This window comes from Streptomyces sp. NPDC096311 (genome assembly GCF_044763085.1).
In the GTDB taxonomy this organism is placed as follows: domain Bacteria; phylum Actinomycetota; class Actinomycetes; order Streptomycetales; family Streptomycetaceae; genus Streptomyces.
Genome location: NZ_JBIWFN010000019.1, coordinates 166,205 through 221,051, shown reverse-complemented (window position 1 = coordinate 221,051; position 54,847 = coordinate 166,205). Strand labels below are relative to the sequence as shown.

55 protein-coding genes and 3 pseudogenes (2 of these 58 cut by a window edge) are annotated in these 54,847 nt (G+C 69.3%); 22 read left to right on the top strand and 36 right to left on the bottom strand.

Features of this window, described 5'->3' with window-relative positions; all coding sequences use genetic code 11:
- On the top strand, positions 1 to 698 hold the 3' portion of the coding sequence (locus ACIRA5_RS39275; RefSeq protein WP_403699257.1) for a GntR family transcriptional regulator. It extends 4 nt beyond the left edge of the window; only the last 698 of its 702 coding nucleotides appear in the window; its start codon lies off the left edge, out of view; it ends in the stop codon at positions 696 to 698.
- Between the two features lie 81 nt (positions 699 to 779).
- Here ACIRA5_RS39275 and ACIRA5_RS39270 read toward each other — a convergent pair whose 3' ends face one another.
- Positions 780 to 1,301, bottom strand: a complete 522-nt coding sequence (locus ACIRA5_RS39270; protein WP_403699255.1) for a MarR family winged helix-turn-helix transcriptional regulator — start codon at positions 1,299 to 1,301, stop codon at positions 780 to 782.
- 253 nt (positions 1,302 to 1,554) lie between these two features.
- Between ACIRA5_RS39270 and ACIRA5_RS39265 the strand changes: the two genes are divergently transcribed.
- Together ACIRA5_RS39265 and ACIRA5_RS39260 are read left to right on the top strand one after the other, a co-directional pair.
- A complete protein-coding gene (locus ACIRA5_RS39265; RefSeq protein WP_403699253.1) occupies positions 1,555 to 2,628 on the top strand; it encodes an alkene reductase in 1,074 nt (357 codons plus the stop codon).
- Between the two features lie 92 nt (positions 2,629 to 2,720).
- Positions 2,721 to 3,089 (top strand): PPOX class F420-dependent oxidoreductase, encoded by a 369-nt coding sequence (locus ACIRA5_RS39260; protein WP_403699251.1) that lies wholly within the window; start codon positions 2,721 to 2,723, stop codon positions 3,087 to 3,089.
- A gap of 22 nt (positions 3,090 to 3,111) precedes the next feature.
- Here the strand turns inward: ACIRA5_RS39260 and ACIRA5_RS39255 are convergent, their stop codons facing one another.
- From ACIRA5_RS39255 to ACIRA5_RS39200, 12 genes are all read right to left on the bottom strand, one after another.
- Positions 3,112 to 3,513 (bottom strand): nuclear transport factor 2 family protein, encoded by a 402-nt coding sequence (locus tag ACIRA5_RS39255; RefSeq protein ID WP_403699249.1) that lies wholly within the window; start codon positions 3,511 to 3,513, stop codon positions 3,112 to 3,114.
- Between the two features lie 91 nt (positions 3,514 to 3,604).
- Positions 3,605 to 4,372 carry an SDR family NAD(P)-dependent oxidoreductase gene (locus tag ACIRA5_RS39250; protein WP_403699247.1) on the bottom strand — a complete coding sequence of 256 codons (768 nt, stop codon included), beginning with the start codon at positions 4,370 to 4,372 and terminating at the stop codon, positions 3,605 to 3,607.
- 129 nt (positions 4,373 to 4,501) lie between these two features.
- Positions 4,502 to 5,083: an SRPBCC domain-containing protein gene (locus ACIRA5_RS39245; RefSeq protein WP_403699245.1), complete on the bottom strand. Its 582-nt coding sequence runs from the start codon at positions 5,081 to 5,083 to the stop codon at positions 4,502 to 4,504.
- Positions 5,084 to 5,178: 95 nt separating this feature from the next.
- Positions 5,179 to 5,622 carry a nuclear transport factor 2 family protein gene (locus ACIRA5_RS39240; protein WP_403699243.1) on the bottom strand — a complete coding sequence of 148 codons (444 nt, stop codon included), beginning with the start codon at positions 5,620 to 5,622 and terminating at the stop codon, positions 5,179 to 5,181.
- A gap of 56 nt (positions 5,623 to 5,678) precedes the next feature.
- Positions 5,679 to 6,434 (bottom strand): SDR family NAD(P)-dependent oxidoreductase, encoded by a 756-nt coding sequence (locus tag ACIRA5_RS39235; protein ID WP_403699241.1) that lies wholly within the window; start codon positions 6,432 to 6,434, stop codon positions 5,679 to 5,681.
- A 120-nt stretch (positions 6,435 to 6,554) separates the two neighbouring features.
- The gene (locus ACIRA5_RS39230) at positions 6,555 to 7,460 is read right to left on the bottom strand and encodes a VOC family protein (protein WP_403699239.1); all 906 of its coding nucleotides are present in this window, start codon (positions 7,458 to 7,460) and stop codon (positions 6,555 to 6,557) included.
- Positions 7,461 to 7,546: 86 nt separating this feature from the next.
- A complete protein-coding gene (locus tag ACIRA5_RS39225; RefSeq protein WP_403699237.1) occupies positions 7,547 to 8,272 on the bottom strand; it encodes a class II aldolase/adducin family protein in 726 nt (241 codons plus the stop codon).
- A 34-nt stretch (positions 8,273 to 8,306) separates the two neighbouring features.
- Complete coding sequence (locus ACIRA5_RS39220; protein ID WP_403699235.1) at positions 8,307 to 8,717, bottom strand: nuclear transport factor 2 family protein; 411 nt, start codon at positions 8,715 to 8,717, stop codon at positions 8,307 to 8,309.
- A 99-nt stretch (positions 8,718 to 8,816) separates the two neighbouring features.
- Positions 8,817 to 9,278 carry an SRPBCC family protein gene (locus tag ACIRA5_RS39215; protein ID WP_403699233.1) on the bottom strand — a complete coding sequence of 154 codons (462 nt, stop codon included), beginning with the start codon at positions 9,276 to 9,278 and terminating at the stop codon, positions 8,817 to 8,819.
- A gap of 63 nt (positions 9,279 to 9,341) precedes the next feature.
- The gene (locus ACIRA5_RS39210) at positions 9,342 to 10,241 is read right to left on the bottom strand and encodes a VOC family protein (protein ID WP_403699231.1); all 900 of its coding nucleotides are present in this window, start codon (positions 10,239 to 10,241) and stop codon (positions 9,342 to 9,344) included.
- Positions 10,238 to 11,434, bottom strand: a complete 1,197-nt coding sequence (locus ACIRA5_RS39205) for an NADH:flavin oxidoreductase (RefSeq protein WP_403699229.1) — start codon at positions 11,432 to 11,434, stop codon at positions 10,238 to 10,240. Before ACIRA5_RS39205 ends, ACIRA5_RS39210 begins: the two co-directional genes overlap by 4 nt.
- Entirely contained in the window at positions 11,431 to 12,369 is a 939-nt protein-coding gene (locus tag ACIRA5_RS39200) for a fumarylacetoacetate hydrolase family protein (RefSeq protein WP_403699227.1), read from the bottom strand. The genes ACIRA5_RS39205 and ACIRA5_RS39200 overlap by 4 nt, the downstream gene beginning before the upstream one ends.
- 271 nt (positions 12,370 to 12,640) lie before the next feature.
- On the opposite strand from ACIRA5_RS39200, the gene ACIRA5_RS39195 reads away from it, so the two are divergent.
- Genes ACIRA5_RS39195 through ACIRA5_RS39170 form a run of 6 tightly spaced genes read left to right on the top strand, consistent with a single transcriptional unit; the run spans position 12,641 to position 17,830 of the window.
- Positions 12,641 to 13,435, top strand: a complete 795-nt coding sequence (locus ACIRA5_RS39195) for a 2-keto-4-pentenoate hydratase (RefSeq protein ID WP_403699225.1) — start codon at positions 12,641 to 12,643, stop codon at positions 13,433 to 13,435.
- A complete protein-coding gene (locus ACIRA5_RS39190) occupies positions 13,432 to 14,337 on the top strand; it encodes an acetaldehyde dehydrogenase (acetylating) (protein WP_403699223.1) in 906 nt (301 codons plus the stop codon). The genes ACIRA5_RS39195 and ACIRA5_RS39190 overlap by 4 nt, the downstream gene beginning before the upstream one ends.
- Positions 14,334 to 15,383 carry a 4-hydroxy-2-oxovalerate aldolase gene (gene dmpG, locus ACIRA5_RS39185; protein WP_403699221.1) on the top strand — a complete coding sequence of 350 codons (1,050 nt, stop codon included), beginning with the start codon at positions 14,334 to 14,336 and terminating at the stop codon, positions 15,381 to 15,383. Before ACIRA5_RS39190 ends, dmpG begins: the two co-directional genes overlap by 4 nt.
- Entirely contained in the window at positions 15,380 to 16,159 is a 780-nt protein-coding gene (locus tag ACIRA5_RS39180) for a 2-keto-4-pentenoate hydratase (protein ID WP_403699220.1), read from the top strand. Before dmpG ends, ACIRA5_RS39180 begins: the two co-directional genes overlap by 4 nt.
- A gap of 1 nt (position 16,160) precedes the next feature.
- Complete coding sequence (locus ACIRA5_RS39175; protein WP_403699218.1) at positions 16,161 to 16,382, top strand: 4-oxalocrotonate tautomerase family protein; 222 nt, start codon at positions 16,161 to 16,163, stop codon at positions 16,380 to 16,382.
- Positions 16,382 to 17,830, top strand: a complete 1,449-nt coding sequence (locus ACIRA5_RS39170; protein ID WP_403699216.1) for an aldehyde dehydrogenase — start codon at positions 16,382 to 16,384, stop codon at positions 17,828 to 17,830. The genes ACIRA5_RS39175 and ACIRA5_RS39170 overlap by 1 nt, the downstream gene beginning before the upstream one ends.
- A 52-nt stretch (positions 17,831 to 17,882) precedes the next feature.
- Here ACIRA5_RS39170 and ACIRA5_RS39165 read toward each other — a convergent pair whose 3' ends face one another.
- On the bottom strand, positions 17,883 to 18,347 hold the full coding sequence (locus tag ACIRA5_RS39165) for a nitroreductase/quinone reductase family protein (protein ID WP_403699214.1): 465 nt from the start codon (positions 18,345 to 18,347) through the stop codon (positions 17,883 to 17,885).
- A gap of 354 nt (positions 18,348 to 18,701) precedes the next feature.
- Here ACIRA5_RS39165 and ACIRA5_RS39160 point away from each other — a divergent pair, with 354 nt between their 5' ends.
- The 3 genes from ACIRA5_RS39160 to ACIRA5_RS39150 all read left to right on the top strand — a co-directional run bounded on the left by ACIRA5_RS39160 (position 18,702) and on the right by ACIRA5_RS39150 (position 20,467).
- Positions 18,702 to 18,929, top strand: a complete 228-nt coding sequence (locus ACIRA5_RS39160) for a hypothetical protein (protein ID WP_403699212.1) — start codon at positions 18,702 to 18,704, stop codon at positions 18,927 to 18,929.
- A 282-nt stretch (positions 18,930 to 19,211) separates the two neighbouring features.
- Positions 19,212 to 19,496, top strand: coding sequence for a hypothetical protein (locus tag ACIRA5_RS39155; RefSeq protein ID WP_403699210.1), 285 nt, complete (start codon positions 19,212 to 19,214; stop codon positions 19,494 to 19,496).
- 20 nt (positions 19,497 to 19,516) lie between these two features.
- The gene (locus tag ACIRA5_RS39150) at positions 19,517 to 20,467 is read left to right on the top strand and encodes an SDR family NAD(P)-dependent oxidoreductase (protein WP_403699209.1); all 951 of its coding nucleotides are present in this window, start codon (positions 19,517 to 19,519) and stop codon (positions 20,465 to 20,467) included.
- A gap of 341 nt (positions 20,468 to 20,808) precedes the next feature.
- On the opposite strand, the gene ACIRA5_RS39145 is transcribed toward ACIRA5_RS39150, so the two are convergent.
- From ACIRA5_RS39145 to ACIRA5_RS39130, 4 genes are all read right to left on the bottom strand, one after another.
- Positions 20,809 to 22,872 (bottom strand): tetratricopeptide repeat protein, encoded by a 2,064-nt coding sequence (locus ACIRA5_RS39145; protein ID WP_403699208.1) that lies wholly within the window; start codon positions 22,870 to 22,872, stop codon positions 20,809 to 20,811.
- A gap of 152 nt (positions 22,873 to 23,024) precedes the next feature.
- Positions 23,025 to 23,474, bottom strand: coding sequence for a hypothetical protein (locus ACIRA5_RS39140; RefSeq protein ID WP_403699207.1), 450 nt, complete (start codon positions 23,472 to 23,474; stop codon positions 23,025 to 23,027).
- Positions 23,475 to 23,550: 76 nt separating this feature from the next.
- Positions 23,551 to 24,405, bottom strand: coding sequence for a hypothetical protein (locus tag ACIRA5_RS39135; RefSeq protein WP_403699205.1), 855 nt, complete (start codon positions 24,403 to 24,405; stop codon positions 23,551 to 23,553).
- A gap of 293 nt (positions 24,406 to 24,698) precedes the next feature.
- The gene (locus ACIRA5_RS39130; protein ID WP_403699203.1) at positions 24,699 to 25,739 is read right to left on the bottom strand and encodes a site-specific integrase; all 1,041 of its coding nucleotides are present in this window, start codon (positions 25,737 to 25,739) and stop codon (positions 24,699 to 24,701) included.
- 95 nt (positions 25,740 to 25,834) lie between these two features.
- On the opposite strand from ACIRA5_RS39130, the pseudogene ACIRA5_RS39125 reads away from it, so the two are divergent.
- Positions 25,835 to 25,999, top strand: a pseudogene (locus ACIRA5_RS39125) (pirin family protein); the annotation flags it as partial.
- Positions 26,000 to 26,420: 421 nt separating this feature from the next.
- Here ACIRA5_RS39125 and ACIRA5_RS39120 read toward each other — a convergent pair.
- From ACIRA5_RS39120 to ACIRA5_RS39100, 5 genes are all read right to left on the bottom strand, one after another.
- On the bottom strand, positions 26,421 to 27,581 hold the full coding sequence (locus ACIRA5_RS39120) for an RICIN domain-containing protein (protein ID WP_403699201.1): 1,161 nt from the start codon (positions 27,579 to 27,581) through the stop codon (positions 26,421 to 26,423).
- 4 nt (positions 27,582 to 27,585) lie between these two features.
- A complete protein-coding gene (locus ACIRA5_RS39115; RefSeq protein WP_403699199.1) occupies positions 27,586 to 29,079 on the bottom strand; it encodes a family 43 glycosylhydrolase in 1,494 nt (497 codons plus the stop codon).
- Positions 29,076 to 32,327: a discoidin domain-containing protein gene (locus ACIRA5_RS39110; protein ID WP_403699197.1), complete on the bottom strand. Its 3,252-nt coding sequence runs from the start codon at positions 32,325 to 32,327 to the stop codon at positions 29,076 to 29,078. Before ACIRA5_RS39110 ends, ACIRA5_RS39115 begins: the two co-directional genes overlap by 4 nt.
- Complete coding sequence (locus ACIRA5_RS39105) at positions 32,324 to 32,485, bottom strand: hypothetical protein (protein WP_403699195.1); 162 nt, start codon at positions 32,483 to 32,485, stop codon at positions 32,324 to 32,326. The genes ACIRA5_RS39110 and ACIRA5_RS39105 overlap by 4 nt, the downstream gene beginning before the upstream one ends.
- A gap of 283 nt (positions 32,486 to 32,768) precedes the next feature.
- Positions 32,769 to 33,797, bottom strand: a complete 1,029-nt coding sequence (locus ACIRA5_RS39100) for a LacI family DNA-binding transcriptional regulator (protein ID WP_403699193.1) — start codon at positions 33,795 to 33,797, stop codon at positions 32,769 to 32,771.
- A gap of 283 nt (positions 33,798 to 34,080) precedes the next feature.
- On the opposite strand from ACIRA5_RS39100, the gene ACIRA5_RS39095 reads away from it, so the two are divergent.
- From ACIRA5_RS39095 to ACIRA5_RS39080, 4 genes are all read left to right on the top strand, one after another.
- Positions 34,081 to 35,397, top strand: coding sequence for an ABC transporter substrate-binding protein (locus ACIRA5_RS39095; RefSeq protein ID WP_403699191.1), 1,317 nt, complete (start codon positions 34,081 to 34,083; stop codon positions 35,395 to 35,397).
- A 52-nt stretch (positions 35,398 to 35,449) separates the two neighbouring features.
- Positions 35,450 to 36,412 carry a carbohydrate ABC transporter permease gene (locus ACIRA5_RS39090; protein ID WP_403699189.1) on the top strand — a complete coding sequence of 321 codons (963 nt, stop codon included), beginning with the start codon at positions 35,450 to 35,452 and terminating at the stop codon, positions 36,410 to 36,412.
- Positions 36,413 to 36,440: 28 nt separating this feature from the next.
- Positions 36,441 to 37,262 (top strand): carbohydrate ABC transporter permease, encoded by an 822-nt coding sequence (locus tag ACIRA5_RS39085; protein WP_403699287.1) that lies wholly within the window; start codon positions 36,441 to 36,443, stop codon positions 37,260 to 37,262.
- 82 nt (positions 37,263 to 37,344) lie between these two features.
- Positions 37,345 to 39,336, top strand: a complete 1,992-nt coding sequence (locus ACIRA5_RS39080) for a glycoside hydrolase family 127 protein (RefSeq protein ID WP_403699187.1) — start codon at positions 37,345 to 37,347, stop codon at positions 39,334 to 39,336.
- A gap of 91 nt (positions 39,337 to 39,427) precedes the next feature.
- Here ACIRA5_RS39080 and ACIRA5_RS39075 read toward each other — a convergent pair whose 3' ends face one another.
- The 3 genes from ACIRA5_RS39075 to ACIRA5_RS39065 all read right to left on the bottom strand — a co-directional run bounded on the left by ACIRA5_RS39075 (position 39,428) and on the right by ACIRA5_RS39065 (position 41,879).
- Complete coding sequence (locus ACIRA5_RS39075) at positions 39,428 to 39,682, bottom strand: hypothetical protein (protein WP_403699185.1); 255 nt, start codon at positions 39,680 to 39,682, stop codon at positions 39,428 to 39,430.
- A gap of 109 nt (positions 39,683 to 39,791) precedes the next feature.
- The gene (locus ACIRA5_RS39070) at positions 39,792 to 41,021 is read right to left on the bottom strand and encodes an FAD-dependent monooxygenase (RefSeq protein ID WP_403699183.1); all 1,230 of its coding nucleotides are present in this window, start codon (positions 41,019 to 41,021) and stop codon (positions 39,792 to 39,794) included.
- Complete coding sequence (locus tag ACIRA5_RS39065) at positions 41,022 to 41,879, bottom strand: alpha/beta fold hydrolase (RefSeq protein ID WP_403699181.1); 858 nt, start codon at positions 41,877 to 41,879, stop codon at positions 41,022 to 41,024.
- A 77-nt stretch (positions 41,880 to 41,956) separates the two neighbouring features.
- Between ACIRA5_RS39065 and ACIRA5_RS39060 the strand changes: the two genes are divergently transcribed.
- Positions 41,957 to 42,808: a helix-turn-helix domain-containing protein gene (locus ACIRA5_RS39060; RefSeq protein ID WP_403699179.1), complete on the top strand. Its 852-nt coding sequence runs from the start codon at positions 41,957 to 41,959 to the stop codon at positions 42,806 to 42,808.
- 150 nt (positions 42,809 to 42,958) lie between these two features.
- On the opposite strand, the gene ACIRA5_RS39055 is transcribed toward ACIRA5_RS39060, so the two are convergent.
- From ACIRA5_RS39055 to ACIRA5_RS39045, 3 genes and pseudogenes are all read right to left on the bottom strand, one after another.
- Positions 42,959 to 43,981, bottom strand: coding sequence for a Gfo/Idh/MocA family protein (locus tag ACIRA5_RS39055; protein ID WP_403699177.1), 1,023 nt, complete (start codon positions 43,979 to 43,981; stop codon positions 42,959 to 42,961).
- Positions 43,978 to 44,266, bottom strand: a pseudogene (locus ACIRA5_RS39050) (dehydrogenase); the annotation flags it as partial. The pseudogene ACIRA5_RS39050 and the gene ACIRA5_RS39055, both read right to left, overlap by 4 nt.
- Positions 44,267 to 44,535: 269 nt before the next feature.
- The gene (locus ACIRA5_RS39045) at positions 44,536 to 45,714 is read right to left on the bottom strand and encodes a phytanoyl-CoA dioxygenase family protein (RefSeq protein ID WP_403699175.1); all 1,179 of its coding nucleotides are present in this window, start codon (positions 45,712 to 45,714) and stop codon (positions 44,536 to 44,538) included.
- 108 nt (positions 45,715 to 45,822) lie between these two features.
- On the opposite strand from ACIRA5_RS39045, the gene ACIRA5_RS39040 reads away from it, so the two are divergent.
- From ACIRA5_RS39040 to ACIRA5_RS39030, 3 genes are all read left to right on the top strand, one after another.
- Entirely contained in the window at positions 45,823 to 46,869 is a 1,047-nt protein-coding gene (locus ACIRA5_RS39040) for a LacI family DNA-binding transcriptional regulator (protein WP_403699173.1), read from the top strand.
- A 152-nt stretch (positions 46,870 to 47,021) separates the two neighbouring features.
- A complete protein-coding gene (locus ACIRA5_RS39035) occupies positions 47,022 to 47,780 on the top strand; it encodes a PIG-L family deacetylase (protein WP_403699171.1) in 759 nt (252 codons plus the stop codon).
- 324 nt (positions 47,781 to 48,104) lie between these two features.
- Complete coding sequence (locus ACIRA5_RS39030) at positions 48,105 to 49,373, top strand: multicopper oxidase family protein (RefSeq protein WP_403699169.1); 1,269 nt, start codon at positions 48,105 to 48,107, stop codon at positions 49,371 to 49,373.
- A gap of 39 nt (positions 49,374 to 49,412) precedes the next feature.
- On the opposite strand, the gene ACIRA5_RS39025 is transcribed toward ACIRA5_RS39030, so the two are convergent.
- The 3 genes from ACIRA5_RS39025 to ACIRA5_RS39015 are packed head-to-tail and all read right to left on the bottom strand — an operon-like array spanning position 49,413 to position 51,353.
- Complete coding sequence (locus ACIRA5_RS39025) at positions 49,413 to 50,219, bottom strand: thioesterase family protein (protein WP_403699167.1); 807 nt, start codon at positions 50,217 to 50,219, stop codon at positions 49,413 to 49,415.
- 47 nt (positions 50,220 to 50,266) lie between these two features.
- Positions 50,267 to 50,593, bottom strand: coding sequence for a branched-chain amino acid transporter permease (locus tag ACIRA5_RS39020; RefSeq protein ID WP_403699165.1), 327 nt, complete (start codon positions 50,591 to 50,593; stop codon positions 50,267 to 50,269).
- A complete protein-coding gene (locus ACIRA5_RS39015; protein WP_403699163.1) occupies positions 50,586 to 51,353 on the bottom strand; it encodes an AzlC family ABC transporter permease in 768 nt (255 codons plus the stop codon). Before ACIRA5_RS39015 ends, ACIRA5_RS39020 begins: the two co-directional genes overlap by 8 nt.
- Before the next feature lie 79 nt (positions 51,354 to 51,432).
- Here ACIRA5_RS39015 and ACIRA5_RS39010 point away from each other — a divergent pair, with 79 nt between their 5' ends.
- A complete protein-coding gene (locus ACIRA5_RS39010) occupies positions 51,433 to 51,870 on the top strand; it encodes an Lrp/AsnC family transcriptional regulator (RefSeq protein ID WP_403699161.1) in 438 nt (145 codons plus the stop codon).
- On the opposite strand, the pseudogene ACIRA5_RS39005 reads toward ACIRA5_RS39010, so the two are convergent.
- The 4 genes and pseudogenes from ACIRA5_RS39005 to ACIRA5_RS38990 all read right to left on the bottom strand — a co-directional run.
- Positions 51,842 to 52,727: pseudogene (locus tag ACIRA5_RS39005) on the bottom strand (alcohol dehydrogenase catalytic domain-containing protein); the annotation flags it as partial. The gene ACIRA5_RS39010 and the pseudogene ACIRA5_RS39005 overlap by 29 nt on opposite strands.
- A 143-nt stretch (positions 52,728 to 52,870) precedes the next feature.
- Positions 52,871 to 53,683 carry an energy-coupling factor ABC transporter ATP-binding protein gene (locus ACIRA5_RS39000; RefSeq protein WP_403699159.1) on the bottom strand — a complete coding sequence of 271 codons (813 nt, stop codon included), beginning with the start codon at positions 53,681 to 53,683 and terminating at the stop codon, positions 52,871 to 52,873.
- Entirely contained in the window at positions 53,683 to 54,552 is an 870-nt protein-coding gene (locus tag ACIRA5_RS38995; protein ID WP_403699157.1) for an energy-coupling factor ABC transporter ATP-binding protein, read from the bottom strand. The genes ACIRA5_RS39000 and ACIRA5_RS38995 overlap by 1 nt, the downstream gene beginning before the upstream one ends.
- Positions 54,549 to 54,847 carry the 3' end of an energy-coupling factor transporter transmembrane component T family protein gene (locus tag ACIRA5_RS38990; RefSeq protein WP_403699155.1) on the bottom strand. The gene runs 478 nt beyond the window's last position, so only the last 299 of its 777 coding nucleotides appear in the window; the start codon falls outside the window, past its right edge — the gene reads right to left on this strand; the stop codon is at positions 54,549 to 54,551. The genes ACIRA5_RS38995 and ACIRA5_RS38990 overlap by 4 nt, the downstream gene beginning before the upstream one ends.

Below are 54,847 nucleotides of genomic sequence, written 5' to 3'. Positions count from 1 at the left end.
CGAGGACAGGTGGGTCCACCCGAACGGACGGCGTCTACCAGGTGCTGCGCGCCGACATCCTCGGCGGGCGGCTGGTGCCCGGAGAGCGGCTCAAGTTCCCCGAACTGTGCACGCGGTACGACACCAGCGTCGGCGTCGCGCGGGAAGCGCTGACCAAGCTGGCGGCCGAGGGCTTCGTGGTCACCAAGCCCCACCAGGGCTACGTCGTCCGGCCGCTGTCCCACGAAGACCTCGCCGAGCTCACCCAGGCCCGTGTCGAGATCGAGTCGATGGTGCTGCGTCTGGCCGTGCAGGACGGCGACATGCAGTGGGAGGCCGGCGCGGTCGCCGCCCACCACGTCCTGGAACGGACGGCGTTCCGCAGGCCCGACGACCCTGACCGTCCCAGTGACGAGTGGTCAGCCGCTCACGCCGCGTTTCACAGCGCGCTGCTGTCCGGGTGCCGCAATCAGCGGCTGCTGGCCACGGCCCGCGCCCTGCGCCACGAAGCCGAGCTGTACCTGCAGTGGTCGGTGTCGTTCGGCAACGAGCCCGACCGTGACCTGGTCGGCGAGCATCGCACCATCCTGGACGCCGTCGTCGAGCGGGACGCCGACCGCGCCGTCGCGCTGATCCGCGAACACATCGCCCATACGGCACAGCTGTTGATCAGCTGCGCATCCGACGAGCCCAACCGGATCGTCGGCCCGCTCGCCTAGAAGGCCGTTCGAGGAGATGTCCACCGCGGCGAAGTTCGTGGTCGACGCACCGATCACTCCCGGCAGGAGCCTCGGCCAGGCTCAGGTGTCGTGTGACGTGGCGCGGGCGAGGCCTTCCTCGATCCGGGCCAGGACTTCGATGGCCTCGGCCTGCTGGGTCGGGGTCATGCCGTCGGTGACGCTGGTTTCGAGGTCCATCCAGACCTGTTCCACCTCCTTGCGCAGGGCGTTGCTGGCCGCGGTGGGTTCGACGATGGTGACCCGCTTGTCGGTGGGGGAGGGGTGGCGGCGGACGAAGCCCGCGTTCTCCAGGCGCCTGATGGTGCGGGTCATGGTGGCGGCGTCGGAGCCGAGCAGGCGGACGAGGTCGGTCTGCCGCTGGGGGCCGCGATCCCACAGCTGCATCATGACCAGTTCCTGGCTGGGGTGAAGCCCGACGCGGCGGAGTAGCTGGCCGGCCAGCATCCGGTGCAGGCGGGCCACCCGGAGGATCGCGTGATTGAAGGCGCCGGCCGCGACGGAATCCGGCATGCACACGTCCGTCGGCCCCGTGGTGTCGGCTGCGGTCGACGGATGGGTGTCTGCGGGCTCCGGCTGGCTCATGGGCTCCTCGTGTGACCTGTGCAGTTGCTTGAACAGGTAAAGGGTACAGCGCCGCGGGGTGTTGGGTGTGGCTGGCCGCCTCGCCCCGGGCCGGGGGTTCCTGGTCTTGGGGGGCGGGTCACGTGTCGGGCGGAATGGATTCATGAGGTTTACTTGTTCGGACAGTGAACAGCTCAGGTGCGGCAGCACCGGGATCTGCCAGTAAGGGGCTGCCCCGTTACGCGGCCGCCTTTCGTAAGCAAGGATGATGATCATGTCGAAGGCCTTCGAAGCGACCGAGCTGAGTGGCAAGAGCCTGGCGAACCGCATCGTGATGGCACCGATGACCCGCAGCCGCGCCTACGGCCCCGGCCAGTCCCCGACCGAGCTGATGGCCGAGTACTACGCCCAGCGCGCAGGCGCCGGCCTGATCATCACGGAGGGCACCCAGCCGTCGCCGATCGGCCAGGGTTACCCCGACACCCCCGGCATCCACTCCGACGAGCAGATCCCCGCGTGGCGCACGGTCACCGACGCCGTCCACGCCAAGGGCGGCGTGATCTACCTCCAGCTGATGCACACCGGCCGCGTCGGCCACCCCTCCCTGACGGGCCTCACCCCGGTCGGCCCCTCCGCCGTAGTGGCCAAGGGGCAGGTCTACACGCACGAAGGCCCGCAGGACTTCGTCACGCCCAAGGAGCTCACTGAGGACGAGATCCGGCAGACGATCGCTGACTACGCCACCGCCGCCCGCAACGCGGTCGAGGCCGGCTTCGACGGCGTGGAACTGCACGGCGCCAACGGCTACCTCATCCACCAGTTCCTCGCCCCGAACTCCAACACCCGTACCGACGCCTGGGGCGGCAGCCCGGAGAAGCGCATCCGGTTCGCCGTCGAGACTGCCAAAGCCGTCGCCGACGCCATCGGTGCCGACAAGACCGGCTTCCGCATCTCGCCCGCCAACCCGTACAACGACATCGACGAGAGCGACCGCACCGACGTCGACGCCACCTATACCGCCCTCGTCGACGCCCTCGCACCCCTCAACCTGGCCTATCTGCACCAGATGGAGGCGCCCGAGGTCCGCGACCTGACCCTGCGCCTGCGCAAGGCCTGGCCGACCACCTTCATCCTCAACCCCTTCACCGGCATGGAGCCCACCGGTCACAAGGAGCTGGACCTGATCGAGGACGGCACCGCCGACCTCCTCGCCTACGGCGGCCTCTTCCTCGCCAACCCCGACCTGCCCAAGCGCCTCGCCGCCGGCGGCCCCTTCAACACCCCCGACCGCGCCACCTCCTTCGGCGGCGACCACACCGGCTACACCGACTACCCCACCCTCGACTGACACCCGGTCGCAGGACCCCCGCGCCTCCGGCCGGTCGCCCGGCCGGAGGCGCCCACCAGGCATCCGCAGCCACCCGATGGGAAGGTGCACTCATGGCTGAATTCACCGACGCTCAGCGCGCATACCTGTCCAGTCAGCGACTCGGCCGGCTGGCCACCGTAGACCCGAAGGGGCAGCCGCAGAACAACCCGGTCATGTACGTCTTCCAGCCGGACGGTACCCTCCTCATCGGTGGCCACAACATGGGCGGTTCGAAGAAGTGGCGCAACCTCAAGGCCAACCCCAAGCTCGCCTTCGTCGTCGATGACGTCGTCAGCTTCAGCCCGTGGCGCGCCCGGTACCTGGAGATCCGTGGTACCGCCGAACTCCTCGAAGGCGCAAGCGCCTTGAGTGCGGGCTTCAGCGCGGAGACGATCCGCATCCACCCGGAGAAGATCTTCAGCTTCGGCATGGACGCCTGACCGGATTCACTGCCGCGCGGGTTCACACCGCAAAGAGCGGCGCGAGGTCGAGGACGACCTGCATGTCGTCGATCAGGCCGTCCGCTCGGCGATGCAGCATCGTGACGGCCGGCAGGCACAGCCGGCTGCCGTTGTGGCGGATGTAGTCGACATCGGCAACGAGCACGGCCGAGTCCCCGCACTGCCACACCTCACGGAACCGGTGGGACATCCCGCGTACCGACTGCAGGAATGCCGTCGCCCCGGCGAGGAACTCTTCATGGCCGACCGTCGGTTCACCGTTTCCGAAGCGGACACGGCAGTCGTCGCTGAAGTGGGCGAGGACCGCCTCGACGTCCAGGCTGTCGAAGGACGAGTAGATCTTGGCCACCCAGGCGGGCGTCTCGCCGACGATCTGTGCGGTGTGCAGTTGGGTCTGGGTCATGGTCTCTCCCTTGAGGCCGGTCGTCCCTTGGTGGTGCGCTGTGGATCCCCGTGGTTGTGCCACGTGTGATGCTGGTCGGATTTGGAGGGGCTCAGGCCCGGGCGAAGCCGCCGTCCACGACCAGCGTCTGGCCGGTGATGAAGGAGGCATCGTCGGAGGTCAGGAACGAGACCGCGCCCGCCAGATCCTCCGGCACACCGGTGCGCTTGATCGCCTGGTGGGCGGAAAGCGCGTCGAACAGACCCAGCTCCTGTTGCGGCCCGGAGAGGGTGCCGGGCGTACGGACCAGGCCCGGCGCGATTGCGTTGACGGTGACCCCGTGTTCGCCGACCTCTGCGGCCAGCGTGCGGACAAAGCCGATCACTCCGCCTTTGCTCGCCGTGTAGGCGACCATGCCGGGCGGCCCGGAGTGGAAGGTCGCCGAGGCCATGACCACGATGCGTCCCCAGCCGTGCTGCTTCATGCCGGGCAGGAACGCCTTGGTGAGGTGGAAGAGGGAGTCGAGGTTGACGTCCATGATGCGGCGCCAGGTCGCCCAGTCCGTGTCCTCGAAGGGGACGATGGGGTAGATGCCCGCGTTGTGGACGAGGATGTCGACGGCTCCGAAGCGCTCGGTGACGGCTGCCGCGAACCCCGCCACACTGTCGGCGTCGGACACGTCGCAGCGGGCGGAGAACACCTCGCCGCCCGCCTCACGGATCAGCTTCTCGGTTTCGTCGGCCGGGCCGAGGTCGGCGATGGCAACGGTGTGGCCGTTGCGTGCGAGCCGGAGGGCGTAGCCCTGGCCGATGCCCGCGGCGCCGCCCGTGACGACGGCGACCCTCTTGGTTGTCTGTGCTTCGTTCGTGCCGGAAGCCATGCCGGCTCTCCTTCGTACGGTGGTCTGTCGGGTGTCGGTAAGAAGGGCACTCTTGGTCTGCCTCGTCGTGTGGGGGGTGGGGGAGGGGGCGCGTCCCGTGTCGGAGGCGCCCCCTCTCGTGCGGGGAGGTCAGGCCGCGGACGCCTTGATGCCGAGCAGGTGCTCGTAGTACGCCCGCTTCTCGGCCTGGTCCTTGTCGAGGTAGGCCAGGACGAGGGCGTAGATCTCGGGCTGCTGGATGGTGTAGTGCTCGTCGTGGCCCGCGAGCAGCTGGCCCAGCTGGTCCATGTGCAGGTGCCAGGCGGCGCTCAACAGGTGCTCGCGGAAGGCGGAGTGGGGCAGGGAGTGGGTCAGCGTGAGCTTCGACCCGTCCCCGTCCGCCTCGACCGCCCACCGCATCTTCGTACCCATGAGGTCGGGGGTGTGGCCCCAGGCGGGAACCTCCCAGGTCAACGCCAGGACCTGCTGCGGCACGTACTCGAGGACCTTGCCGTAGACCGTCGCGCCCATCTTCGGTGCGATCTGGATGACGACCTCGCCGCCCTTGACCGGTTCGAGCTTGTCGACCGGGCCGCCCAGCCACTTAGCGAGCAGCTCCGGCTCGGAGACGAAGCGCCACAGCTGCTCCAGCGGTGCGTCGAAGTGCCGCGCGAACTCCACCTCGTTGAATTCGAGGGTGTGCCGGATGGTCCCGTCCACGTTCTCAGGCATGGTTGTCCCGTCTTTCATTTTGTGAGGTGAAGTGCCGTCGGGCGGGCGAAGTCACCCGGCCCGGCGGGTACTTGATGGCGTGGGGACCGGCGCGGTCAGGCGTCGGCCGGTGAGGCGGACTGCCGTTGCCACCACGGATAGCGGTCCGCGTCCTCGTGGCCGAGGTCGGGATCGAAGTAGACGTGCATCCTGCAGATACGCCCGTCACGGAAGTCGAAGACGGCGCAGAAATGCCCGGGGACGGTCTTGCGCCCGTCCCACGTCCGGCCCGTGACGGTCTCACCCTCGGTGGTGCCCTCGACGATGACTCGGTCGCCCTGCTCGACGATGTCGAACTCGTCGAGGTGGTGCTCCATGCGCCGGAACATCGCGCGGCCCTTGCCGGCGGCGACCATCGCGTCGAGTCCGGCGGCGACACCGAACTTGGGCGTGTAGATCTTGACGTCCTCGGTGAACAATTCGGTGGGATTGCCCGTGATTCTCCCATCGGCTATGTCGTAGAAACGTTTGATCGTCGTGACGTTCGCAGAGTCCGCCATGCGATGTGCCTCCGTGGAAGAGTGGTTGTCGTGGTCCGCCGTCGACAGGGGGCCGGTCAGTGCGCCAGATAGCCGCCGTCGACGTTGAGAATCGCTCCGGTGATCAGCGAAGCCTCGTCGCTGCACAGCCAGGCCGCCGCTTCCGCGACCTCTTCCGGCCGCCCCGCTCGGCCGATGGGCTGGCGGGACAGGATGGCGGCCACGGCGTCGGGCGGGTTGGCCGCCGTCATCGGCGTCTCGATGTAGCCGGGGGACACCGCATTGACCCGGAGGCCCTGCGAGGCGTACTCGACGGCCGCCGTCTTGGTCAGCCCCGCGACGCCGTGCTTGCTGGCCACGTAGGCCGACTGGGTCGGCATGCCGGTGTGGGCCCAGATCGAGGCGGTGTTGACGATCGCGCCGCCGCCGGCTTCGAGGATCCTGGGGATCTGGTGGTGCATGCACAGGAAGGTGCCGAGCAGGTTGACTTTCACCACACGGGTGAAGTCCTCCTCCGACAGTTCACCGGTGACCGCCATCGAGAACGTGCCTGCGTTGTTGTGGGCGTAGTGCAGTCCGCCGTACGTCGCCACGATGGTGTCGACGGCCTCCCGGACCGCGTCGCCGGACGCCACGTCGGTGTGCAGGAAGAGGGCCTTGCCGCCGGCGCCCTCGATGAGGGAGACGGTTTCCTTGCCGCCCTCGTCGTTGATGTCGCACACGCCGACCGCCGCCCCGCGGGCCGCGAACGCCAGGGCTGAAGCCCTCCCGATGCCCGATCCGGCGCCGGTCACCATCGCGACGCGCCCGGCGAACTGCTCGGATGTTGCCATCTCGTCCTCTTTTCGGCAGGTGGATGCAGGCCGGGACGAGTCCGTCGCTGTCCCGGCCGTCGTACGCCGTCGGCCCGCGTCAGGTCGCGCAGGCGGTCGGCCGTGGCCCGAGCGGGCGTGTCATTCAGGCTTCGACTCGAAGTTCTGCAGGAACTCGTCCGGCATCAGCGGGCACCACACCGCGGGCGGGACGTCCCAGTCCTGGCCCTTCCAGTCCTCGCTGATCTGGTCGATGTCGGAGAAGTACTCGATCCAGCTGCCCCACGGGTCCCGCATGTAGTGGAACAGGTTCGAGCCCAGCGTGTGCCGGCCCAGACCCCAGCCGACGGTGTGTCCCTTGTCGGCCATGATCTGCGCGCCCATCGCCAGTTGGTCGACGTTGTCGACCTCCCAGCTGGAGTGGTGCAGGCCCGGGTGGCTGCTCTGGATGAACCCGAACACATGGTGGTCGCCGGGTCCGGAGTTCATGAACACGGCCTTGCCGGTGATCCGGTCGGACAGCCTGAGGCCGAGGGTGCGCTCGTAGAAATCCTGCGAGCGGTTCACGTCCGCGGAGAAGATCAGCATGTGGCCCAGTCGGTTCGGGCGCGGCGCGGTGTTCGCGGTCGGCCAGCGGGCCTCGTCGATCCGCTGGTAGTCACCGGCCAGGTTCTGCTTGAAGGGTGTTGCGGCGCGCGGCGGGGCCAGTTCCTGCTCGCGCACATTGATCGCGTTGCCGTCCGGGTCGCGGAACCACAGGCCGCCCTCGGAGCCGCCCGCCGGTGCGTCCTGAAGGGCGATGCCGAGGGATTCGAGGTGGCGCTGCAGCTCGGGCAGTGAGCCGTCCGGCGTCGCGAACGCGACGTGATGCAGGCGCTTTTCGCGTCCCTCGACGAGCAGCGTCTGGTCCTGGTCCCGGCCGTCGCAGCGGACGACCAGCCGGTCGTCGCGTTCGTCGACGGTCAGGCCGAAGTCGGTGTAGAAGTCCTTGCCCTGGGCCAGGTCGGGCAGTTGAAGGCCGTAGTGCAGAAGGCCGCTGACGCGCATGGTGCTTTCCTTCGTCGGTCGGTCCTCCCCGGGATGCGGGGCGGACGGTTACGTCACTCGTCGGTCACGGTGGCGGCGGGCACGGCTCAGGCACCGTCGGGTCTTCGCAGGTGCGCCCAGAGCCGGTCGAGCAGGGGCGGTGCCGCTGCCCGCCAGCCGGCGATCTCCTCGGAGGTGAGGGTTCGGACCGCTCCGGCCTGTCGTGCCGCCAGGTGGAGTCGGCAGGTGGTGTCGAGGAGCCACATACGGGCGACGGCATGGCCGGGTGAGCTGCCGGTGGTCACCGCACCGTTGCCCCGCAGTACGAGCGCGTCGGCGTGGCCGAGCGTGCGGGCGGCCGGTTCGGCGATGTCGGCCGAGCGCATCAGGCGTGCGTCGTCGTGGACGGGCACCGTCTCGCCGAGCATGGCGCCCTGCCCGTGCAGGGGCCGGATGCTGCGGGAGGCGACCGCGCCGGCCGCGAAGGCGGACTCCGGGATGGCGCGGGCGACGGCGTGGACGTCCGGCCGTGCCTGGTAGACCGCCAGGTGGATCCATGCCTCGCCCGGTGTGCCCGCCGGGAGCGCCGTCGCGTCCAGAGGGACCTCCCGGAGCGTTTCCTCGGTGGCCTGACCGAGGTCGATCGCGGGTGTGATCAGCATTCGGTCGCCGCGTCGCGCCGACACATGCCCGAACGCCGCCACCAGGCCGAGCGCCGCCAACGTACGGGCCGCGGCGACCACTTCCTCGGCGAGGGCCGTACGGTCCGCCACCACCTCCCCGGCTATGGACGTGCGGTCCGCCACCGTCTCGGTCGTGGCGTGCCCGCTCATGGCCGGGGCGCCGTTCGGACGGCACGCCGACAGCTCATCCCGCCACCTCGTGCGAGGCCACGGACTCGGCGTCGAGGACCGCGAACAGCGGAGCGGCGTCGATGTGCACGCGCAGCGAGGTGACCAGGCCCGAGGGGGCGCGGTCGATGATCGTGACGCAGGGCAGGATCACCTCGGCGCCGCCGCGCGTGGTGTAGTGGACGCGGGCCTCAAGGACCAGCGTTCCCTGGTCGACCGTCCAGCGGTTGCACCACTCGTGCTGCAGGCCGGCGAGCGCGTGGCGCAGGTTGTCCAGCACTTCGCGCATCGCGTCGTGGCCGATGGCGGGTGGGTTGTTGCCGAAGACCAGCTCCCCGTCGGGGGCAAAGCGCTCGAGGACGCGCTCCGTCAGCTGTGCGTCGATGTCGGCGTAGAAGGAGTCGATCCAGGCGGACACGTCAGACATCTTTGTCCCTTTCGTCCGTACTCGGTAAGAGCTGCGATCTGAGTAGGGGTCGCGACCTCAGTAGTAGGGGGCGCGACCGGTCAGGTCACGAGGTGACTTTCAGGCCGCGTCGTTGACGGCTATGCGGCGCATGGCGTTGAGGGTGGCGGTGAGCGCCTGGATGTAGTCGCCGGTCATGGTCTTGGCGTACTGCTCCTCAGCCTCCGAGTTCCCCGGGGTGCCGGTGAGAACCAGGGCGAAGCTGAAGCGCAGTCGTATGTCGTCGCCCTCGCCCTCGATCTCGTTGGCGATCGTGCCGAGGATCGGGCCGGAGAGGCGGGTGAACACCACCCGATGGGGTTCTTCGAGGGTGATCCGCTCACGGAAGGCGTCGCCCCGGATGCGGATGTCACGGTCGAAGCGGGCCTCGCCGTAGCGCTCGACGACCTTGCAGTCGCTCATCGCGGGCACGAACGGCAGGGCGTTGTCGGCCTTGAGGACCAGACCCTCCCAGACGGCGGCGCGGTCGAGCCGGGGCTGCCCCGGTTCGTTGACGGGGATCACGTGGGTCACGAAGATCATTCGATCCTCCTTCGGTCGGCGACACTGCCGACCTCGTTTGGGCGGTATGCGGTACCGGGCCGGCTACGACGCCGGGGCGGGCGCCGGCTGGGGGAGCTGGCGCTGCCGGGTCGTGGGCGCCACCGGGCCGCGCCACATGTCGATGGACGAGGGCTGCCCGAGGTCGAACACCCGCGGGGTCCACGCGGTGTCGTCCTCGATGAGGTCGCCGCCGACGGCGTACTCGTAGGTGAGGTTCTCGGGGCCCTTGAAGTAGAGGAACACCGAGCCGGAGGTGGGGTGCCGCCCCGGCCCCATGACGATCTCCACGCCCTCTTCGACCAGGAAGTGCCAGTTGCGCATCAGGTCGTCCAGGGACTCGACCTGGAAGTTGATGTGACAGAGCGCGGCCTCCTCGCCGCGGAACACGGCGAGTTTGTGGTGGACCTGGTCGATACGCATCAGACAGGCGCCGTCGCCGACCCAGTCCGACACCTTGGCGTTGAAGTGCGTGGACCAGAAGCGGTACGCCTCGTGCACGTCGGGGGCGTCCAGGCACAGATGCCCGAACTCGGTGATCCCGGACCCCCGGCCCAGCCGTACCGGATCGGCGCAGCGGAACTGCGCCGCGGCCAGCTCGACATGGTTGCCGAACGGGTCGTCGAAGGCGATGTACTCCGACACCCCGCGGGACCGCGCCCCGGCCCGGTCGCCGCGTTCGACGCGCAGACCCTGCTTCTCCAGCTCGGTCTCCGCCTCGGCCAGAGCTCCGGGGCCGGCGACCGTGAAGCCGGAGGAGATCACCCCGGAGGGCCCCTCGACGAGGGTGAGGCAGTGGCCCCGCTGGTCGGCGCGCAGATGCGCCACACCGGGCTCGTCGGAGTCGACCACTTCGAGGCCGACGATGTCACGGGCGAACCGGACGGCGCCGTCGAGGTCCTCGACGCCCGAGCGTACATAGGCGATGTCCGTCAGGGTGATCACGGGGTGGCTCCTTCGTCGTAACCGAGGTAGCCGCGCGAGCGGGCACTCTCGGGCCAGCTCTCGCAGAGCGAACCGGTCAGCTGGGTCCGCAGGCAGAGGCCGGTGTCGCAGGCACAGGTGTGGACGGTTTCGGCGGCGCCGGACTCCACCTTGCGCGGCCAGTCGGGATCGACGAAGAGCGGCCGGGCCAGGCCCACTGCCTGCGCCTGGTGCGATGCGAGGACCCGCACCGCCTCCTGGGGATCGCCCAGGCCGCCGTTGGCCACCACGGGGATGGTCACTACGCGCTGGAGCGCCGCCGTGTCGTCGAGCGAGTACCCCGGCTTGTTGAGCATGCCCGCGTTCCGCGGCAGTCGCATGGTCTCGAACGTGGCCGGGACGGCGAACAGGAAGGCGGCTCCCTCCTCCTCCAGCAGCGGGGCGAGCCGGACGGCGTCGTCGAGGCTCCAGCCGTCCTCCACGCGCTCGTCGCTGAGCAGGTGCACGCCGACCACGAAGTCCGGACCGGTGGCCGCGACGACGCGCCGCACCACCTCCAGGGGAAGCCGCGTGCGTCCCTCGAAGTCGCCGCCCCATTCGTCGGTGCGCCGGTTGGAGCGCGGCGAGAGGAAACCGGAGAGGAGGAAGCCCTGCGCGATGTGCACGCCGACGCCGTCGAACCCGGCGCGCTCGCACAGCTGGGCGGCGCGCACGAACTCCTCGACGACCTCCTCGATCTCCGCCGGGGTGATCTCCTGCGGGGTGACCACCCGGCCCGGGGTGAGCTCGAACGGGATGGCGGAAGGGGCCAGCCGGGGCCGCTTCTCGTACTCCTCCCAAGGACCCGCGTACCGCCCGGCGTGCACGATCTGGACGATCGCCAGGGCGCCGTGCCGGCGGATTTCGGCGGCCAGCCGGCGCAGCCCCGGCAGCTGCTCCTCGTCGCTCACCAGCGTCTGAAGTGGCATCTGCCGTCCCGCGACGCTGATCGCGAAGTTCTCCGTGACCACGACGCCGACGCCGCCCTGGGCGCGCCGGGCGTAGTGCTCGATCTCCCGGTCGGTCACGGTGCCGTCCGGGTTGGCGTAGCCGACCGACATGGGGGCCTGCATGATCCGGTTGCGGGCGCTGCGTGTGCCGAGGTTCAACGGGGTGAACAGCGGCGCGAGATCGGCCGAGTTGGTGGCGGGGCTCGCGTTCGTGGTGGAGGTCATCGCTGCTCCAAGGTGTTCCGGTCAGCGAGGGCGGTGGGCTGATCGGCTCGCCGCACGTCGTTGGCCAGTGCGCCCAGCGGTTCGATCTCGATGCGCAGCTGATCGCCGGCCTCGAGCGCGATCCCCTTGGCGACACCTACGCCGGCCGGGGTGCCGGTGGCGAGGACGTCGCCCGGCTCCAGCGTCATCAACGCGCTGGCCGCGGAGATGAGTTGGGCCACGCCGAAGATCATGTCCTTGGTGTTTCCGTCCTGTTCCAGCACCCCGTTGCGCCACAGCCGCACCGGCAGCGCCTGCGGGTCGGGCACGAACCAGGACGGCGTCACGCCGGGACCGATCGGGCTGAACGTGTCGCGGCCCTTCGACGCGAGCCAGTCGTACGCGAACGGCGGGGCCAGCGGGTTGGACCGGGCGTGCAGACCGCGGGCGGAGATGTCGTTGACGATCGTGTAGCCCGCGACCGCGTTCAGCGCTTCTTCCACCGGTACGTCGTGGACGCGTCGCCCGATCACCACGCCGAGTTCGGCCTCCCAGTCGACCCGGGCACCGGGGTCGCCCGGGATGGCGATGGTGTCGTCCGGGCCGACGATCGTGGTCGGCGGCAGCAGGAAGAAGTACGGCTCCATGCCGTCCGGTACGTCCCCGACGCCCATCTCCCGCAGGTGATCGTGGTAGTTGGCGCCGGCGAAGACCAGCTTGCCGGGCGAGGGGACGGGCGCCAGCAGCCGTACGCCTTCCAGGGGCTCACCCTCGGTGGGCTGCCAGTCGCGCAGGACCGGCTCCAGGTCCGCCCAGTCCCGCAGCGCCGCACTCACGTCGGCATAGCGCGCCAGGACCGGGTGGCGTCGTACACGCCCCTCGCTGTCGGCGACGGCGACGAACGAGGCGGCTCCCTCGTCCTCGGGTCGGCAGGTCACCAGACTCCATACGGACATTCGAACTCCCGAGCTCGATTATTGGCCGTCCTACTATTCGGCAGAGTTGGCGGCAATGCCTTGGCGGGCGGCTCTGGAGTAACAGTGCATACAGTTTCAGCCGCAGTCAATAGGTCGACCAAGGGTTGACTTCGATCTGCGAAAGTGCACACAGTTTGGGGGTGGAGCGCCTGCCCGGACGAGGCACGGCGCGCACTCGACCGACCCGATCGGAGATCGCCATGACGGACTTGATCGCACGCCCGGTGGAGCAGGACGAGGGGGTGCCGTCATGACCGCCGTGACCCTGGCCGAGGCGGCGGACGCCCTCCTCGGCGCCTACGAAACCCGGGTTCCGATCGAACCGCTGGTGGACAAGTACCAGGACCTGACGCTCGCCGACGCCTACGAGATCCAGCTCCTGCAGATCCGCCGCAAGGTGGCTGCCGGGGCCCGGATCAAGGGCCACAAGGTCGGACTGTCCTCGCCCGCCATGCAGCGCCAGATGGGCGTGAACCAGCCCGACTACGGCCACCTGCTCGACGACATGTTCTGGCTGGAGAACGCGCCCATCCCGGCGTCGCGGTTCCTGCAGCCGCGGGTCGAGCCGGAGATCGCGTTCGTCCTCAAGCGACCGCTGTCCGGCCCGGGAGTCACGGTCGCCGAGGCCGCCGCGGCCGTGGACTTCGTGCTGCCGGCCCTGGAACTGATCGACTCGCGCATTCGCGAGTGGCGCATCGGCATCGTCGACACGATCGCCGACAACGCCTCCTCCGGCGGGGTTGTCCTGGGCAGCACCCCGGCTCGCCTCGACGACGTCGACCTCCGCCTCGCCGGCTGCACGCTGCACCGCAACGGCGAACTCGTCGGCACCGGCGCGAGCGGCGCCGTACTCGGCTCGCCGCTGACCTCTCTGGTGTGGCTGGCCAACACCGTCGGCTCGCGGGGCGTGGTCCTGGAGGCCGGGCACGTCGTCCTGCCCGGCTCCATCACCGCTTCCGTGCCGGTTGCCGCCGGAGACACCGTCACCGCGGCCTATGCCGGACTCGGCAGCGTCACGGCACGTTTCACCGAGGAGAGTTCATGAGCAAGGTGACCGCGGCCATCGTCGGCCCCGGCAACATCGGAACCGACCTGCTCGCCAAACTGCGACACAGCCAGACCGTCGACGTGCGCTACATGGTCGGCGTCGACCCGGCCTCGGACGGACTCGCCCGGGCGGCCAAGCTCGGCCTGGAGACGTCCGCGGCCGGAGTGGACTGGCTGCTGTCCCGGGACGAGCTGCCCGACTTGGTGTTCGAGGCGACCTCCGCGAAGGCGCACATCGCCAACGCGAAGCGGTACGCCGAAGCGGGCATCCAGGCGATCGACCTGACGCCCGCGGCGATCGGCCCGCTCGTCTGCCCGCCGGTGAACCTGAGGGAGCACCTGGACGCCCCCAACATCAACATGATCACCTGCGGAGGACAGGCCACCATCCCCATCGTGCACGCGGTCTCCCGCGTGGTGCCGGTTGAGTACGCGGAGATCGTCGCGTCGATCGCCTCCCGCTCGGCGGGACCCGGAACCCGCGCGAACATCGACGAGTTCACCGAGACGACCTCGCAGGCCATCGAGCAGGTCGGCGGCGCCCGCAAGGGCAAGGCCGTGATCATCATGAACCCGGTCGAGCCGCCGATGATCATGCGCGACACGGTCTTCTGCGCGATCCCTGAAGGTGCCGACCGCGACGCGATCACCGAGTCGGTCGTCCGCATGGTCGCGGAGGTGGCCGAGTACGTGCCCGGCTACACACTGCGCGCCGACCCGCAGTTCGACGACCCGCGCCCCGAGTGGAAGGACCAGGCCCGGGTGGCCGTCTTCCTCGAGGTGCGCGGCCGGGGCGACTACCTGCCGCCCTGGGCAGGAAACCTGGACATCATGACGGCCGCGGCCGCTCGCGTCGGCGAGCTGCTGGCGGGCGCGAAGAACACGGCGGTGACCCGATGACTCCCCAAAGCCCTGAGCCGCGCAAGTTGCGCATCACCGACTCCACCCTGCGGGACGGCTCGCACGCCATGCGGCACCAGTTCACCGAGGAGCAGGTGCGCGGCGTCGTACACGCCCTCGACAAGGCGGGCGTCGAAGTCATCGAGGTCGCCCACGGCGACGGCCTCGGCGGCTCCAGCTTCAACTACGGCTTCTCCAAGGTGGACGAGATCCAGCTGATCGGGGCCGCCGTCGACGAGGCCACCCGAGCGAAGATCGCCGTACTGATGCTGCCCGGCGTCGGCACGGTCACCGAGCTGAAGCGCGCCCATGCGGTCGGCGCGAGTGTGGCCCGTATCGCCACCCACTGCACCGAGGCGGACACCTCCGTCCAACACTTCGCCGCCGCGCGGGAGTTGGGCATGGAGACGGTCGGCTTCCTGATGCTCTCGCACCGCATCGGCCCGGACGAACTGGCCAAGCAGGCGCGGCTCATGGTCGACGCCGGCGCCCAGTGTGTGTACGTCGTCGACTCGGCCGGCGCCCTGGTGCTCACCGACGCCCAGGCCCGGGTCCAGGCCCTGGTGAACGAGATCGGGCAGGAGGCCCAGGTCGGCTTCCACGGTCACCAGAACCTCTCCCTCGGCGTCGCCAATTCCGTCCTCGCTTACCAAGGCGGGGCCCAGCAGATCGACGGCGCCCTGTGCGCGCTCGGCGCAGGCGCCGGAAACTCGCCGACCGAGGTGCTCGCGGCGACCTTCGAGCGCATGGGCATCCCCACCGGAGTCGACGTCGACCTGGCCCTGGCCGCCGCGCAGGACGTGGTCAAGCCGTTCATCCCGCGACTGCCGTACATGGACCGATCCTCGATCGTCCAGGGCTACGCGGGCGTGTACTCCAGCTTCCTGCTGCACGCCGAACGGGCCTCGGAACGCTACGGCGTCCCCGCCCACGAAATCCTCCAGCAGGTCGGCGAGGCCGGGTACGTCGGCGGCCAGGAGGACATGATCATCGACATCGCGCTGCGGCTCGCCGAGGAGCGCGAGAAGGCGGAGGCCGCGCGATGACCTGGGATCTCGACACGGCCGCCACGGCTCTCTTGGCAGCGGAGGACAACCGCACCGGCCGCGGCCCGATCACCGATGACTGGCCCGACCTCGACCTGGACACCGCCTACGCTGTCCAGGACGAGACGCTGCAGCGCAGGCTCAACCGGGGCGAGAACATCGTCGGCATCAAGCTCGGCCTGACCTCGCGGGCCAAGCAGCAGCGCATGGGCATCGACGTACCGCTGACGGCCTGGCTCACCGACGCGATGGTGCTGCCCGCCGGCGATTCGGTCCCGCAGGACAAGCTGATCCATCCGCGTGCCGAACCGGAGATCGTCTTCGTGATGAAGGACCGGCTGGCCGGTCCCGGCGTCACCGCCGCCACCGCGCTGGCCGCCGTCGGCTCGGTGCACGGCGGCATCGAGGTGATCGACAGCCGCTACCTCGACTTCCGCTTCAAGCTGCCCGACACGGTCGCGGACAACGCCTCCTCGGGACGCTTCCTCACCGGCCCGGTCGGCGTGCCGCCCGAGAGCCTCGACCTGGCGATGGAGGCCTGCCTCGTCGAGGTCGACGGCCAGGTTGTCGACAGCGCCACCGGCGCCGCCGTACAGGGCCATCCGGCCGAGGCACTGGCCTTCGCCGCCAACGAACTCGGCCGCCGGGGCCTGGCGATCGAGCCCGGCTGGATCGTGCTCACCGGCGGCATGACCGACGCCGTACACGTACCGCCCGGCGCCACCGTCGCGGTGCATTTCACCCACCTCGGTTCGCTCCACCTCACGGGAGGCTGACATGCCGCTCATCGAAGTCACGCTGGTCAACGGCCGTACACCGGAAGAGCTCCGCTCACTGATCCACGAGGTGACGGGCGCGGTCGTCAAGGCGCTGGGCGTGCCGCAGCAGAGCGTGCGCGTCGCCGTCCGGGAACTACCGAAGACCCACTGGGCGGCCGGTGACGTCACCATCGCCGAACGGGAGGCGGCGGCAGCCGAAGCCGGGGGAGGGGCGAACTGATGGAGTTCTACGGCCATGTGATCGACGGCGAGGAGGTGGCCTCCCTCTCCGGCGCCACCTTCACCTCGACCGACCCCTACACCCGCCGCCCCTGGGCCGAGATCGCCCTCGGCGACGGTGCCGACGCCGACCGCGCGGTGACCGCGGCTCGCCGCGCCTTCGACACCGGCCCCTGGCCCCGGATGGGCGCGGCCGAGCGGGGCCGTATCCTGCACCGCTTCGCGGACCTGATCGAGGCCCATGCCGACGAGCTCGGCATGGCGGACACCCAGGACATGGGTAAGCCGATCACCCAGTCCCGCGGCAACGACGTGCCCCGTACGGCGGCGAACTTCCGCTTCTTTGCCGACCATGCAAGGCTGTCCACGTCCGAGGCGTACCCCATGGATACGGGGCACCACGCCTACACCCGCTTCGACCCCGCCGGGGTCGTCGCGGCCATCGCACCGTGGAACTTCCCGATGATGCTGGAGTCCTGGAAGGTCGCACCGGCCCTCGCCTGGGGCAATACGGTGGTGCTGAAGCCCGCCGAGGACACCCCGGTCTCGGCCACCCTGCTTGCCAGACTGGCCCTGGAGGCGGGCATGCCCCCGGGCGTGTTCAACGTCGTCCACGGATACGGCCCCGACTCGGCGGGCCAGGCCCTGACCGAGAACCCCGCCGTGGACCGCATCACCTTCACCGGCGAATCGGGCACCGGCCGCATCATCGCCGCGGCCGGGGCGCGCAACCTGATCCCGGTCAGCCTCGAACTGGGTGGCAAGGGGGCCAACTTGGTCTTCGCCGACGCCGATCTGGACAACGCCGTCGACTGGTCGATCCGCGCGGTCTTCACCAACTCGGGCCAGGTATGCCTGGCCGGCTCCCGGCTCTACGTCCAGCAGGAGGTGTACGACGAGTTCCTGACCCGCTTCGCCGCGGCGGCGGACGCGATGGTCATCGGGGATCCGAAGGAGGAGTCCACCCAGATCGGGCCTCTCGCGTCCGAGGAGCACCACACCAAGGTCGCCGGATACGTGGACACCATTTCGGAACAGGGCGGCACACTGCGGACCGGTGGCCGCGGCGACGGCTGGACGATCCGCCCCACGGTGATCACCGGCATGGACCAGATGGCCCGGCACGCCCGCGAGGAGATCTTCGGCCCCGTCGTCGTAGTGATCCCCTTCACCACCGAGGCCGAGGCGATCGAACTGGCCAACGACTCGACGTACGGCCTCAACGCGATGCTGTTCACGGAGAACCTGCACCGTGCGCACCGGGTCGCGGCGGCACTCCGGGCGGGGACCGTCTGGGTGAACTGCTTCTTCGTACGGGACCTGCGGGCACCCTTCGGCGGCTCCGGCGACTCCGGAATCGGCCGCGAAGGGGGCAACTTCAGCCGTGAGTTCTTCACCGAACCCAAGGCAGTGGTGATGCAGATCGACGCGGACGCGAACAGCCACTGAGGGTGCCTGCCCCGCTCGATGCGAGGCAGGCACCACAAACCTGGCGCCCTGCTCAGTCGGCGGAGCGGGGCGTCAGCAGGATGACCGGCAGCTCGCGGTCGGTCTTCACCTGGTACTGCGCGAAGCGGGGCATGGCGGTCGTGATCTGGCGCCATGCCCTCTCGCGTTTCTCCCCCTGGAGCTGCTCGGCGACGACATCCGTCGTGACACTGCCGATCTCGACCCGCACCTTGTCGGGATGAGCGGCGAGGTTGTAGTACCACGCCGGGTTCTTCGCCGCCCCGGCCGCCGAGGCCACGATCAGCCAGCCAGCGTCCTCGCTCGGAAACCACGCCACTGGTGTCGAACGGGGCTCCCCGCTCTTGCGGCCGATGGTCGTCAGCACCAGAGCGTCCATTCCCATCAGCTTGGCGCCGCCCTTGCGACGGATGCGCCGCATGGACCAGCTGTTGAACCACTTGAGCGCACGTCCGGGCTGCCGGGTGCCACGAGTGCCGGAAGGCGTGTTGAAGCTCATCGGACCTCCTCGGCGAGCAACGCGATGTGCCCACCAGTAGTTGGTCAGCCAATCTTATGCTTGCAGTCGGGTCTGCCGGGTCGATTCGGCAGATGCGCTGGGGATCCGGTCTTCGCGCGCAGGTTTCTGAACCCCCTGCGGGCCCGGGCTCGTGTCGGACGCGGCGCCCGTCCACCGCGCCGTGGCCGAGTCCCTCGGGGGGATAGTGGTCCCCGACCCGGGGGGCGATCCGTGACCTGACGGGCGGCCGGAGCGCGAGGCGTCCATTGATCCAGCCGGTGCCCCCGTGGCATTCCGCGCCGCATTGGAGGGCGCCGTCAGGGCTGGGTGAGTCCGTTCTGGTGGCGGTTCCCTGTGAACACGTCGAACAACGCCGGGCCGCTGATGAGGGGCGAGATCGATGTTCACGCCGGCCTCGTGTGCTGCGGGGAGTGCTCGATGGTCATTGATGCGATGGCGGCCGGTTCCTATCCACTGGACCGCAGGGTGTCGATGATCCCGATGAGCGACATCGCCGAGCGCGGATTCGATGGGTTGGGCTCGGGTGGCGTGGTGAAGGTGTTCGTCGATCTGGAGGAGTGATCAGAGGCACCTGGAATGATTCTGCACGAGCAATGGTTGTCTAGACAGTAGAATCACGACTGCTTGGGGTCTCTGTGGTGCCAGTCCCGCCATTAGGGGCCTAGATGCCTCGGGATGAATCCGGCAAGGGGTGCATTTTGAGAGCATTAACTGATCGAACAATCAAAGTCAGCGGCAGCCCGCAGGAGGTCATCGACAAGGTGCTGACCTTCGGTGCGGGACGCGCCTGCCCACCCGGCCGCCGTCAGCCGCCACGGCCACGACCCCTGAGGAGGAGACCAAGTGATCACCACAACGCAACCGGTCCCGCTCACGGTCGTCTCGGCCGGACTGAGTAACCCCTCGTCCACGCGGCTGCTCGCCGACCGGCTCACCGAGTCGGTGAGCGAGCACCTGGCCGAGGCGGGGCGTGAAGTCGGCGTGCAGGTTGTGGAGCGTCGCGACTGGCTGTCGACATCGTCAAGAACGTCGCTCGCGGCTTCCCCTCGCCCGCAACGCCGCGGCCGGCGTGGGCCTGCACGGCGACCGACAGCACGCACCGGATACATGACCCCGCAGTACAAGTAACGAGCAATAGGAACGCACTGATGAACGCGCAGAACAACACCTCCGCCCACCGTGCAGAGGCCCCCAAGAAGCCCAAGCAGAGGCTCAACGGAGTCCGCGACAAGAACCTCGTCGTGAACACGATGCCGATCGAGCGTCTCGACCTGAGGGGCAAGCGCCTCCTGGTCGTCGGCGGCACCAACGGCCTCGGCCGGGCCGTTGCCCAGCAGGCGCTGGAGAGCGGCGCGCAGGTGACGGTCGTCGGGCGCACCTTCCGGGATGCGCCGTCGGAGCGGCTCACGTTCGTGCAGGCCGATCTGTCGTCCCTGAGGGAGGCCGTCCGCCTGGGCGAGGAGCTGGACGTCGAGTCCTTCGACGTCGCGTACTTCTCCCTTGGCATCCTTGCGGCGCCGGAGCGTGAGGAGACTCCCGAAGGCATCGAACGGGACATGGCGATCAGCTATCTCAGCCGCTTCGCGGTTCTGAAGGGGCTCAGCTCCCGGCTCGGCACGGCCCGTCCCGCGGGTGCGCCGCAGCCGCGCGTGTTCATCATGGGAGCGCCCGGCAACGGGATGACCGGAGACCCCGAGGACTTCAATTCCGAGAAGAACTACAAGGCGATGAAGGCGCACGCCAACACCGTGGTCGGCAATGAGGTACTGGCCCTCGTCGGCGCCGAACGGCTCCCCGGTCCTACGTACTTCGGCCTGAACCCCGGCTTCATCAAGACCGGTATCCGGTCGAACTACCTGGGTGAGGGCAGCTTCAAGCACCGCTTCGCCGAGGGGTTGGTCGGTCTGTTCGGGCAGTCGCCGGAGGACTACGGGCGCCGGATGGTGCCGCTGCTGTTCACGGAGGACCTGGAGGGGCGGACGGGCATCATGTTCAACAGCAAGGCCGAGCCGATCCTCCCGACCGAAGGCCTCACCCAGGCCACCGTGGACCAGTATATGAATGCCTCTGAGGCGCTCCTGCGCCGCGCGATGGGCTGACCGCGCGTCCGATGGCCGCCGGGGCGAAGGGAATCCCGGCGGCCTGCCGGTGTGCGCGGTAGGTGTTGGTGAGCTCCTGGCTGAGGGCCGGGCACCCTCAGGGTGCGCCGCAGGCGCGCGTGTTCGTCATGGGCACTCCCGGTACCGGAAACATCGGCACCCCCGACGACATGAGCGCCGCGAAGAACTACAAAACCATGGTGGCGCACTCGAACACCGTGGCCGGCAACGAGATGCTCGTGCTCGGCGGACCTGACAGGCTGCCCGGCCCGGCCTGGAACTCGCGGCTGGCGCCGGCCACAGTCCGCACCGCCGTGTTGTGCGGGGGTGGACCTGTTCACCTACGTCGGCTTGGCGGTCCAGTGCGCGATCTGCGACTGCACGCGGAGCGTGTCCGGGTGTTCCGTCCCTGATACCCGTTCCCGTATCGGCAGCAGCTCCCGGTACTCCTGCAACGCCGCTTCGAGGTCACCTGCTTGGGCTGTCCACCACGCGAGGTTCGTCCACGCGGTTAGCGTCGCCGGGTGGTCGGGGCCTGAGACGCGGATGCGGACCGGGAGTAGAACGCGGTACTGGTCGCGGGCGCTGGCTCGGTCGCCTGCTTCGCCGGTCCACCATGCCAAGTTGGTTCGCGCCCACAGGGTGTCAGGATGCTCTGCGCCGGCGATACGCTCGTACACCGGCAGTAGAGCCGCACACAGCTCTTTGGCCCGCAGCGGATCGCCTGCCTCGCCGATCCAGCGGGCGTACTGGTCTCTTACGCTCAGCGTGTCCGAGTGCTCAGGTCCGGAGACCCGCTCGCGGACCGGCAACAGCTCTGCGTAGATGTCGCGAGCGCGGGCGGCGTCGCCGAGCTGGCCGGTCCAGAAGCCCAGCTCCGTCCAGATCCGCAGAGTGTCAAGGTGCTCGTCGCCAGAGACACGGCGGCGTATCGGCAACAGCTCAGCGGCGATATCGCGAGCGCGGGTGGCGTCGCCGGTCTGGCCGGTCCAGTCGCACAGCTGGTAGAGCACCGTCAGCGTGTCCGGGTGCTCGGGACCGGAGACGCGGCGGCGGACCGGCAGGATCTCGGCGAACATGTTACGGGCGCGGGTTGCGTCGCCGGCGTGGCCGGTCCAGCGGGCCAGCTCTGTAAGGGCGCTGAGCGTGTCCGGGTGCTCGTCGCCGAGCCGCCGCCGGGCATCGGCATACACCTCAGACTGCACGAGTCTCGCTGTGACGTAGTCGCCGCTGGCGCCGAGGTAGTCCACCATCCGTATCGTGCCCTGGGAGCCAGGGCTGAGCAGGGTGCGGGCGTGCGGCAGCAGCAGGGCATATCTGGGCCAGGACTTCCGTACGGTCGCGTCGACTGGCAGCACGGCCTGCACCAGCTCTGCGGCGGTCGTCCGCCACACATCGCGTTCGGCGGACGGCAGTTGGTCGATGGTGACGGCCTGCACGAGGCGGTGCACCGAGACGTGACCGCCGACGGGTCGGCTGACGAGCGAGTAGCGGCGCAGTTCGGTGATCGCGTCGGCGATCGCGAATGGGTCGCCCAGCAGAGCGTCGACAATCGGGGCGGCCGGGGCCGGGACGGGGGAGGGCGGCATCAGCATGAGCCGGAATGGGATCGTATCGGGGGCGCAGCAAGCCAGCAGCCGTAGCAGTGTGATTGCGTCCGGGTGGGTGGTCTGCAGTCGTTGGAACGCGAGGTTCCACGTCGACATGACTGAGGCGGCATAGCCGAGTGGCTGGCCGCGGCTGAGCAGTTCGGCGCGGCGCTCGCGCAGCAGCCGCAGGTACTCGCCGAGCGTGTGGCCGGTGGCGTCGAGGAAGGAGGCGGCTTGGTCCAGGGCGAGCGGCAGTGCACCGAGCTCCCGTGCGAGATCCGCCGCGGCGGAGGAGTCGCCTGTGGTGTGTTCGGTCAAGAACTCCACAGCCACCCGCTGATCGAGTACCGGCACCTCGAATGCGATGTCGTCGGGCCAGTAGGCCGAGCGCGTGGTCAGCAGCACCTCGCCGTCCCCGGCGGGCGGCAGGGCATCGCGGATCGAGGCGTAATCGGTGACGTTGTCGAGGATCAACAGCCATGGCTCGTCTTGCGCCGCCAGAGCCGCGTGGACCTGGGTGATCGGGTTGGTGGTGTCGACGATCTCGTGGATGCCCAGTTGGGCAGCCAGCTCGCCGAAGCCGGCAGACAGCGTGGCCGCGTCCTCGGCCGTCAGCTGCCACACCAGGCCGTCGTGTGCCACCTTCCAACGGTGCGCGTAGGCCAGCGCGACGCTGGTCTTGCCAACACCTCCCAGCCCGTGCAGTGCGACGACACGGGGCGCGCGTCCCTTGGTACCGAGGCGGCGGCGAAGCTCAGCAAGCAGCTTCTGCCTGCCAGCCAGGCGTGCTGGCGGCGGCGCCAGCCGGTAGGGCACGGCCGGGAAGCGCTGCTGGACTAGCGTTTGGATGTGGACGATGGTGCGCTGGTCGATGCTGATGTCGTGGCTTGTGACGCTGGTCAGTTCGATCGTGCGACGATCAGGGGTGCCCTGGGGGCCTGCGGCAGGCGTGGGCTCGGCTGCCGCGACTAAGGGTGCTCTGGAGGTCGCCCGGCCTGGACCTCGGAGATGTCGATGTCGCCGCCGAACTGTGCGTCGCGCACTCGTATGCCGGTGCCGGACGCCTGTACGTCGTGTATGCGCAGTGCCGCTGCCTCGATCCGTTCGAGGTCGACACCGATGGCCTCGCCGGCGCCGGGTTCATGGTTGCGTACTGCGGCGATCAGCCGCTGTGCGACCGTGAGTAGCTCGGCATCGCCGTTGGCCCCGGCCGCAGTGAGGTCTTCGGCGAGTGATTCGCGTTTCGCGCTCGATGTAGGTGTTCTCTCGACCGGCTGCACGTCGACGTCGGCATACCGGTCGGCGATGAGCTTACGCAGCACTGCGTAGGTGTCCTTGACGGCTGACACGGCAGACTCGCGCAGCCCGCTCACGGCGCCAGCTGCGAGGGCCGAGACGATCACGGTGACGGGGTCCACGGATCCTCCATTCCAATTCGCGCGCTAGCCGGTCACGGTGCCAGAGGCGGCCACCCACAGCAGCCGACTCCACTGATCAAGGTTCGCACCACCGCAGGAGCCGAGGGTGCAGCTGGAGTCGCAGTTGGCCCACAGCCCGATCTCCACCACGTACGGGCAGGCCAGCTGTCATCTCGAAACCCAGGGTGAAGTCCGAGGCCCAGCCGTCATCTTCGGCGGGCAGGCTCGATCCGCTGACCGCGTTGCTCCACAGTGGGTACTGGGCGTAGCCTGTCACGGCTTTGCCGTCCTGCCAGACGATCATATTGAACCAGCTGCGGCCACTGGCGGAGCCGTCGCCCAGCCAGCTCTCCGACGATGTCAGCCGCGCTTTGTACTGGTACCGCAGCAACGGCTTGATGTTGAGGAATGCGATCGGCTCGGAGGTCTGTACGGCGACGTTGAAGCCGACCGCACCGTACGGGCTATCGGGCTCGCCGTCGTTGGAGAAGATGCTGAACGCGTAGTCGGTCGCGGCGTGGTCGTCGAAGCTCGATCCGTACACGTTGCCGTAGGTCCAGTACGAGTAGTGGTCCGAGGCGAACAGCAACGTCTCCTCGTTACCGGCTGCGGCGCGGAAGGACTCGGTCCCGGGCAGCCGTGGTGCGTCGCGGCTGGTTCGATCGCTGGCAACCGGGTCGACACGCTCCTGGCCGGCCGCGGCGCGCAGGACCTCAGCCGCGCCACGCGCCGCCGCATCTTGCTCTACAAGCCGTTCGACCGCGCCGTACAGGTCTCTACGCGCTGCTTTCCGGGCCGCGACGCGCTGCTGCTCGGCCTCGATGCGTGGCCCGAGCAGCGCCTCCCGCCCGCGGGCGGCCTTCTCGGCCTCCGCACGGACGATCTCCTCGTCGGTGATGACCGTCAGCGGACCTTGCTGTCGCTGCTTCATAGGAATCCGCGCCTTTGTGAGTGCGACCGGCGTTGCCACCGCTGCTGCGATGTTCGTAGTTGCGCACAGGGCGGGACGCCAGTGCGAGCACGGAGCGCGGAACCGGTGAGGTTCGCTGCCGCCAGCGAATCGTCGCCGAGGAGGGAGCCATCAGACCGGAATCGCCCAGCCCCTTGGTCCCTTCGCCCCCTTCGCCGACGAAATCCGCGACACCGTGCTCGCCGAGGGTAGTCAGTTGACTACGGTATCGGCAACCGATTTCGCCGGAAAACTGACGTCAAGGAGTGGGTGGCCTAACGGACTTCGCGAGTACAGAAGGTGCCGCAGATCCTGGTCGACACCCACGAGTGCAGCGCGATCCTCGCGTCATGCCACAGGCCAAGCCTGTGTCCCGCTTCGGTGATCGGCTGGATGCAACCGCGACGGGAGTACGGGAACGCCTTGCTGGGATCCTTCGGGTGGCGGAGAAGGTACCCGTCTACGGTGCCGTGTTTCTCCGCGTACCACTCGATGGTGTCCTTGATCCGTGCCGGAAGGGGCACGTCCCGGTACTCGCCGGCTTTGCGGTGCTTGAGCCGCGCATAGTCCCTGGTGGTCTGGTTCACCTGCTCGCTGATCCGGTAGACGTCGTCTGCCACGATGTTGTTGAGGTTGACTGCCGCTGCTTCACCATTGCGCATCCCGCAGCCGCTCATGAGATCGGCGATCAGAAGGAACGTGTCGTCATCGGCCGTGCGTATCTTCTGAAGCTGCGTGACTGAGGGAATGACCGCACCTGTCGGGTCGTACTGGGGAGGCTTGATACTCCCCAGGGGGTTCTGATCGAAGATCCCCAGCCGGTGAGCATCGAGAAGGATCGCTTTGAGCTTGTCGTAGGTGTTGGATTGCGTGGCCAGGCCTACGCCGTTGCGCTCCATCGTCTGAATGAAGGCGTCCACGACCTTGTGGTCGAACGTGTTCATCCGGCGACTTTGGAACGCCGGGAAGAGGTGGTGTTCGAGGAGCGAGTTGAGGTGCCTGATGGACGCCGCGCCGAGATCCCGCTGGCCGGCCTGCCTCTCAGCGGCGTACTCCCTGAACTGCATCCCCCCGTACTTGTGGATGCGATCGGCCCTGCTCTGATTCCTCGGAGCGGCCTTCTTCGCGTTGTAGACATCAGTCAGTCGCGTGATGGCCTTGTCCTGGGTGGCGAACCCGGACTCCTCGGTCTGCTTCCCGGCCGCGCTCCGGTAACGGATCTTGTACTCGTGGGGGCACTTGGACCACCGGGACTGAGGATGCTCGCAGTCCTTGAAGAAGGTGCCCATGCCGCGGGCCAAGCTCTTGCTCGCCATGCTGCGCCGACTCCTCTGGAACCCATGCTGACGGTTTGCTGACCGCCGATGGTCCGAGACGTCTCTGACCTGCACGAAGCCGTGAAACACGTGATATGTGGTGGAACTTCATCGGACGGTCCAACGAGGACATCGCACAAGCCCGTTCGGACTGGATGACGGGCTCCCGGCTCGGTGAGGTGGTGGGGTACGACGGGGCTCCCCTGCCCGCTCCTGAACTCCAGCCCGTATCACTGAAACCACGCGGAAGGGTGCGCTGACCAGGGGTTCCAGCTCTAGTGCACGCCTCTCGCGGGACACGGCTGTCCCCGCTCGACACCCGGTTCTCCCGAGGGGCGATCGCTCCTCGGGAACACGTCGACGGACAACGCCACGTTCTCATGTCTGGCCATCTGCAGGCGGGTTTGGTCAGCCTCATGCTGACCCTATGTGGCTGTAGCGACGGGTCGCGGAAGCGGCTTGTCGGCTTGCCAGGCTCTGCTTCAGAACGGGTGAGCGGCAGCCAGCGCGTTCTTGGTCCCACTGGCCGGCCTCCGGAGGGACGAGCACGAAGGCGTGGCGGCGCGTGCCTAGCCCGGGCTTGGTGCGGATCCCGGCCACGACCCCCAGTGGACCGAGCGATCAGCTCACTCTGACCGGCAGCGGGGCATCGCATCGATGCCTCGCTGCCGGCGGTCGGCGTCAGGACAGGAAGCTCCCGTAGGGCCCGTTCAGGATCTGGTTCTTCTGGCTCTGGTTGAAGTGGGTGTTCGGGTAGTCGTAGAAGGACGCGGACATCGGTGTGCCGTCCGTCGAGGCCGAGTCCGGCAGGCCGAAGGCGTGGCCGAGTTCGTGGACCATTCCGCCGTACCACCGGTTCATCGACTGTCCGCTGGTGCCTGCGGCGCCGTCCGCGTCGTGCCCGCTCAGCACGACCCAGCCGGGGCTGGCGCCCCCGCCCGCGCCTTCTCCCTCGGCGCTGATCTCGCCGACGTTCAGCCACCGGCTGTCGGGGTTGTTCAGGCCGAACTTTCTGGCGAGTTCGTTCTGCATGTTCGTGACGGCCCACCAGTAACGGTCACCGCCGTTGGGCGTGTTCTCGTACCAGCTTCGTGGCTGGTCACCGTTGACGACCTCGACCACGGGGTTGTTGAGCGTGAAGGTCTTGCCGAGCTCCTGCTTGTAGTAGCGCTGCGCCTCCCGCATCACATGGGCGATGCCGTCCGGGTATCGCTGGTCGAACGGAACGTCGGAGGGCTTCAGCCAGTACACCCGGACGGTCCTGGTCGGCGGCGTGGTCGGGCCGCCTCCGCCGGCGAAGCTGGGCAGCCGCCATGCCCGTGACGCCGCATTGCTGCAGGGCAGTTGAACGAGGCCGGTGTTGCCGGCCGAGGAATCGCCCGACGGGGCGACGCATTTGCCGGAGTGGACCGCCTGCAGGGCGAAGACGTTGTCCGTCCCGTTGATCGTCACAGGCGTCAGGCGGAACTTCTGGTGGGCCCCGGTGCCGCAGGTCCGCTGAACGATCGCGGCGTTGTCGGCGCTGGACGCTCCGTTGACCTCCACGCATTTTCCGCTGGTCGACGTGCCGATGCCGTACTCGTCGGCGGTCCCGCTGACCGGGGTGAAGGTGAAGGTCTGGTTGGCCTCGCCGTGGCAGGGCCTTTGGATGAGCTGGATGCCGTCGGCGGTGGAACTGCCCGGCAGATCCAGGCAGTTGCCGCCGTTCTGGTTGACCGCGGTGGAGGTGAACGCCGTCGCGGCGTGGACGGGCGGTGCGAACGCGACGGTGCCCAGGACCGAACCGATCATCACGGTGAGCACCATCGCCCAGAGGGACAGGAGGCCAGATCGTCGTCTCATCGGGCTACTCCCCTGACGGTGCGGGCAGTGTGGTGCCGAGGGCGACCGGCGTGCCGAAGTTCGGTGTGCCGTCGGCGTTCCAGGTGAACTTCTGCGCTCGGGTGCTGCGGTTCATGTCGCAGCCGCCGCTCGCGGAACTGTTGGCGTGGTAGACCATCCAGTCCTCGGTCCCGTCGGGCGACTTGAAGAAGCCGTTGTGGCCGGGCCCGTACACGCCGTTGGCGTTGGACCGCTGGAAGACCGGGTTCGGCGACTTGACCCAGGAGGAGGAGCTGAGCGGGTCACCGCCGTTGTAGGTGAGCATGCCGAGCTTGTAGTCGGGCGTGGAGCAGTGGCTCGCGGAGTAGACGATGAAGGTCTTGCCGCCCCGCTGGAGCACCTCGGCGCCCTCGTTGACCGCGCCGCCCACCGTCTCCCAACTATAGGTGGGGCTGGACAGCACCCGCCGGGTGCCGCCGGCGGTCCACGGGTTGGAGAGCGGCCGGATGAACATCGGCTGCGAGCCGTTGTAGAAGGTGCCGAGGAGGTAGAGCTTGCCGTCCAGTTGCAGAATGCTCGGGTCCAGCTCCCAGGTGTTGTCCTGGGTCGGGTCGAGCAGGTCGGCCTTGAAGGTGTAGGGCCCCATCGGGTCCAGGCCGGCGCTCTCCAGCACATGGATCCGCTGGGTGCCCAGGTCGTACGGCTCCCGTCCGGCCGTGTAGTAGAAGTACCACCGCTTTCCGTTGGGGCCGTCGAGCAGGTGGAACTCGGGGGCCCACATCGTGCCGGCGCCGTTGGGCCGGGTGAGGTTGAAGATCACCTGGTCGGTGGCGGTGGCGAGCCCCGCGAGGGTACTGGCCTTGCGCATGGTGATCGTCGAGTTCCAGGTGGTGGTGGCGAGGTAGTAGTACCCGTCGTAGTACGTCAGCCAGGGGTCGGGCCCGTGCTGGGAGAGCGGGTTGGTGAAGGTGTGCGGGCTCGTGGAGCCGCCGGTGAAGCCGGGCAGCCGCCACACCCTGCCGTTCGCGGTGGCGCACGGCAACTGCACCAGGTTGGTGTTCGAGGCCGACGAACCGCCGCTCGGCGTCACGCATTTACCGGAGCTGACGGAGACCAGGTGGAAGGTCTTGTCGGTGCCGCTCACCGACACCGGTGTGAGCCGCCACTGCTGGTTCGTCCCGCCGTGACAGGGCCACTGGATGAGCGCGGCGTTGTCCGCCGTCGACGCGCCGTAGACGTCGACGCACTGACCGGACTGGGTGGTGATCGTGTACGTGTCACTCGTCCCGGAGACCAGGGTGTAGCCGAAGTTCTGGTTCGCGCCGGAGCTGCACGTGAAGGCGCGCAGCTGTGTCCCGTTGGTCGACGAACCGCCCGGAAGGTCAAGGCAGTTGCCGCCGTTCTGGTTCACCCCCGTCGTGGTGAAGGCGACGGCGGCGGATGCGGGCGGCGCCACGAGGAAGGCGACCGCGATGGTGAGCAGGGCGACGAGTGCGGACAGGCATCTGGAACGAGTCACGGTCCGTACACCTTTGTCTCGAGGAGTCCGACGGAGTTGGTGCCGTTGCCGGTGAGCAGCACCCGCAGGCGCGTGGTGTTGGTCGCCGTGAACGTGACGGTGTTGTACTGGTTCTTGGCCAGGGGGTAGCCGCTCGCCCCGGGTACGTCGGCGTAGGCGCTGCCGTTCCAGTACTGGAGCTTCCACGAGGCGGGCATGTCGATGCCCTGGTCGTCGTCGAAGAAGTACACGTCGGCCTTGTTGATGGTCTTGGCCGACGGCCAGGTCAGTTCGGCCCATTGCTGTCCGGTCTCGGGCCAGGTGCCCCACCGAGGGTTCACGGTGTCGTTGGACGAGGGCGGGTCGATGCCGTCGTTGACCGCGTTGACGCTCTCCCAGGAGGAGGTGTAGGACGCGGACGCCGTCGCGGACGTCGCGAGGTTGGCCGGTGGCTGCACGCCGCCCCGGTTGAAGATCTTCACTTCGGTGAGGCCCGTCTTGGCCCCGGAGGCGTTGGTGGCCAGGACTCTTACGCGTTGGGCGTCGACCGCGGGGAACTGCACCAGGTTGTAGTTGGCCCGCGGCGCTGCCGGGCTCTTGGTCTGGCCGGGCACGTTCACCCACGTACCGCCGTTGTAGTACTGGATGCTGTACGCGGACGGGGCCCGGTAGGTGGTGCTCGCCGGGCGGCTGTCCTTGAAGTACAGGCGCACCTCGTTGAACGTGCGGGCGGTGCCCAGGTTCAGCTCGTACCAGTCCTGGGTGTTGGCGGAGCCGCCGGCGCCCCAGAACGGATCGTTGGTGGGATAGCCGTCGACCGCGCCGGCGACGGTGCTGCCGGAGTCGGTGTACGAGGCGGTCGCCGTCGCTCCGGCGGCGAGGTTGGTCAGGTCGGCGGTCAGGTCGACGCCGGCCTTGGCGAACATGTCGACCAGCCGGGGGCTGTCCTGGACGACCTGGTTGGGGGCCTTGAGACCGGGGACGGCCGTGTGCTGGGTGACCGTGCCGCTCGTGGTGACGTCACCGGTGGCCGGATCCCAGGTGAAGGGCACCAGCGCGTTGACGGTGGCGACCCGGTTGCCGTTGACGTAGATCGAGTACCCCTCCGGGACGCCCGGGTAGCGCACCACGCCGTCGGCCGGATCGTCCCAGACGATGGACAGGTCGGCGCCCCGGTAGCGGAGGTTGTTGATGGTGAAGTGGTCCCAGCCGATGTCGATCGGGGAGAGTTCGACCTTGGCGTCGTTACGGGGTCGCAGGCCGGCGACGTCCTCGATCACGGTCCAGTTGCTGCTGCCCAGGATGTTGTGGTGGATCCAGGAGCGGTAATCGATGCTGCTGCCGTTCCAGTCGGCCCAGAACTCGTTGGCGTCGGGCCACTGGGTGTTGCCGCCGACGTACTGCGCCCAGGCGTTCCAGTAGAGCAGCTTCTTGTAGTCGGTAGCGTTCATCCAGGAGTTGGGATAGTTCCGCAGCACTGAGGAGTACAGCCGGAACTGGACGGTGGAGTTGATGGTGGAGAAGTTGTTCGAGCCCGGGCTCCCGGCGTCGGCCGCCGCTTTCTTGTCGACCTGGTTGGCTGTGTAGAAGGGGAAGACGGGATATTGGGCCGGGTCGTCGAACAGGCGGAGGGCCTGCTTGTAGGTCGCGGTGTTGGGGACGGCTCCGACCGAGAACGGGTAGTAGTTGTTGATCTCCTTCCAGGGCACCCATTCGTTGGTCGACTTGAGCCGGTGTTCGAACAGTTGCCTGTTCGGGTTCCACAGCACGTTGACGATCGCGTCCTTGATCTGTGTCGCGAGCGTGCGCATCTCGGTGGCCTTGGCCGTGTTGCCGGTCGCCTCGTAGGCCTGGGCGGCGGCGAGCGCGCCGCTGTACTGGTAGGCGGACTCGGCGCGGTCCATGGTGCCGGGCTTCCAGTGGAAGGAGACCGCGTCGGCGTCGTTGCCGGTCAGGGCGCCCCAGTCGTACTCGATGAGCTTGTTGTTGTCATGGTCGTAGTAGGCGAGTTGGCCCTTGACGTCGCCCTCCGCGTAGTGGGCCAGGTTGCCGGCGATGGCCGGCTGGCCGCCGTGGATCTGGTAGCTCTTCCAGGCCGCCTCGGCGATGTACTGGGTGTAGCTGTTGGACCAGTTCTCCGGGTCACCGGGGTTGTCGAGGAAGCGGCCGTTCTTGGAGACCTGGCCGACGTTCAGCCAGTCCCCGTACGCGTAGGCCGGGTTGCGCAGGTATTTCAGGTCGTCGATGTGCATGGGCTGGGTGAGCGCGATGGCGTTGTTGTAGCCGAGGACGCCCTCGGTGGAGGTCGGGAACTGGAAGGTCTGCCCGGGGATGTCGGCGTCGAGGCTGTTGAAGCGCATCAGCCACCAGCGGTAGTAGATGCTCTTCTTGATCGCGGGCTCGGGCACGTCGATGTAGGGCACGTTCTGCGCCCACCACAGGTTGTAGGCCCTCACGTGGGTCGCGAACGCCGTCGCGGGGGAGTAGCCCGCGTAGGCGTTGTACTCCGTGAGGGACTCGGGGATCTCGTCGGTGACGAAGCCCATGACCACCTTGGTGGTCACGGTGGCTCCGGCCGCGATCGTCACCGACCGGTTGAGGCCGCCGCTGGAGACGGCGAAGCCGTCGCCGGTGAGCCGCAGGCGGATGGTCGTGAGGTTGTTGTAGGCGTTCACCTGCCCGGTCAGTTCGCTGCCGGTGCCCGTGGTGGCGTACGGGGAGGTCGCCCGTAACTGCAGTGTGGTGGAGCTCGATCCGTTGTTCTTGATGGACAGGTTGGTCACGGCGACGTTGTTGTCGGTGATGAACTTGGTCTGGTTGACCGTGACCGAGCCGCTGGTGTGCACGCTCTTCCAGTAGCTGGGGGCCTGCCAGCGCTGGGAGACCTGCTCGGTGAAGGTGCCCGGGGTGATCGCGACGGTGTAGGCGCTGTTGTCGTTGATGCTCTCCCAGTAGGCGACCTTGCCGGCGAACCCGAGCTTGGAGGGGTCGTGTTCCTTCATGAAGACGGCGCGGCCACGGCTCATCAGCCAGGGCCCGGACGGGTCGTCGCCGGAGCGGGCCAGCAGGCGGTCCATCCAGAAATCGGTTCCCGAGCTCTCCGCGTCGTAGATGCTCCGCATCATGTCGCCCGGTGTGTAGCCGACGGGCGGGGAGGGGATCGCGGGCCCGCTGAAGGTGGGGAACCCGATGGTCTGCGCCGCGTGGGCCGGGGTCGCGGTGAGGACGGAGCAGACGATGAGCATCAGCGCGAGGAGGAGGCGCTTCATCTGAGGGCCTGCCGTTCCTGGATGCCCGACAAGGGATCGGGCTTCGCGGCCGCGTCGGGCCGGAGCCGGGTCGTGCTGCCGTCGGCTCGTGCGCCGGCGTCGTACCGGTGGGACGCGCTGTCGGCCCCGCAGGGGACCGCCGTCCGTCGTCTTCTCATCGGATGCTCCCTGTCCCGTCGACAGCAAGCGTCTGCACCCGGGCGCGCATGGTGACGGGGCATCGGCTGCCGTCGCTCATGTAGTGCTCATGACATAAAGCTGTGCACGTGGAAGCGCTGAAGTGCGAGGGAGGGGACCGGTAAGGGAGTGTTCCCCGGACCGGCCGGGGGAGTGTTCCCCCGGTTCCCCGAGAGGTGCTGAAACGGACCTAAAAGGTTTTCGCAACGTAAGTGCGGTCCCTGGAAGTGTCAAGAGAGGCCCCCAGGATGCCGGCCGCGGGGATCAGGACAGCGGCACGGTGGACCCCCTGATCACCACGCGGCAGGGCAGGGTCTCGACGCCCGAGCGCCGGGCCCCGGCGATCGCGCTGAACAGGGCGCGCGCGGCCGCCCGTCCGACCTGTTCGAGGTTCATGTCGACGCTGGTCAGCGGTGGGCGGGAGGCGGAGGTGAGGATCTGCCAGTTGTCGAAGCCCATGACCGCCACGTCCTCCGGCACCCGGCGGCCCCGTTCACGCAGTACCTCCGTGACGCCGCGGGCGATCTGGTCGCTGCCGCACAGGACCGCGTCGACGTCCGGGTGCCGGTCGAGCAGCATCCCGGTGGCCGCCCGTCCCCAGCCCTCCGACCACACCCCGAACCGTGGTTCGCCGACCAGCGCGAGGCCGGCGTCGGCGAGCGCGGACCGGGCGCCCTCGGCCCGCTCCTGCGCCGCGAGATACCCGGGGTCGCCGGTGATGTGCGCGATCCGGCTGCGGCCGCAGGCGAGCAGATGGTCCACGGCGATCCGCCCGGCGCCCACGCTGTCGGGGACGATGGACAGATCCGCCGGATCCTCCGACGGCGCGTAGGCGTACACGACCGGGACGGGCAACTCGCGCCCCAGGGACGGGCGCGGGTCGGTCCGGCTGCCCACCACGATGAGGCCGTCGACCCGGCGGCCCAGCAGCGCGCGGACGTGGTGCTGCTCGCGGATCGCGTCGCCTCGGGCATCGCAGAGGAAGACCGCGACCTCACCCGCTCCGAAGGCGTCCTCGGCGCCCATCAGGATCGGGATGCTGAAGCGGCCCTCCAGGTCGCTGGTGAGCAGACCGACGGTGCCGGTGCGCCCGGCGAGCAGCCCGCGGGCAAGCTGGTTGGGCCGGAACGACAGCCGCTCGGCCGCGTCGATCACCCGCTGTCGGGTCTCGGCGCGCACCTGGCTGCGGCCGTTGAGCGCCTTGGACGCGGTGGCGATGGACACGCCTGCCAACCGGGCGACGTCGCTGAGGGTGGCGGGCCCCGAACGAGAGGGGTCGGTGGCCTGTGCCATGGGTGCTCCTGTCCCGTGTCGCGTGCCGGGGCCGTCGAGGCTGACACGTCGGTCGCAAAAACAGTACGCGAAAGGTTTCGGAGGTGGATCCTTCTGCCTTGCGATGATCCATCAACAGTCGCTCGCTGCAAGGGGATTGACGAGCCCCAGGTCGAGTTCTAGCGTTCCAGAAAACCTTTTCGGCCCTTTTCCGCCGCACCGTCCAGCGCCACCAGAGCCATCGGCATCCATCGCACCGACGGCAGGCCGCGCACGGCCTGCCGCGACAAGAGGGGGAGCGAACATGGGCAGCACGGTCGGACCACGTGGACGTGTACGCCGCCTGGTCACCGGCGTCGTCGCCCTGCTCGCCGCGGCGAGTCTGGCCACGGCGTGCGGGTCGGGGGACGGGGGCTCGGGCGGTGGGGGAGGAAAAGGGGCAGCGGGCGCCGACGGCGTCGACGACGGTGCGAAGCTGACGATGTGGACGCGTGCGGCGACCCGGCCGCAGAGCGAGGCGCTGGTCAAGGCGTACAACGCGAGCCACAAGAACAAGATCGAGCTGACCGTCGTCCCCACCGACGACTACCAGGCCAAGGTCGGTGCGGCAGCCGGGTCCAAGGACCTGCCCGACCTCTTCGCCTCCGACGTGGTGTTCGTCCCGAACTACACCTCCAGCGGGCTGTTCGCCGACCTCACCGAACGCATCGACGCCCTGCCCTTCGCCAAGTACCTCGCCCAGTCGCACATCAAGGCCGGCACGTACGAGGGCAAGAAGTACGTCGTACCGCACACCCTCGACCTGTCGGTGCTCTTCTACAACAAGGACCTCTACCGCAAGGCCAAGCTCGACCCCGACAAGCCGCCCACCAGCCTGAGCGAGTGGGACCGGCAGGCCCGGGCCGTGGACGCACTGGGCGGCGGCGTCAACGGCACCTTCTTCGGCGGCAACTGCGGCGGCTGCGGCGTCTTCACCTGGTGGCCGTCCATCTGGGCCGCGGGGGACGAGGTGCTCAACAAGGACGGCACCGAGGCGACACTCGGCTCCGCCACCGCCAAGAAGGTCTACGACACCTACCGCGGGTGGGTGAAGGACGGCATCGTGGCTCCCGGCGCACGCGAGGAGACGGGCACGACCTGGACCGGGGTCTTCCCCAAGGGCAAGGTCGGCGTCATGCCCATGCCGTCGACCACTCTGGGGCTGATGCCCAAGAACCTCGACCTCGGCGTCGCGCCCATCCCCGGACCCGACGGCGGCAAGTCCACCTTCGTCGGCGGTGACGCCATCGGCATCTCCGCCACCAGCAGGTCGGCCGACCAGGCCTGGAACTTCCTCGCCTGGTCACTGGGAGACAAGGCGCAGGTCGACGTGGTCGCCGCGCACAAGGACGTGGTGGCGCGCACCGACCTCGCGTCCAACAAGTACTCCAAGGCGGACCCGCGACTGGTGACGATCAACGAACTCGTGGCCGACGGCCATACCCCGTACGCCCTGAAGTTCGGCCAGACCTTCAACGACCCCAACGGGCCCTGGCTGACCCTGATGCGCGACGCCGTGTTCGGCGACGGATCGTCCGTCGACAAGGACAACAAAGCGGTCAGCGCCTCACTGGCCGACTGAACGGCACCGGCTCCCGCAGCACCCCTCCCACGTCCCACGGCAGAGGAGCGTCATGCAGGTGAAGGCAGCCGACCCGGCGGCGGCCGAACCCCGGACCCGGCCGGAACGCCGGGTCCGTCCGTCCCGCGCCACCCCGCCTTGGTGGCGGTCCCGCAAAGTGAAGGGCCTCGCCTACGCCGCCCCCACGGCCGTGTTCGTCACGGTGTTCTTCCTGCTGCCGCTGCTGCTCGTCGGGCAGATGTCGCTCAGCGACTGGCCGCTCCTCGCCGGCGACCGGGGCCTCAACGCCCCCGGGAACTACACCGACGCGACCGACAGCACCCTGTTCTGGCCCGCGGTCCGCTTCACCCTCCTCTACACCGTGATCGTCACCGTCGTACTCCTCGGCCTCGCCCTCCTCCTCGCCCTGCTGGTGCAGGAGGCCCGGCCCGGAGCGGGCTTCTTCCGCACGGTCTACTTCCTGCCCGGTGCCCTGGGACTGGCCTCGGCGTCCCTGCTGTTCTGGGGCCTGTACAGCCCGACCACCGGCCCGCTCAGCCGCATCCTGGAAAAACTCGGCCTCGTCGACGACCCGGTGTCCTTCCTCGGCACACCGACCTCCGCCCTGCTGTCGACGGTCTTCCTCATCGTCTGGAAGTTCGCCGGCTTCTACATGCTGATCCTCCTCGTGGGCCTCCAGCGCATCCCCCAGGAGGTGTTCGAGGCCGCCCGCATGGACGGCGCGAGCCGCGGCCAGATCTTCCGCTCCATCACGCTGCCGCTGTTGCGGCCCTCCCTCGCCCTGACCCTGCTGCTGTGCGTGACCGGATCGCTGCTCGCCTTCGACCAGTTCTTCATCCTCACCAAGGGCGGACCGGACAACAGCACTGTCACCGTCGTCCAGTTGATCTACCGCGAGGCCTTCCAGCGGCTGAACCTGGGCACCGCGGCGGCCCTGTCGATCACCGTCCTTGCCGTCCTGCTCCTGCTCAACGCCCTCCAGTTCCGCGGTCTGCGCCGCGCCGACGAGTCATGAGCCGCAGCTCATGGGAAGGGACACCATGGTGCTGACCCGCGCCCTCGGCCGGACGCCCCACTATGTCGTCGCCGGCGGTCTGGCCGTCGTCTTCCTCTTTCCGCTGCTGTGGAACGCCTGGGCCTCCGTCAGCGGACAGCCCGGCACCGCACAGGAGTCCGGTCACGGCCTCGGCAACTACCGGACGCTGCTCGACTACGACGCGGGCCTGTGGCGCTACCTCCTCAACAGCGTCGTCGTCTCCGCGCTGACCGTCGCCCTGACCCTCGGAGTGTCGCTGCTGGGCGGCTACGCCTTCGCCCGCTTCGACTTCCCCGGCAAGAACCTGCTGTTCCTGGTGACCCTGGCCATCCTCATGGTCCCCTACGCCACCCTCCTCATCCCTCTCTACGTGCTGCTCGGCAGACTCCACCTGCAGAACTCGCTGATCGGGCTGAGCCTCGTGCTCGCCATGTTCCAACTGCCGTTCGCCACCTTCATGATGCGGATCTCCTTCGAGGCGGTGCCGCGCGAACTGGAGGAGTCGGCGCTGGTCGACGGCTGCGGCACGGCGGGCGCGCTGCGGCGGGTCCTCCTCCCGGCGGTGCGACCGGGACTGATCACTGTCGGTCTCTTCGCGTTCCTCGCGGCCTGGAACGACTTCATCGCACCGCTGATCCTCATCTCCGACAGCGCGAAGGCGCCGCTGCCCCTGGCCGTCGCGAACCTGCGGCAGCAGAGCATGGGCGCCGTCGACTACGGCGCCACCGAGGCGGGCGTGGTGGTCCTCGCCGTACCCTGCCTCCTCCTCTTCCTGCTGCTGCAACGGCACTACGTACGGGGCTTCATGTCCGGTGCACTCAAGGGCTGATGGCCGATACCCGACGCGCGGACGACTTGACCGGACAACCGAAGGGACGAACTGAAGGCATGAAGTGGTGAAGGAGAACACAGTGGGGTCACTCGTCCTGCCGGTGGCGCCCACCCGCGGCAGGCTGCGACCGCTCGGTCTCGACGAGGTCAGGATCACCGGGGGATTCTGGGCCCGTCGCCGGCACACCAACGAGAGCGCCACCCTCGGCCACTGCCGCGACTGGATGGAACGCGTCGGCTGGACCGGCAACTTCCGGGCCGCCGCACAGGGCCGCCTCCAGCGCGACCGGCGCGGCCGGGAGTTCGCCGACTCCGAGCTGTACAAACTCCTGGAAGCCATGGCCTGGCAGGGCGGCGCCGCGGGCACGCTCGATGCGGACATCGCCGCACTCACCGAGGCCGTCGCACCGGCCCAGGAACCGGACGGCTACCTGAACACCGCCTTCGGCCACCCCGGACAGCAGCCCCGCTACAGCGACCTCGAATGGGGACACGAGCTCTACTGCCACGGGTTCTTGATCCAGGCGGGCGTGGCGCAGGCCCGGGCCAGGGGAGAGGGCGAGCTGACGAAGATCGCCCGACGGGCCGCCGACCACGTCTGCGCATCCTTCGGGCGGGGCGGCATCGAGGGCGTCTGCGGCCACCCCGAGATCGAGACCGCCCTGGTGGAACTGGCCAGGCTGACGGGTGAAGAACGCTATCTCGACCAGGCCGCGCTCTTCATCGACCGCCGTGGCCACGGCACGCTCGCCGACAGCGAGTTCGGCCGCGCCTACTACCAGGACGACATTCCCGTACGACAGGCCACGGTGCTGCGCGGCCACGCCGTCCGCGCCCTCTACCTCGCGGCCGGCGCCGTCGACGTGGCCGTGGAGACAGGGGACGACGACCTGCTCGACGCGGTCGTACGGCAGTGGGAGGCGACGGTCGCCCGACGGACCTATCTGACGGGCGGCATGGGCTCGCACCACCGGGACGAGTCCTTCGGCGACGACTTCGTCCTCCCACCGGACCGCGCCTACTCGGAGACCTGCGCCGGCGTCGCCTCCGTGATGCTCAGTTGGCGGCTGCTGCTGGCCACCGGCGAGCCGCGTTTCGCCGACCTCGCCGAGCGGACCCTGCTCAACGTGGTCGCGACGTCCCCGGCGGAGGACGGCCGGGCCTTCTTCTACGCCAACACCCTGCACCGACGCCACCGGGGCGCCGTGCCCGCCGTGGACGCGGTGAGCCCGCGCGCCGAGTCGAGCCTGCGCGCGCCCTGGTTCGCGGTGTCCTGCTGTCCGACCAATGTGGCGCGGACGCTGGCCCAGCTGCCCGCGTACCTCGCGACGGCCGACGACCACGGCGTGCAGCTGCACCAGTACGCCGACGCGGAGATCGCCACCTCTCTCGAAGGCGGCCACGGGGTCGCGCTGCGCGTCCGTACCGACTATCCGTCGGGCGGAACGGTGACCGTGCGCATCGACCGGTCGTCGTCGGACCGCCCGTGGACCGTGTCGCTGCGCGTCCCCGCGTGGACGGCGGGCGCCACGGCATGGCTGGTCGACCCGGACGGGACCCGCCGTGCCGTGCCTGCGGGCATGACCGAGGTGACCCGCGCCTTCCGGCCCGGTGACGAGATCCGGCTCGAACTGCCCGTACGGCCGCGCTGGATCCAGGCCGACCCGCGCGTCGACGCCGTCCGGGGCACGGTGGCCGTCCAGCGCGGGCCGCTGGTGTACTGCGCCGAGTCCGTGGACCTGCCGGACGGACACGACGTCGACGTGATCGGCGTGGACCCGTCCGTCGCGCCGGAGGACGGGCCGGACGGCACGGTGGTCACCGCTGGGCAGATCACCGCGTACGACGCACAGCGCGAGGAGACCTGGCCGTACCGGCCGCTCGACGCGACCGCCACCGCGCCGTCCGCCGACCGCACGGGGATCGTCCTGGTCCCCTACCACGCCTGGGCGAACCGCGGGCCTTCGACGGTGCGGGTGTGGCTGCCGGCCGTGGAACCGGACCGTGCCACCGCAGTCCTGCCGAATGACGGTCGTCAGCCCCGAGTAAGCGGATTCATCCAGTCGGACTGACGGAATCGCCCAGTGCCGACGGGGAAGGGTGATTTCGGCATCCGCCAGGGAGCGAGTCACAGCTGCCGACGGAGGGAACCGAGAGATGACCTCAGTTCGTCGGTACCTGAAGTTGAGGCGGTGCAGCCAGCGCCGCACCGTCTTCTGACCGCACCGCAGTCTCGTCGGTGACGCCCGCGCCGCCGATGGTCTTGCCGCGCTTGCGGGCGGACTCGTGGCCTTCGAGGGTGCGGTCGCGGATCTGCTCACGCTCCATGCCGGACATGGCGGCCAGCGCGGTGAGCGACCCCGGCTTCGGTGAGGGAGTCGAGCTGTGCGTCCCGGGACTGCCGGGCGGTCGAGGCACGCGCGTACGCCAAGTTGATCGACGCGAAGCGCTTGGTCTCGGCTGCCATGAGCCTGCCGGGGCCGGAGCGCCCCCTCGCCGTAACCACCTCGGGGGCGTTCGGACCGCCTCAAGTGGTAGGCGACGGCGGGTAGTCGTCGATGGCCATGGAGTTGTGGAGGCGTGCGGTCTTGGTGGTGAGGCGGAGGAGGGCGCGGCTGGGCCCCGCGGGCAGAGCGGAGATCAGGCGGGCGCCCTGGGCCAGTCCCTGCACGCCGAGACGTGAGGTGGGGATCAGGGTCTTCGCCGCGCTGAGCGCGGCCGAGCGGCTGCCGCGCACATGCTCCGCCATCGCGCGCTCGTAGGCGGGGAAGGCGCGTTCGTGGTCGCCGCCCGCCCGTGCCAGCTCTCCGGCGAGGACGTACGCGCCGACGACGGCCAGGCTGGTGCTGCCGCCGACGGCCGGGCCGGGGCAGTAGCCCGCGTCGCCGACGAGCGTCACTCTCCCCTGCGACCAGGTGTCCATGCGGAGCTGGGTGATGGAGTCGAAGTAGAACGCCGGGGTGCGGTCGAGCTCGTTCAGCCAGCAGTCCACGTCAGGGTGCATGCCGTCGAACGCATTGCGCAGCAACTCCTTCTGCCGGGGCACGTCTTGATGGTGGTAGGCGAGCTCGCGCTCGCTCCGGAACAGGAACAACGCCCGTGCGTCGCCGAGGTGCCGCGTGCCGTACATGCCGGCAGTGCGGCCGACGCCGACGTGCATGAGGAGCTCGCCGTCGAGCCCGGAGACGTTCGGCAGGGACAGGACCCCGAAATAGGCCCCGATGAAGGCACTGAAGCGGGACTCGTCGCCGAAGGCGAGGCGGCGCACGTTGGAGTGCAGCCCATCCGCGCCGACGACGAGGTCGAAGCGGCGCGGCGCCGCGTTCTCGAACCGCACCTCGCCGTCGGGCGAGATCGCGGTGATCGAGTCGCCGAAGACGTACTCGACGTCGTCGCGCGCGGCGTCGTAGTAGATCTCGATCAGGTCGTCGCGCATGATCTCTACGTGCCGGTCGGAGGTGGCACTGAAGATCTTGGAGAGGTCCACCCGGACGGGACGCCGTGCGCTCTCCCGATGGACAGTCATCCGGTGGGTGCCGGTGGCCCGCGCCTCGATGCGCGGGAGCACGCCCATCTTCTCCGAGATGTTCATCGCGGGCCGGAACAGGTCGACCGCGTGGCCGCCGGTCTTGCGCGCAGTCGGCGCGCGCTCGACGACGGTGACGGAAAATCCGTGCCTGGTGAGCCAGTACGCCAGCACCGGACCGGCGACGCCGGCGCCGGAGACGAGAATCCGCAGGGCACCCCTCCTTGTCATTCAGTCCTCCCGTACGGCGTGGACCGTGGTGAAGGCCAGCAGGGGGATGGCGGTCCGTGGGGGATCCTCGAGTATGGGTGAGTGTCCGAGACCGGGCAGCAACTCGACTGTCGCGCCCGGAACAGCGTGGTAGTCGGCGGCGGATGCGGATCGCCACCTGCGGTCTTCCTCGCCGAAGATCACCAGCAGCGGCTTGCCGAGGGCCGCCAGCCGGTCCGGGAGTGCCTGCTGCTCCAGGTAGTCGCGGGTGGCCTGCATCGTTGCGGTGAGCGTGTGGTGGGTCATACCGCGCACATCGTCCAGGAGTTCTGGTGGGATCTGGTAGCCCGCTCGGCTGAAACCGGTGCTCGCGAACCGGCGGATCTGTTCGTCGGTCGGCGGCCACTGCGCGAGTCCGACTGCGGCGGACTGCGGTGCGATGAAGGCCTCCAGGCCGGGTCCGGTGTTGATGAGCGCGAGCGCGGTCACAACGTCGGGTCGCTGTTCGGCGAGGGCGGTGGCGACCACGCCGCCGCTGGAATGACCGACGACCACGGCGTGCTCGACGCCGAGCCGGTCCAGTGCCGCTCCGGCCCGGCGTGCCTGGTCCGGGAGCGCGTAGCTGCGGTCGGCCGGTTTGGCCGACCGGCCGTGCCCGAGCAGGTCGATCCGGATGACGCGGTGAGATCCCGTCAGCAGCGCGACCAACGGATTCCACGAACGGGTCGAGGATGCGGTCCCGTGGATGAGCAGCAGTGCGGGGGCGTCGCGGGGGCCGTCCTGGCACACGTGGATGTCGCCGTCGTCCAGGGACAGGGTCGGACCCTCGGTGGCCTCGGCGCCGCCCGTCATGTGCGGTCCGTCGTCAGAAACAGTCATGCGCCCACTGTCGCCGCCGGGATCCACCGGCGGATTGGACAAATGTTCCCCTCAGTCGGCTCACGTAGCATGGGCGGGTGCGGACTTTCATGCACGGTGCGGCGTTGTGGGACGTCGCATGCCCGCTGCGTCCCAGCCGGGTGGCCGGTGTCACCATGGCCGGGTTCCGTGTCCGTGAGCTGGACGCGCTCCGGATGGTCCCGCACCCGGCCGTGACCCTGCTCCTGGAGTTCGGCGCCGGCTCGCCCGTCCTCGACTGTGCCGCCGGGCAGCAGCGGGGAAGCATGGTCGCCGGGCCCGGGCTCGGGTCCGGAGGCGCGGTCCGAGCGCGAGGAGAGAACGTCGAGTGCGTGCAGGTGCGCCTGTCCCCGGTGATCGCCCGCGCGGTTCTGGGCGCTTCGCCCGCCGACCTCGACGGCGCCGTCGTGTCCTTGGGCGACCTGTGGGGCCGGGAGGCGTCCCGGATTCGCGAACAACTGGGCAATGTCCCGTCGTGGCAGGATCGCTTCGCGTTGACGGACGCGCTGCTCGCCCGCCGGTATGAGGCGGGGCCGCCGGTAGAACCGGAGGTGGCCTGGGCCTGGCACCGGATCATCGGCAGCCGTGGCCTGGCCCGGGTCGACGGACTCGCGGCCGAGGTCGGATGGAGCCGTAAGCGGCTGTGGTCCCGGTTCCGGTCGCAGCTCGGCCTGCCACCCAAGCGCGCCGTGAGGCTGGCCCGCTTCGACCATGCCGCCCACCGCCTGGTCGCGGGTGAAGGCGCGGCCCGAGTCGCGGCCGAAACCGGCTACGCCGACCAGTCCCACCTGCACCGTGACGTCATGGCGTTCACCGGGGCAACCCCCGCGACCGTGGCCGGCGAGCTGTTTCTCGCCGTTGACGACATCGCATGGCCCAACGGCGGAACACCCGACAAGCCCCACGTCTGAACGTCACGGCGGCCACTTGCGTGCTCTCCCAGCGGGAGGGGCGACGTGTGGAGGCCGAGTTGATCGAACGGCCCGCCTTCTAGCGGGGGCCGCACAGGGAAGGGGAGAGGGCGGTACCGGACCGCACCGCCCTCTCCCGTTCGCTCTTCGTCATGCCGTGGCCGGCAGGACCGTACGTGGCCGTACCGGGAACCCGGCCGCCCGGTAGGAGTCGTCGATGAGCCGCATCGTGGTCAGCGCGTCGTCGGCGTCGAGTGCCGGCGGCGTCCCGCGCCGCAGGTGGGCGGCGAAGGCCTCGAGTTGGTAGGTGTACGAGGACCGGCGGCCGAGTTCCTCGGTGCGCTCGCCGGCGGCCGTACGGACGACGACCCGGTCGTCCAGATGCGGCTGTACGAAGTTCACCGCCGTGGCTTCGCCGCGTGAGCCCACGACGCGGCAGTTCATCTGCCATGTGTGGTGGGCCATGTGGCAGCGGGCGGTGCCCGTGGCGCCGCCCGGGAACTCCAGATCGACGTCCAGCCACTCGTCGACTCCCGCCGACTGAGCCTTCTCCCCGCCGCGCGCGGTGACCAGCCGGGGCGCCCCGCCTGCCCACGGCGCGAGCATGCGCTGGGCGTGCAGGCTGTAGCACCCGAGGTCCATCAACGCGCCGCCCGCCAAAGGGAGTTGCCACCGTACGTCGTCGTCCGGTGGCGCGGGCATGGCGACCATGGTCTCGACGTGCCGGAGGTCGCCCAACTCCCCGCTGTTCAGCAGCTCGTGCAGGCGCCGGGTGACCGGGTGGAACAGGTAGTGGAAGCCCTCCATGAACACCGTGCCCGCCTTGGTGACGGCCTCGTGGACCTCGGCCGCCTCCGCCGTGTTGCTCGCGGACGGCTTCTCCGTGAGGACGTGCTTGCCGGCCTGGAGGGCGGCCAGGTTCCACGGCCCGTGGAGACTGTTGGCCAACGGGTTGTAGACGACCTCGATCTCCGGGTCGGCGACGAGCTCGGCGTAGGAGTCCACCACCCGCTCCACGCCGTGCGTGGCGGCGAAGGCCTCGGCACGGTCGCGGTCGCGGGCGGCCACCGCGACCAGGCGGTGGCCGGTTGCCCGGGCCGGTTGCACGATCGACAGCTCGGCGATCCGGGCCGCTCCCAGGACTCCGATCCGCAGGGGTTCGTCCGTCGTCACTTGCGCTCCTCTTCGAGTCGTACGGGCCGGTGTTCACGCAGGGACAGGGTGCACGCCTCGGCGACCGAGCTCGCCTCGATGGCGTCCGCGACCGTGCAGGGGGGAGGTTCGGAGGCCGGCGACGACTTCGGTGAACGCGATGCTGTCCTTCATGCCGTGCAGCTCCAGACGCACGTCGTGACCGCGGGCGTAGATGATGGCGATGGTGCCGTCGTCCAGGGTGAGCAGGGCGGACGCCGTGTCGCCGTCGCCCGCCGCACGGATGTGCCCCGCGCCGCGGTTGCCGAGGGCGGCTCGGTCCTGGCCGCTGAAGACGATGTGGTCCCAGCGGTGGGCAGGGGTGGCGTTCGTGCATCAGGCCGGCGAGAGCGGTCTTGGCCGCGGGGTACGGCGCCCGGCGGGGCGGCTCGCCGTGGGCGTGGTGGGAGCCGATGCCGACGACGGCCGCATCTTCCCCGGCGCCGGCCCGCACGATGCCCGCGCAAGCGCCTTGGCTCCCGCCGTTTCCGAGGACGGCCTTGTCCTCGGGAAGTCCCCCGAGTGCCGTGTCGCTGTCAGCTCTGGCGGCGCTTGGCGCCCGCCTGCAGCTCCTGGCGCAGCCGCTCGGGGTCCCAGTTCTCGGCGACGGCCTGCCGGACGGTGTCCGCCTGGGAGGGCGGGGCGAGACCGTCCACCGGCGGGTCGAGGTCGAGGTTGGTGGGGAAGGGGTAGCCCTCGGCGGTGGCCGCGATCACGCGGCGCAGCCAGTCCTCCGAGACGCCCTCGGACTTACGGCGCAACAGCACCGGGAACAGGGCGTTCGCCATCGCCTCGCGGTCCACCGACTCCATGGCGCGGCCGAAGGCGGAGGAGATCTGCAACAGATTGGCCATGCGCCTGATGTCGGCCGAACGGTTGTGCCCGGCGGCGTGGAAGAGCGCCGGGTTGAAGAAGACCGCGTCGCCCTTCTCCAGGGGGAGTTGGACGTGGTGGGCGTCGAAGTACTCGACGAACCGCGGGAGTCGCCAGGCGAGATAGCCGGGCTCGAATTTCTGCGAGTGCGGCAGATAGAGGGTCGGGCCGGACTCGACGGGCATGTCGCAGTGGGCCACCGCGCCCTGCAGGGTCAGCACCGGCGAGAGCCGGTGGACATGCGCCGGGTAGGCCGCGGCGCGCTCCTGGGAGAGGAAGCCGAGGTGGTAGTCGCGGTGGACGTTCTGCGCCGCGCCTCCCGGGTTGACCACGTTGACCTGTGAGGTGACCTGGTAGGCGGGGCCGAGCCAGGCCTCGGCGATCAGCTCCAGGATGTCGTTGGCGTAGTAGTCGGCGAACACCTCGGGCGCCCGTACGGCCACCTTGTCCAGGGCGTTCCAGACGCGGTCGTTGGCGCCGGGCTTGGCGAAGTGGTCGCCGCGGGCCGTGCCGCTCGCACGCTCCTTCTCGATCAGTGCGCGGAAGGCCTCGGACGCCGCGTCCACCACGGCCGCGTCCGGGAAGGCGCCCTTGAGGATCACGATGCCCGGCCCGTCCGACAGGACCCCGGCCAACTCGTCCTGCACGCTCCGACGGCCCTCCGGGGAGATCGCCAGAGAGCGGAGCCGATCGCTGTCGTACAGCGGGACGTTCTGTTCGACCCGCTCGGCCGAGGGGTGGTCGGCGGGGTCGGTGCGCTGCTCCACGAGCGAGCGGAACGCGTCGAGATCGCAGTCCGCCTCGGTCAGCCAAGTCCGCGCTCCTGCGGCTGTGGGAGACATCCGGGTCCTTTCGCAGTCCGTGCGTTTCTGCCAGTCTTGAGCCCATCAACCCATCATTCAATGCTTGTCAGTACATCAAAAATGCATCATCGGCTCTGGGGATCAGTCATGCGACACCGCTACCCGATCAGGGAAATCGCCCGGCAGGCCGGACTGAGTACGGCCACGGTCGACCGCGTCCTCAATGAGCGGGGCAACGTGACGGAGAGCACCGTCAGGGAGGTGCACGAAGCCATCAAGGACCTGGACCGCCAGCAGAGCCAGGTCCGGCTCGGTGGCCGCACCTTCATGATCGACATCGTGATGCAGACCCCGGAGCGCTTCTCCACCGCGGTACGGGACGCACTCGAAGCCGAACTGCCCTCTCTGCATCCCGCTCTCGTACGTTCGCGCTTCCACTTCCGGGAGACGTGCCCTCCCGCCGAGCTGATCGGCACCCTGGACAAGATCGCGAAGAGTGGTACGCAGGGCGTGATCCTCAAGGCCCCCGACGAGCCGGAGATCGCGGCCGCGGTCGGTCGGCTGGTCGCGGCCGGCATCCCCGTCGTCACCCTGGTGACCGACCTGCCCCACAGCGCACGCCTGGCGTACGTCGGCATCGACAACCGCGCGGCCGGGGCCACCGCCGCCTATCTCCTCGGACAGTGGCTGGGCAAGCGGCCCGGCAACGTGCTCACCACCATCAGCCGGGGCTCCTTCCGGGGCGAGGAGGAACGCGAGATGGGCTTCCGCAGCGCGATGCGCCTCGCCGACCCCAGACGATCCCTGGTGGAGGTCACCGACAGCGACGGCCTGGACGCCACCCAGCACGATCTCGTCCTGGAGGCACTGAAGCGGGACGAGGACATCATCGCCGTCTACTCCGTGGGCGGGGGCAACCTCGCCACCCTCGACGCCTTCGACGCGCTCGGGCGGGAGTGCGAGGCGTTCATCGCCCACGACCTCGACCACGACAACACCCGTCTGCTGCGCGAGCGCCGCCTGTCCGCGGTCCTCCACCATGACCTGCGCCAGGACATGCGTCGCGCCTGCCAGATCATCATGCGCGCCCACAAGGCACTCCCCGACGACGGACCCTCGCTGCCCTCGGCCATCCAGGTGGTCACGCCGTTCAACATGCCACCGGGTGCTCCGTCCGTGCCCGTCGCCGACTGAAACCGAAAGCCCCGACGCCGCCCCACGGATTCCGCTACGGGCCCTCAACCAGGCCGCCCACGGCGCGACTCGGCGGCAGGCCGGAGGCCGGTAGCGCGCCGCCCCGGGGGACGTACGATCGGGTCTTCTTCGCGCCGGAAGGCGGTCTGCCCATGCCCGTGCCGAGCCTGCTCGCGGTTTTCGCGCACCCGGACGACGAGTCACTCTCGGCCGGCGGGGTGCTCGCCCGTCATGCAGCCGCGGGCGCGCGCACCGCGGTGGTCACGGCGACCTGGGCCGCGGACACCCCGCGGGCCGCGGAGTTGGCCGAGGCGCTGCGGATCCTCGGCGCCGGCACACCGCGGATGCTCGGCTACGCCGATGCGCGTGTACCGCGGTCGGCCCCGGGCTGTGTGCGGTTCTGCGAGGCGCCGCTGGACGAGGCGGTGCGCCGGTTGGTGACGCACATCCGCGCATTCCGCCCGGACATCATGGTCACCCATGACGCCTACGGCGGGCTGCCCGGTCACCCGGACCACGTCCACACCCATCGGGTGACCATGCTCGCTGCCCAAGCGGCGGGGCTTGGGCAGCTCTACCCGGATGCCGGTGCCCCCTGGCAGCCGCGTGCCCTCTACCTGGCCACGCACCCGCACTCGGCCGTGCCGGCGCTGAGAGACGCGATCGGTGCGCGCAAGACGGTGTACAGCGTTCCGGACGAACAGGTCACCGCGACGGTCGATGTCGGCCCCTGGATGGAGCGGAAGATCGCCGCCGTACTGGCGCACCGCTCCGAGGTCGAGCGGGGAGCTCTGCCGGGGGTGATCGCCGGTCTTTCGCCGGAGGCACGGGAGAGGCTGTTCGCCACCGAGTGGTACATCCGCCACGCCCCCATGACCGTGGCTCCGGCCCAGACGGAGCTGACCGCCTGACCATGCGTCCCTGAGTCGAATCGAAGTTCACGGGGGTCGTGACCGATTTCGCCTGTTTTCCCGATGCATGATGACGGTTCACGGCCGCCCGTTTCCCCTAGGTGCCATGCATGGGAGTCCAGCTTGTCCGCACATGCCCGCCGCACCCGGACCGTCATCGGATCCGCACTTGCCGCACTCGCACTGGCTGCGGGGTGTACCACGCACACCGAGATGAGTGCACTCGGCCATCCGGAGGTGTCGACGGGTCCTCTGCAGACCGTGTCCCCGTCGCCGGCCCTCACTGCGCGGGCAACGCAGGATCTGCGCGACCCCGTGCAGATCGTGAGCAGGAACGGACTGCTCAGGACCAGGATCGTCGTCGAACGCAAGAAGGTGCGCCTGGCAGGCCGCGATCTGTGGGCCCTGACGTACAACGGGATGTACATGCCGCCCACGCTGCGTCTGCGGCCGGGGGACCGGATGGTGATCTCCTTCGAGAACAAGCTCGACCATCAGACGAATCTGCACGTCCATGGCATGCACGTCTCGCCCGCCGGCCATGCGGACAACGTCTTCCTCAAGGTCGAGCCAGGGAAGACCTTCACCTACGAGTACACCTTCCCCAAGAGCCTTGAGCCGGGTACGTACTGGTACCACCCGCACCCGCACACGCTCTCCACCCCCCAGACCGCCGGCGGCATGTCCGGCCTGATCGTGGTGGACGGCCTCGACACGTATCTGCCCGCGCCGCTCCGCGGGATCACGGAACACGCCGTCGCGCTCAAGGACTTCCAACTCGTGGGCGACCAGATCAAGACCTCGCATCTCAAGATGGGCGCACCCACGACACGCACCGTCAACGGGCAGCTCAACCCGTGGATCCGGATCAGGCCCGGCGAGACCCAGTTGTGGCGCCTCGCGAACATCGGGGCCAACATCTTCTACAAAGTGACGCTGCCGGGCACCAAGTTCCACATCGTCGCTCAGGACGGCTACCCGGTGAACAGGGTCTACTCCGTCGACTCCATGGTCATCCCGGCCGGTGCCCGCTACGACGTGCTCGTACAGGGCCCGAAGGCCGGCGTGTCGCAACTGCGGACCCTGCCGTACAACTCCGGCAAGGCCGGAAACCAGTTCCCCGAGGCGACACTGGCCACGGTCCGGTCCGAGGGTGAACCGATGCGACCCGCGGCCTTGCCCACAGTCTTCGCCCCGGTGGACGACCTGGCGAAGGAGGCCGTCGCGGCACGCAAGACGGTTGTCTTCACGGAGAACAAGGCGGGCACGCTCTTCTACATCAACCACAAGCAGTTCGACCACAACCGCGTCGACTTCCGGGCCAAGCTCAACACCGTCCAGGAGTGGACGATCAAGAACGACAGCGACGAGGTGCACTCGTTCCACATCCACACCAACGACTTCCAGGTGATGAGCATCAACGGTGAGCCGCAGGTCAACTACGGCTTGCGGGACACCGTCGACGTCCCTCCACGCGGAAACATGGTCGTCCGTATCCGGTTCCTCGACTATCCGGGCAAGACGGTCCTGCACTGCCACATCCTCAACCATGAGGACGCGGGGATGATGGCGGTACTTCAGATCGACAAGTAACCGCCCCGCTTCCGAGCCACGAGCAGGCGGCGCCCGTGATCACTGGCCCGGTATGGGGCGGACGGTGAGGATCTGTTGTGCGTGTCCGACCGGGCCGTTGAGGTCGTGCAGGACGGTGCTGGTGAGGCCTTGGCCGGTGGGGCCGAAGGTGACCGTGGTGTCCAGGCCGGTCCAGTGGCCCTCGGGTTGGCGGTGGAGGTGGACCGTCAGGTCGACGTTGGGGTACATCCAGGCGGTGGGCGGCTGCCGTACGGCGATGCCGTTGGCGGTGTCGACGAGGGCGAGGTAGGACGCGAGCGTGCTGCTGGGCTCGTCGGCCACGAGGGCGTGGCGGGTGGAGACCCAGGCGGTCGTACGGCCCGCCTGGGGTGGTGCGACCGGGCGGACGTCCAGAGAGGCGATGTATCCGCCGGGCCACAGCGAGGCCATCGCCCACGGGGTGAGCGCCTGGGGAGGGGTGAGCCGGTCGTCGGGGCCCCCGGCGACGGCGGAGGTGTCGACGGTGGCGAGGAGCCAGGCACGGGCGCGGACCACGGGCCGGTCGGCGATGAGCACGACGGCTTCGAGCAACTCGATGGTGCGGCCCGGGCGGATGGTCTCCACCCGGATCTCGCACTCGTCGAGGTCGAGTCGGCCCAGGATGTCGTAGCTGATCCGGGACAGGACCAGGCCGGTGTGCGGCCGCCCGGCCAGATGACGGTCGACGGCGTGGACGACGAGGCCGCCGAGCGGGCTGAAGTGCTGTTCGTCGGGGTCCCAGGCTCCGCCCGCGTGGGCGGTCGGCTTGTAGCGGTGCTCGTCGATGCGCTCGTAGTAGCTGGCGGGGACCGGGGTGCCGGTGTTCAACGGACGTTTCTCCTCGGGCGGCTCGGCGGGGCTGATCACAGGGCTGATCACAGAGTATTGAGCAGGACGACGTAGACGGCGGTGCCGATGCCCACGCTCAGGATCGTGCGGCGGCCGAAGGCCAGGTGGACGCCGATGGTGACGGCGACCGCGAGCAGCGCGTACCCCGTTCCGTGCGGGTCGCGTGTGATCGTGCCGTGCAGGGCCGTCACGGCGAGGATCGCGAGGATGCCGACCGGCATCCACACGGACAGCTGCCGCACCAACGCCGAGCCACGCAGGGTGCGCAGTACCGCGAACGGCAGGGCGCGCAGGGCGAAGGTGAGAGCGAAGACGATCGCCAGGACGGCGATGAGATACGAGGTGCTAGGCATCGGTGGTCTCCCGGGCGGGTCGGCGAGTGGTGAGCGTGTGGCGCACCAGGAGCAGGCCGACGAAGATCAGCAGCGCGGTGAACATGGCGAGGCCCGGGGTCAGTACGAGCGCGAGCGCGGCGCTCGCACCGGCGAGCAGGACGGAGGGGAGTTCGCTGCGGGAACGGAACGCGTCCAGGGTGAGCACGGTGAACAGGGCGCACAGGGCGAACTCCAGGCCCTTGATCGGCGCGGGCAGCGCGGCGCCGAGAGCGACCCCCACCAGACCGCCGCCGACCCAGTAGGTCTCGCAGGCGATCTGCATCGCCAGCAGCCGGGGCGCCGAGCGTTCCGCCTCGGGCAGGGAGGCGTTGACGGCGTATGCCTCGTCGATCATGGCGTAGACGGCGTAGGTCTTCGCGACGGGGTGCTTGACCAGGTGGAGCGGGAAGGAGAAGGCGTAGAAGACGTGCCGGAAGTTGACCACGAGGACGGTCAGCGCGACCGCGGCCAGTGGGGTGACGGTGGCCATCATGCCGACCAGCAGCAGCTCCAGGGAGCCGGCGAACGCGGCCAGGGACAGGGCGGGGGCGAGCCACCAGGGCAGGCCGGCCTGCATGATCAGCAGGCCGAGAGCGATACCCAGGGGGAAGATCCCGAGGCCTGCGGAGAAGGAGTCGCGGACTCCCAGGGTGATCTGCCGGCGCCGCTCGGCGGGAGCCCGGGCCGCGAGCGGGGCGGCTTCCGGTATGGCCGCGAGGGACGGAACGTCGTGGTGCATGTGTCTATCGTCCCGGAAAACGCGCCCCATGTGGTTGCGAAGATTGCGCGCTCGACGGTCTGGGGTGCAATCTTCTGACGTGGATGCGATCGATCTGGCAATCATTGCCGAGCTGGAGCGGGACGGGCGGCTGACCAACGTCGAGCTGGCGCAGCGGGTCGGGCTCACGACAGGGCCCTGCCTGCGGCGCGTGCAGCGGCTGGAGGCCGACGGTGTCATCCGCGGTTACCGGGCCGTCATCGACCCCCTCGCCGTGGGCCGCTCCTTCGAGGTGCTCATCGACCTCAGCCTCGAAGCCCAGGACGCGGAGACGGTCGAACGCTTCGAGCAGATCATGGCGCAGGCCGAGGAGGTGATCGAGCTGAGGAGGCTGTTCGGCAGCCCGGACTATTTCGTGCGCGTGGCGGTCGCGGACCTGGCCGCCTACGAGACCTTCCTCAGCGGGCGGGTGATGACCATCCCGCGGATCAAGAACGTCACCTCACACTTCACCATGAAGGCGGTGAAGACGGCCTGACGGCTCGGTGACCGGCCGTCCCGTCAGCCGCCCCACCGGCCGCCCCGTGACGGTGGCCCGCCGCGGCGGTGAGGTCGCGGGCTGCCTGGCGTCGGGCCTCGGCGGGGAAGTCGTCGCTGCCGAGCAGCCGCCGGGTGACGTTGTCGAACAGCAGCGGCCAGAAGAGGATTTCGGTCCGGTCGGCGTTGGGTGGCGTAGGCGGCGATGACCGCGTCCGTCGCGGCGACGGCGGTGTCCAGGTCGGCGTTGTCGGAGAGTGCCACTTCGATGATGCGGTCCACGCCCTGGGGCGTGTACGTGCGGATTGCCGCCGCCGGGTCCGCGGAGTCGAGGGCGACGGCGTGGGACACGATGGCCGGGTCGACGCGGTCCAGGTCGTCGCCGCGGCGGACGGTGGCGAGCACGGTGGCTCCGCCCCAGCGGGCGAGCTGAGCGGCCAGGGAGCCGAACCCGCCGAGCACTCCGTGCACCAGCAGGGTCCTCCCGTCCACCGGTCCGTCGCTGAACACGGTCCGGTGCGCGGTGATCCCGGGAATGCCCAGGCTCGCGCCGAGTCCGTCGCCGAGGCGGTCGGGCAGGGGAACAGCCAGGTCCCCAGGTACGGCGGTGTACGGGGCGGCGGTGCCGAAGGGCCGGTACGACTGGGCGCCGTAGACCCAGACCTGATCTCCGACCCGGCGCGCGTCGACACCGTCCCCCACAACGTCGACCACCCCGGCGGCATCGCTGTGCGGATGCGGAATCACCCGCGGATACGGCATCGACGAGCCGAGCCATCCGCGCCGCCTCTTCGTGTCCCCGGGATTCACCCCCGACACGGTGACACGGACCCGGACCTCACCGGGGCCGGGCTCGGGGGCGTGCCCGCCGAGGACCTGGCCGAGCCAGACGGGAGAGGAACGCCAGGACGGTGACAAGCGGGTGAAGCCGGGTTGGGGGTAGGCCTACGGCGGTCTGTTCTGGTGGTGGTCGCAACTTCGCTCCGGCGGCGCCCGCGACTTCACCGAGCCGCGGCGTGGTCGGTCAGCTGGTCCAGGAAGCCGTCGACCGTGGCCACGGGGGTCGGCCAGCCGAGTCGTCGGCCGAGCCGGGCCATCTGGGGCTGTTCGAAGGCGGACATGGACGGACTCCTGTCTCCCTCCAGCCAGCGCTCCACAGGACCGTCCCACCGCACGCGGCCTTCGGACAGGACGACGACCCGGTCGAAGTTCTCCGCGCAGAAGTCCGTGTCATGGGTGATGGCCAGGATCGTCCTTCCCCGCTCGTGCAGGTCCGCGATGAGTTCTTCGAGCAGGACGACGGAGCGGTGGTCCTGGCCGGTGGTGGGCTCGTCCAGGACGATGATCGGGGTGTCCATCGCGAGGACCGAGGCGAAGGCGACCCGTTTGCGCTCGCCGAACGACAGATGACGGGGATGGCTGTTCGCCTCCCCGGTCAGACCGGTGACCTGTAGCGCCCACTGCGTGAGGGCGGTCCGACGGTCGGCGGGGAAGCCGAGGTTGCGAGGGCCGAAGCCGACTTCCCTGGCCACCGTGGCGGCGTGCAGCTGGTCGTCCGGGTTCTGGAACACGAAGCCCACGCTGCGGGCCAGCTCGGCGATCTCGAGCCCGGCGGCATCGCGACCGTCCACCGTGACCGTCCCCGACGTGGGGCGGGCGATGCCGATCAGGTGCCGGGCCAGCGTGCTCTTGCCCGCCCCGTTGGGGCCCACGATCGCCACACGTTCGCCGGCCCTGACGGTCAGCGAGACGTCCGCGAGTGCGGTCGTTCCGTTCGGATAGCGATGGGAGAGGGAGTCGACGCGCAGCACCATCACATGCCTCCGGCGGTTCTCGTGCTCTTGAGCGAGGCGGTGAATCCTTCCGTGGCCGCCTCCAGGGTCACCGGCAGCGCACGGTCCGACTCCCACAGGCCGCGCCCGGCGGCGCGGCGCGCGGCCGTGGTGTAGCGCAGCGGGGCCACTCCCCACTCCGCGAGCCGGGGGTCGGTGAGGACATCGGTCGGCGGCCCGTCCGCGGCGGTGCGCCCCTCGTCCAGGATCAGGACGCGGTCCGCGCACCGGGCCAGCCGCTCCAGCCGGTGCTCGAACAGGATGACGGTGACGCCCTGCGCCCGCAGGGTCTCCAGCGCCTCGAACACCACGCCGGTCGCCGCCGCGTCGAGCTGTGAGGTCGGTTCGTCGAGCACCATGACGGCCGGCCTCATCACCAACGCCGATCCGATGGCCAGAAGCTGCTGCTGCCCACCGGAGATCTCGTACGGGGAGAGATCGGCCAGGGCGGTGAGCCTCAGGTCGGCCATGACGCGATCGACGCGTCGGATCATCTCGGCCCGCTCGACGCCGAGGTTCTCCAGACCGAAGGCGAGCTCCTCGCGCAGCGAGAACCGTGCTCCCGACAGCTGGTTGAACGGATTCTGCATGACCAGGCCGACTTCTCCGACGAGTTCGGACGGCTGCGTCTGCGCCAACAGCCGTCCACCCACCCGTGCCGATCCCGTGGTCTCGCCGCCGGTCATCTGCGGGACGACGCCGCTGATGACTCCCGCGAGGGTGGTCTTGCCCGCGCCGTCGGCACCGGCCACGGCACAGAACTGGCCACGCGGCACCACGAGATCGATGTTCTCCAGGGCAGGTCGGGAGCCGGTCGGATAGGTGAGGGAGAAGTCCCTGAATTCGATCACCGGAGCACTCCGAGTACGTTGGTGACGACGGCGGTGAGGGCGCACAGTCCCATGACGGTCCGGGCGACCCGCTGTGCCGCGGTGTCCGGCACCGCGGTCAGATACGTGGGGCGGCGGGTGGTGCCGAAACCCCGGGTCTCCATGGCCACCGCACGGTCCCCCACTTCTGTGAGGGCACCGAGGATCAGCGGCCCGGCCATCGGAACCAGGGCCCGGACCCGGCCGCCCAGCCCCGTGACCGGCAGGCCGCGCGCCTGCTGGGCGTGCATGATGCCCTGGGCCCGGGTGGTGAGGG

Excerpts from the sequence above, each read along its gene's own strand:
- ACIRA5_RS39270 (WP_403699255.1), bottom strand. The coding sequence starts at position 1,301 with ATGAGCCAGCCGGAGCCCGCAGACACCCATCCGTCGACCGCAGCCGAC.
- ACIRA5_RS39265 (WP_403699253.1), top strand. The coding sequence starts at position 1,555 with ATGTCGAAGGCCTTCGAAGCGACCGAGCTGAGTGGCAAGAGCCTGGCG.
- ACIRA5_RS39260 (WP_403699251.1), top strand. The coding sequence starts at position 2,721 with ATGGCTGAATTCACCGACGCTCAGCGCGCATACCTGTCCAGTCAGCGA.
- ACIRA5_RS39255 (WP_403699249.1), bottom strand. The coding sequence starts at position 3,513 with ATGACCCAGACCCAACTGCACACCGCACAGATCGTCGGCGAGACGCCC.
- ACIRA5_RS39250 (WP_403699247.1), bottom strand. The coding sequence starts at position 4,372 with ATGGCTTCCGGCACGAACGAAGCACAGACAACCAAGAGGGTCGCCGTC.
- ACIRA5_RS39245 (WP_403699245.1), bottom strand. The coding sequence starts at position 5,083 with ATGCCTGAGAACGTGGACGGGACCATCCGGCACACCCTCGAATTCAAC.
- ACIRA5_RS39240 (WP_403699243.1), bottom strand. The coding sequence starts at position 5,622 with ATGGCGGACTCTGCGAACGTCACGACGATCAAACGTTTCTACGACATA.
- ACIRA5_RS39235 (WP_403699241.1), bottom strand. The coding sequence starts at position 6,434 with ATGGCAACATCCGAGCAGTTCGCCGGGCGCGTCGCGATGGTGACCGGC.
- ACIRA5_RS39230 (WP_403699239.1), bottom strand. The coding sequence starts at position 7,460 with ATGCGCGTCAGCGGCCTTCTGCACTACGGCCTTCAACTGCCCGACCTG.
- ACIRA5_RS39225 (WP_403699237.1), bottom strand. The coding sequence starts at position 8,272 with ATGAGCGGGCACGCCACGACCGAGACGGTGGCGGACCGCACGTCCATA.
- ACIRA5_RS39220 (WP_403699235.1), bottom strand. The coding sequence starts at position 8,717 with ATGTCTGACGTGTCCGCCTGGATCGACTCCTTCTACGCCGACATCGAC.
- ACIRA5_RS39215 (WP_403699233.1), bottom strand. The coding sequence starts at position 9,278 with ATGATCTTCGTGACCCACGTGATCCCCGTCAACGAACCGGGGCAGCCC.
- ACIRA5_RS39205 (WP_403699229.1), bottom strand. The coding sequence starts at position 11,434 with ATGACCTCCACCACGAACGCGAGCCCCGCCACCAACTCGGCCGATCTC.
- ACIRA5_RS39200 (WP_403699227.1), bottom strand. The coding sequence starts at position 12,369 with ATGTCCGTATGGAGTCTGGTGACCTGCCGACCCGAGGACGAGGGAGCC.
- ACIRA5_RS39195 (WP_403699225.1), top strand. The coding sequence starts at position 12,641 with ATGACCGCCGTGACCCTGGCCGAGGCGGCGGACGCCCTCCTCGGCGCC.
- ACIRA5_RS39190 (WP_403699223.1), top strand. The coding sequence starts at position 13,432 with ATGAGCAAGGTGACCGCGGCCATCGTCGGCCCCGGCAACATCGGAACC.
- dmpG (WP_403699221.1), top strand. The coding sequence starts at position 14,334 with ATGACTCCCCAAAGCCCTGAGCCGCGCAAGTTGCGCATCACCGACTCC.
- ACIRA5_RS39180 (WP_403699220.1), top strand. The coding sequence starts at position 15,380 with ATGACCTGGGATCTCGACACGGCCGCCACGGCTCTCTTGGCAGCGGAG.
- ACIRA5_RS39175 (WP_403699218.1), top strand. The coding sequence starts at position 16,161 with ATGCCGCTCATCGAAGTCACGCTGGTCAACGGCCGTACACCGGAAGAG.
- ACIRA5_RS39170 (WP_403699216.1), top strand. The coding sequence starts at position 16,382 with ATGGAGTTCTACGGCCATGTGATCGACGGCGAGGAGGTGGCCTCCCTC.
- ACIRA5_RS39165 (WP_403699214.1), bottom strand. The coding sequence starts at position 18,347 with ATGAGCTTCAACACGCCTTCCGGCACTCGTGGCACCCGGCAGCCCGGA.
- ACIRA5_RS39150 (WP_403699209.1), top strand. The coding sequence starts at position 19,517 with ATGAACGCGCAGAACAACACCTCCGCCCACCGTGCAGAGGCCCCCAAG.
- ACIRA5_RS39135 (WP_403699205.1), bottom strand. The coding sequence starts at position 24,405 with ATGAAGCAGCGACAGCAAGGTCCGCTGACGGTCATCACCGACGAGGAG.
- ACIRA5_RS39130 (WP_403699203.1), bottom strand. The coding sequence starts at position 25,739 with ATGGCGAGCAAGAGCTTGGCCCGCGGCATGGGCACCTTCTTCAAGGAC.
- ACIRA5_RS39120 (WP_403699201.1), bottom strand. The coding sequence starts at position 27,581 with ATGAGACGACGATCTGGCCTCCTGTCCCTCTGGGCGATGGTGCTCACC.
- ACIRA5_RS39110 (WP_403699197.1), bottom strand. The coding sequence starts at position 32,327 with ATGAAGCGCCTCCTCCTCGCGCTGATGCTCATCGTCTGCTCCGTCCTC.
- ACIRA5_RS39105 (WP_403699195.1), bottom strand. The coding sequence starts at position 32,485 with ATGAGAAGACGACGGACGGCGGTCCCCTGCGGGGCCGACAGCGCGTCC.
- ACIRA5_RS39100 (WP_403699193.1), bottom strand. The coding sequence starts at position 33,797 with ATGGCACAGGCCACCGACCCCTCTCGTTCGGGGCCCGCCACCCTCAGC.
- ACIRA5_RS39095 (WP_403699191.1), top strand. The coding sequence starts at position 34,081 with ATGGGCAGCACGGTCGGACCACGTGGACGTGTACGCCGCCTGGTCACC.
- ACIRA5_RS39090 (WP_403699189.1), top strand. The coding sequence starts at position 35,450 with ATGCAGGTGAAGGCAGCCGACCCGGCGGCGGCCGAACCCCGGACCCGG.
- ACIRA5_RS39070 (WP_403699183.1), bottom strand. The coding sequence starts at position 41,021 with ATGACAAGGAGGGGTGCCCTGCGGATTCTCGTCTCCGGCGCCGGCGTC.
- ACIRA5_RS39065 (WP_403699181.1), bottom strand. The coding sequence starts at position 41,879 with ATGACTGTTTCTGACGACGGACCGCACATGACGGGCGGCGCCGAGGCC.
- ACIRA5_RS39045 (WP_403699175.1), bottom strand. The coding sequence starts at position 45,714 with ATGTCTCCCACAGCCGCAGGAGCGCGGACTTGGCTGACCGAGGCGGAC.
- ACIRA5_RS39040 (WP_403699173.1), top strand. The coding sequence starts at position 45,823 with ATGCGACACCGCTACCCGATCAGGGAAATCGCCCGGCAGGCCGGACTG.
- ACIRA5_RS39035 (WP_403699171.1), top strand. The coding sequence starts at position 47,022 with ATGCCCGTGCCGAGCCTGCTCGCGGTTTTCGCGCACCCGGACGACGAG.
- ACIRA5_RS39020 (WP_403699165.1), bottom strand. The coding sequence starts at position 50,593 with ATGCCTAGCACCTCGTATCTCATCGCCGTCCTGGCGATCGTCTTCGCT.
- ACIRA5_RS39015 (WP_403699163.1), bottom strand. The coding sequence starts at position 51,353 with ATGCACCACGACGTTCCGTCCCTCGCGGCCATACCGGAAGCCGCCCCG.
- ACIRA5_RS39000 (WP_403699159.1), bottom strand. The coding sequence starts at position 53,683 with ATGGTGCTGCGCGTCGACTCCCTCTCCCATCGCTATCCGAACGGAACG.